A 56134-nucleotide genomic window follows, 5' to 3' on the forward strand; every position below is an offset into this window, starting at 1 on the left:
TCCACTGTGCAACCGGAGGTCCTCACCTTTGGCTCAACAACTCCAGCGAGTCATCACATTCACCAAACCAACGTCCCTGGGCAGTACAGCTAGGCGGGGCAGGCCCGGAAATGGATTCGGCCGCTATCAGCAGGTGACGCCATTGTCACAGGCTGATAGCGGCCGAAGCTCGTGCGGGCAGGCGCCCGTTTCTGTGGCCCGGTGTGGCACCGGACCACAGGTGAAGGGTCAGAGGGTGACGGCTCCGTTGGCGGTTTCGAACGTGACGGACAGGATGCCGGGGGTGCCGTGCGGGGCCACCCACTCCACAGCCACGTCCTCCAGCGGCTTCTCCACGGGCTCGCCCAGCCATTCGGTGACCCGCGAAGCGGAACCGGCGATGGTCAGGCAGCTCATCTTGAGGCTGCTGTCGTAGGCGTTGGACGGGTGTAGCGACGGGTCGCCTTCCCATTTGAGCATGTAGGGAACCTGGGGGTCGGCGATGAGTCCCAGGATGCCGATCTGCTTCCATACGAGCTCCCGGCCGTCCGGGAACTTGCGGTTGCCGTTGACGGCCGAGCGCCCGAGGCGCTCCTCGAAGGGGGCGAGGTCGTCCACTTCGACGCACCAGCCCATCCAGCCGCCGCCCGCCGCCGAACGGGCCCGTACGGCCTGACCGAAGGGGGCCTTGTCAGAGGCGGGGTGGTCCAGGACCTCAACGACTTCGAGGTACTTGTGGCCCGCGAGCGGGATGATCATATTCCGGGTACCGAACCGGGGATGTACCCCGCCTTTCACTGCCTCAACGCCGAGGGCAGATGCAATTCGTTCGGTTGTGGCCGCGAGGCCATCGTGTTCACAGGCGTAAGAGACGTGATCCATGCGCATGCCATCATCTTGGCACTTTGTGATCGGGCTCTCAGCTTAGGCTTGCCTTACTCGAATTTTCCATTTCAGCAGGGTTCAGTTTTCAGCCCGGAACTGGCGTGCAGGACCATGTTCGTCACAATCCTGTCCGCCGCCGCCAAGGTGTTCCTACACTGGGCGCAGGTCATGAGTGCCAGCGCCAAGCCCCGGCTCGCTGGCCGGCAACCCTCCATCCGCGGTGGGGTGCCCCGGGTGAGGACCTGGTTGTCCGGCAACGGCCGGGCGGCAAGCGCGGCCCGCGGTGCTCTCAGCATGCCGGGCCCATGTCAAAGGAGCCTTGAATGTCCAACGGTTGGTCCTTCGAAACCCGCCAGATCCACGCCGGCCAGGAGCCCGACGGCGTTACCGGCGCCCGGGCACTGCCCATCTACCAGACCACCTCGTTTGTCTTCCCCAGCGCCGAGAGTGCGGCCAACCGGTTCGCCCTGGCGGAACTGGCCCCCATCTACACCCGCATCGGCAACCCCACGCAGGAGGCCGTTGAGCAGCGCATCGCCAGCCTCGAAGGGGGACTCGGTGCCTTGCTGCTCAGCTCCGGCCAGGCCGCGGAGACCTTCGCCATCCTGAACATCGCAGAGGCGGGCGACCACATCGTGGCCAGCCCCAGCCTGTACGGCGGAACCTACAACCTGTTCGCCCACACGCTGAAGAAGTTCGGCATCACCGTGACGTTCGTGGCGGACCCGGACAACCTGGACCAGTGGCGGGACGCCGTGCAGCCCAACACCAAGCTGTTCTTCGGCGAGGTGGTCTCCAACCCGCGCCAGGACGTCCTGGACATCGAAGGCATTTCCGGGGTGGCGCACCAGGCCGGTGTGCCCCTGATCGTGGACAACACCCTTTCCACGCCATACCTGATCCGTCCCCTGGAATGGGGAGCCGACATCGTGGTCCACTCCGCCACCAAGTATCTCGGCGGGCACGGAGCGGCGATCGCCGGCGTCATCGTGGATTCGGGCAAATTCGACTTCAGCAAGGACCCGGATCGGTTCCCGGGTTTCAACACCCCGGACCCCACCTACAACGGATTGGTCTATGGCAGGGACCTCGGGGAAAACGGCCTCCTCGGCGCAAACCTGTCCTACATCCTCAAGGCGCGGGTCCAGCTCCTTCGCGACCTCGGCTCGGCCGTTTCGCCGTTCAACGCGTTCCTGATTGCCCAGGGCCTGGAAACGCTGAGCCTGCGCGTGGAACGCCATGTGGCCAACGCCACCGAAGTGGCCCAGTGGCTGGAAGGCCGGGACGACGTTGAATCGGTTGCCTACGCGGGCCTGCCGTCCAGCCCCTGGTACGAGCGCGGCCGCAAGTACGGGCCCAAGGGGACGGGCGCCGTCGTCGCCTTCAACCTTGCCGGAGGAGCCGAAGCGGGGCAGCGGTTCGTCGATGCCCTGGAACTGCACTCCCACGTTGCCAACATCGGCGACGTCCGTTCCCTGGTGATCCACCCTGCCTCCACCACCCACAGCCAGCTGACCCCGGAACAGCAGGCGGTTGCCGGCGTCACGCCTGGCCTGGTGCGGCTGTCCGTGGGCATCGAGCACATCGATGACATCCTGGCAGACCTTAAGGCGGGCTTCCGCGCCGCCAAGGGAGCGGCCGGCTAAGCCGAAGACGTACGACGGCGGGAGGCCGGCCAGGCGGCCGGCCTCCCTTCCGCCGGGCTGCCGTCGGGGAAAAGCAGCGCGGACCGGCAAGTCACAACCAGTCACATGCTTGGCCATCAGCGGGGGGTGTTTCGTACACTCGAACCAGGTCATGAGTGCCAGTGACAGCCCCGGCTTGCTGGCCGGCAACCCTCCTTCCGCGGCGGGGTGCCCCGGGTGAAGACCTGGCCTGCCGGTAAACGACGGCGGGCAAGCGCGTAGAAGAGGTCTTGCCATGACGGTTACCGTCGCCCGTACAACCGCACCCGAACACGGAATTGTCCGCTATGCCTCCATCGGGGGGCTGCAGCTCGAGGGCGGCGGATTCCTGCCCGACGTCACCCTGGCGTACGAAACGTGGGGGACGCTGAACGCCGATGGCAGCAACGCCATCCTGGTGGAGCACGCCCTGACCGGCAGCACGCACGTGACCCGCGGGGACACCGATGAGGAAGGCTGGTGGGAGCACCTTGCCGGACCCGGCGCCCCCGTGGATACGGACCGCTTCTTTGTGGTCTCCATCAACATTGTGGGCGGCTGTTACGGCTCCACCGGGCCGTCATCGCCCGGCCCCGACGGCAAGCCGTGGGGCTCCCGGTTCCCCCTGGTGACGCTCCGGGACAGCACGGAAGCTGAAGCCCGCCTGGCGGACCAGCTGGGCATCAGCAGCTGGTACGCGGTGCTGGGCGGCTCCATGGGCGGCGCCCGGGCGCTGGAATGGGCCGTCACTTTCCCCGAACGGGTGCAGCGCTGCGCCGTCATCGCGGTGGGAGCGGCCAGCACGGCCGAACAGATCGCGTTCGCCCAGGCCCAGACCCTGGCCATCCGCCAGGACCCGAACTTCAACGACGGCGACTACTACGGCGGTCCCTGCCCCGAGGACGGCCTGGCGCTCGCCCGCCGCATTGCCCACATCACCTACAGGTCGGCCGCCGAGCTGGAGCACCGCTTCGGCCGGGAAGCCCAGGCTTCGGAGTCGCCCCTGCAGGGCGGAGTCCTCGCCGGCAGGGGCCGGTACCAGGTGGAGAGCTACCTGGACCACCAGGGCAGCAAGCTCGTCCGGCGCTTCGACGCGAACAGCTACATCGCCCTCACCGAGGCGCTCATGAGCCACGACGTCTGCCGCGGCCGGGGAAGCCTGGCCGCTACCCTCGCCCGGACCAGTGCCCGGTTTTTCGTGGCAGCCGTGGAATCGGACCGGCTCTACTTCCCGTCCCAGTCTTACGAGTTGGCCCAGGCCCTTCCCGGCGACGTTGAGGTCCACCTCATCCAGGCGCCTATCGGCCACGACGGCTTCCTGACCGAAATCGGCCAGCTGGGAGCCCAGCTCCGGTCGGAGTTCCTGGCCTAGCAGCACGGCCTGCACAGAAACAGAGGCTTGTCCGCGGATCCGAACTCTCAAGGGCCGGGTTGCGCGAACAAGCCTCTGATCGATGATCTCCAGAACGTGACGACGCCCGGGGCCCCTAAGGGTTTCTGCGGCCCAGGCTAGCCGTTCATGATTTCGCTGCGGCGGGCCATGTAGTCCTCCATCGACATATCGCCGTTGCTGTACTTCTGGTCCAGTTCCGCGAGTTTCCGGGCCCGGAATCCCTGCGGGGCCGACGGCGGCGGGGGAGTGGCGGGCGCTGCCGGCTGTTCCGGCGCGGGGTACCCGGGCTGCTGCTGGCCGGGCTGGGGCTGGTTGTAGGGAGCCTGGTTGAACTGCTGCTCCCCGTACGGCGGCTGGCCGAAAGGCTGCCCGCCCTGGCCAGGGACCGGCGGCTGGCCGTACTGGTAGGGCCCGGGCTGTGGAACGTTCGGTGCCTGCTGCCCGATCTGCCGGAAACCGCCCGAGTAGTAGTCCTGCTGGGTGTAGCCATCGCGCGGCTGCCTGCTCTGCGGCCCGGCCGACCCGGGGAACTGGCCGCCCGGGTTCTGGCTGCCGGGATATTGGCCGGCGCCGGGGAACTGCTCGGGGTACCGGCCGGGAAAGCTCTGGTCGTGGTTCCGCTTGGCCACCGATTTCCGGTACATGCGCATGGCCATCGGGATCACGAATGACAGGATGATGATCCAGAAAAACAGGTTACTCACGGTGCTGCGCCTCTCGAGTGGGTCTTTCCAGCTTAACGGTCACGGGCCGCATGCCGTTCCGGCGGTCACCGGCACGCTGCCCCAGACCAGACCAGACCAGCTCAGCGCCGCACTGCGTCGGCCGTCCCAAGCGGACCTTCCCCCGAACCCAGGGGAACGCCCGGCCCAAAGGCCGGACCCGGCGTCGGACGCTTGGCCGTGATGCCGTCGCCCGAGGACTGGTGGCGCAGCCGCCGCAGCACCCACGGCACAAAGTACTCGCGGGCCCAGACGAGGTCACCGCTGCGGGCCTCTCGCCAGGTGCTCGGCGGCAGTGGTTTGGGGTGGCGGGGTTCGAGCGTGTGCTTCACGTTCAGGGACTCGAGCACCATTGCTGCGATGGTGTGGTGGCCCAGCGGAGAGAAGTGGAGGCGGTCCTGGTCCCACATCTGGGGGTCGCTGAGCTGCCGCAGGGACCACATGTCCGCAATCACGGCGTCGTGCCGTGCCGCGACGGTCCGCAGGTTCTCGTTGTAGATGGCCACCTTGCTGCGGATCCTTCCCAGCACCGAGGATCCGGTGTCGGGACCGTTGAACAGCACCACGGTGGCTCCGCCCATGGACAGGATCTGCACCACGGAATCCAGCTTTTCGGCCAGGGCGTCGGGGTCTCCGCCGGGGCGGATCAGGTCGTTGCCGCCTGCGGAGAGCGTCACCAGGTCGGGCTTGAGCGCCAGCGCCGGGGCGAGTTGCTGGTCGACGATCTGCTGGAGCAACCGGCCGCGGACGGCCAGGTTGGCGTAGGCGAAGTCGGGCAGCGTCCGGCCCAGTTCTTCGGCCACGCGGTCGGCCCAGCCACGGTAGCCGCCGGGACTTGAGGGTTCGGGATCGCCGATGCCCTCGGTAAAGGAGTCGCCCATGGCCACGTACCGGGTCCAGGGGTGGGAGCCGGTGTCCGTGATGGGGCTGTGGAGGGGGCTTGCGTCAGTCACGGGTCCTATCCTGCCTTCCGCCTCGCTGCCTACGCGAACGTAGGTTGTTACTTTCGGGTAACTGTAAGAATGGAAACCATGACTGAAGCCGAAGTATTTCCTGCCCCCGTCGTCCTGTGGTCGCACCCTGAAGGCGAGCGGGACGGTAAACCCCTGCTGGTGCTCCTGCACGGATACGGCGCCAACGAGCAGGACCTGCTGAGCCTCGCGGATCTCCTGCCCGGCGGGTTCGCGGTCGCCTCCGTCCGTGCCCCGATCGCCACGGGCCCGGGCTTTACCTGGTTCCCGCTGACGGCCTCGATCGACTATTCGCTGGACCGGGTCAAGAAGGCCTCGGCGTACGTCCTGGACTGGATCGACACCATCAGGGAAGGGCACCCCTCGGTGTCCCTGCTCGGCTTCTCCATGGGCATGGCCATGGCCACCACCCTCCTGCGGCAGCGGCCCGCGGACTTCGCAGCCGTCGTCGGACTTTCAGGGTTCGTGGTGGACGCCGGCGACGACCCCACGTTCAAGGATGCCGAGCTGGACGGCACCGTGCCCATGTTCTGGGGCCGGGACCAGCAGGACCCTGTGATCACCGAGGACAAGATCGACTACACCATGGGCTGGGTGCGCAAGCACGTCAAGCTCACCAAGGTGCTCTACACAGGAATGTGGCACGGCATCAACCAGCAGGAAATTGGCCACGTGGGCGAATTCCTCACCCACGAGGTCCTGAAGAAATAGGGCGTACGACGACGGGCGGCGGCCCGGGAGCCACGCCCTTTTTCCGCCGGCGGGGTACAGCAGGCGGAGTACAGCACACAGGGCGCCGGGGGTCTTAGGCCTCCGGCGCGACCACCCGCACGGTCTGGCCGTTCACGGTGACGGTGTCGCCGTTGTGCAGCTGGCGGCCTCGGCGGTCGTCAATTTCGCCGTTGACCTTCACCAGCCCGTTCTTGATCAGCTCCGCCGCTTCCACGCCGTCCTCCACAAGGTTGGCAAGCTTCAGCAGCTGGCCCAGCCGGATCATGGAGTCGCGGATGGGGACGTCGTCAACGGGGATGCTCATAGAGCAATAATGCCTGACGTAAGGTGGATCCAATGACCTCCACCTCCCGCCTGCCCGTACTCGCAGGCCTGCCGCTGGCGGTGGGCGCAGGCCTTGCCATTCCCGTCCAGGGCCGGATCAACGGCGCCCTGGGTGCCCGGCTGGACGACGGCATCAGCGCCGCGGTGGTGAGCTTCAGCACAGGGCTGCTGGTCATGATCCTCATCTCGCTGCTGCTGCCGCGTGGCCGGGCCGGCCTTGCCCGGATCATTCCCGCCGTCCGCAGCCGGGCGTTCCCGCCCGCCTATGTCCTGGCCGGCGGCATCGGCGCGCTGTTCGTGTTTGCCCAGACCTTCACTGTCGGCATCCTGGGCGTGGCGCTCTTCACGGTCGCCACCGTGACGGGACAGACGGTCAGCGGCCTGCTGGTGGACCGGCTGGGCCTGGGCCCCGCGGGCAAGAAATCCGTCACCGGCATCCGGATTGTCGGCTGCATCCTCACCATCGCCGCCGTCGCCTGGGCCGTATCACCGCGCTTCGCCACATCCGGCTCCGGCGGGGCTGCCGCGCTGCTGCTGCCCCTCCTGCTGCCCGTGGCAGCGGGCTTCCTGATGAGTTTCCAGCAGGCGATGAACGGCACCGCAACCGTTCACTACGGCACCCCGATCGCCGCCACGCTGGTCAACTTCATCGCCGGCTGCCTGGTCCTGTGGACGGTGCTGGCCATCAAGGTGGTGGTGGCGGGACCCGCAAACCCGCTGCCCGCGGAGTGGTGGTACTACCTGGGCGGACCCATGGGATGCGTGTTCATCGGCCTGGGCGCCCTCCTGGTCCGGACCCTCGGCGTCCTGGTCACCGGGCTGGGCATGATCGCCGGGCAGCTGATGGGTTCGCTGGCCCTGGACATCTTCGTGCCGGCACCGGGCAGCGTGGTGGCCCTTCCCACCGTCCTGGGCACCATCCTGACCCTGGCGGCCATCATCCTGGCAACACTGCCGTGGCCGCGGGGCGCGCTCCGCGGACGGCGGCCGGTAGGCTAGGAAACGCAGCTTTCACGCATCCCTTCATCCGCCCGCCAGGGCACCGGACGTGCCCCACATCCGGTGCCGTGCGTGGCCTGAAAACCGCGGACCGCACCCAGCGGCCCTGTAGAAATTGGAGTTACCCCCATGGCAGCAAAATCCGTCCTCGACCAGGTCATTTCCCTCTCCAAACGGAGGGGCTTCGTGTTCCAGGCCGGTGAGATCTACGGAGGTTCGCGTTCAGCCTGGGACTACGGGCCCCTCGGCGCCGAACTGAAGGAAAACATCAAGCGCCAGTGGTGGCAGTCCATGGTCCGCGGCCGCGAAGACGTGGTGGGCCTGGACTCCTCCGTCATCCTCCCCAAGCAGGTTTGGGAAGCGTCCGGCCACGTTGATGTCTTCTCCGACCCCCTGGTGGAGTGCCTGTCCTGCCACAAGCGGTACCGCGCGGACCACCTCGAAGAAGAGTATGAGGAAAAGAAGGGCCGCCCGGCGGAAAACGGCCTGAAAGACATCGCCTGCGCCAACTGCGGCACCCGCGGCGAATGGACCGAACCGCAGGAATTCTCCGGCCTCCTCAAGACTTACCTGGGCCCGGTGGCCAGCGAGGAAGGGCTGCACTACCTGCGCCCGGAAACCGCGCAGGGCATCTTCGTGAACTTCAACAACGTCCTCACCACCTCGCGGAAGAAGCCGCCGTTCGGCATCGGCCAGATCGGCAAGTCCTTCCGCAACGAGATCACACCGGGCAACTTCATCTTCCGCACCCGCGAGTTCGAACAGATGGAAATGGAGTTCTTCGTCGAGCCCGGAACTGACGAAGAGTGGCACCAATACTGGATGAAGGAGCGCATGGCCTGGTACACCGGCCTGGGCATCCGCGAGGAGAACCTGCGGTTCTTCGAGCACCCGCTGGAAAAGCTCAGCCACTACTCCAAGGGCACCACGGACATCGAATACCGCTTCGGGTTCCAGGGCTCCGAATGGGGCGAGCTGGAAGGCGTGGCCAACCGCACGGACTTCGACCTCTCCACCCACGCCAAGGCCTCCGGCACGGACCTGAGCTACTTCAACCAGGCCACCAACGAGCGCTACACCCCGTACGTGATCGAACCGGCCGCCGGCCTGACCCGCTCCTTCATGGCGTTCCTGATCGACGCGTACACCGAGGATGAGGCACCCAACGCCAAGGGCGGCGTCGACGTCCGCACCGTGCTCAAGCTGGACCCGCGCCTGGCCCCGGTCAAGGCTGCCGTGCTGCCGCTGAGCCGCAACGAGGCCCTGTCCCCGAAGGCCAAGGACCTCGGTGCCCAGCTCCGCAAGAACTGGAACATCGACTTCGACGACGCCGGTGCCATTGGCCGCCGTTACCGCCGCCAGGATGAGATCGGTACCCCGTTCTGCATCACCGTGGACTTCGACACCCTCGAGGACCAGGCCGTGACCATCCGCGAACGCGACACCATGAGCCAGGAACGGGTCTCCCTGGACAAGGTGGAGGGCTACCTGGCCGCACGCCTGATCGGCGCCTAGCCATGGCCATCGAATACCGCGAATGGCGGGACGGCGACGACCTCGCCCTCCTGGAAATCTGGGGCGGCCCGGAAACCGCGCAGGCCCGGCAGTTCCGCAGCGCCCTGGCACCGTCCTCCAACGGAACCGGCGGCACGCCGTGGCGGCGCTGCATCGTTGCCGAAGACGTGATCGACGGCGTCGGCATCCCCGTGGCCGCCGGCGTCGTCTATGAAGCGGCGCTGCACCCGGAACGCCTGTGGAGCTACATCGAGGTGGCCCGGGACCACCGGCGCACCGGCATCGGTGCCACACTCCTGGCCATGCTGCGCCGCGAAGCCGGGAACGCGCCGTCGGGCGTGGCCAAGCTGCGTGCCAAGGTGGAGCCCGGCACCCCCGGCGACGCCTTTGCCGGGGCCGCCGGCCTCGCGCCTATCCAGCGCTCACGCCTGGTGGTTGTGCAGCCGGGCGCGCTGAAACTGCCGGTCTTCCCGGACACGGACCATGGCGGCCGGCCGGTCAGCGGCGAGAACGCCGGCTCCGACGTGGTGATGGACGTGGCCACCGGATCGGTTGAACTGACCGACGTGGTGGGCCGGTACTACACCGCCATCCATGACTGGGATTCGCCCGGAGTGCTGTCCGTGGGCCAGGTGCAGAAACTGTTCCTGGACGAACTCACCGGAGCCCACGGCGCCATCGTCCTCCGGGCGCAGCCCGAATCGGCGTTCGGCCAGGGGGTGGCCCCCAGCAAGAAGGGCCGCATCCGGGCGTTCGCCGTCAGCTACGCCGCCCCGGCAACCCCGGACGCGGCGGACGCCGGTGAAGGCCCCGGAGGCCAGGATGCGGCGGCTCCGGGAGCACCCACTGACGTGTTCGTGGGCCATGACCCTGCATTGGCGGCCGACGATGCTGCCGAGGCCGTCCGGGACATGCTGGCCCTCATTGCGTACCAGCACCCGGTCATGCTGGAACTAGACGATTCGATGGCTGCCCTGCGCGCCGCCGTCGAACCCCTGCTGGACAGCGGGAAGGCCCGGCTGGCCGCGGCGGAGACCCTGGTGGTCTCCGACTAGGGAATCCCGGCCCGCAACCCAACGCACGTAGCGCCAGCTGCCGTTTTGATCCGTCAGAACGGCAGCTGGCGCTACCTGCTTAAGGGGAGGCAGGACGGCTGGGGCGGCTACTTTTTCCGGGGACCACGACGGCGGCCACGGGCTTCGTCGTCGCTGTCCAGGATTTTCCGTTCGGCGTCGGTAGGGGCGCCACCCCCCAGGTGCGCCGGCATCCACCATGCCCGGGGCTCCGGCTGCAGCGGAAAGTCGGCGATGCACCGGTCGATCCCGTCCTGGAGTATGTCCCGCAGGGACGCCGTTGCCGCCTCGGCATCCACGTCCGGCGCATAGGTCAACGCACTGCCCACGTGGATCCGCACCGGTGCTTGCCAGGCCCGGCGCGGGGAGAACCCGTGGCCGCGGGTCAACAGGCGGTGTGCGCCCCAGACGGATACCGGAATCACCGGCACTCCGGCTTCGGCCGCCATCCGTACCGCACCGGTCCTGCAGCCGCGCACCGTGAAGCTGCGGCTCACGCCGGCTTCCGGAAAAACGGCCAGGTACTCGCCGGCACGCAGTTTCGCGACGGCCTCGTCGTAGGCGCCGGCCCTGTCGGTGTAGCCCACCACCACATGGCCGCTGGCGCTGACCGCCGGGCCCGCGAACCAGTGATCGGCCGCACCTTGGTGGATCAGGAACCGCAGCTGCGCCCGTGCCCGCTTCCAGAGCAGCAGTTCGGCAACCGCGAAGTCCAGGTATCCGAAGTGCGTCACGGCAAAGACCGCTCCGGTGCCGGGGACCACCGCGCGGGAGACCCCGCTCCGCGGCCCCGCCGGGGGCAGGTGCCCGGTTCCGGTACTGATGACCCTGATCCGGAAAGCTCCTCGGAGGAACAGCCCGGTGCGCACGATCAGCCGGTAGAAGCGGTCATTGGGCGCCGGGCGCCAATGCATGGCTGCCTCCCTCCGACGGGATAAGAATGATGGCAAGGGAGGCCCCCCTCCGGTTCCGTTGACGTCGCTGCGGCTCACAGGGTTACGTGCACGGACCCTTCGGGCAGCAGCTGACCGAAGGCGCGGGCCGGGCGCACGGCCGTGCCGGTGCTCTCGGCAAAAGCCTGGATCACGAATCCGGTGGCCAGGATGTGCCAGATCCTGACCTTGCGAAGCATGAAGTGGCCAACGCCCTTGAGCGAGACGTACTGCATGCTGGCCGCCTCCGCGCTGGCGCGGCGCGCAAACGCCAACGACTGCCGGGGGCTGGTCATGTGGTCGGTGGTCCCGTGCACGATCAGGACCTTGACGCCGGAAACCCGTTCGGCCGGCGTTTCCGGGCTCAGCCAGGGGGCCAGTGCCACTACTGCCTCCACCTGCGGGTGGTCCGCGGCGCAGACGGCAGTCAAGCCGCCCATGGAGTGCCCCACCAGGAAGACCGGAACCCCGGGGTGGCGTTCCTCGATCTGCTGCAGCGCCCACTTCGCATCCTGCAGCGGCGACATGTCGTTGCCGTTCCACCCGCGGACGCTGTTGCGGAGGGACCAGACGGCCAGCCCGTGCTTGCGGCCCGCGCGGTGCAGGTGCCGGGCGAAGGGAACCATCCTGGCGGGACTCAGGTGGCGGGCCTCCACGGGTTCCCTGCTGCGGGCCTTGCCACCATGCAGCACCAAAGCCACCGCCCTCGTTGGTCCGGACGCCTCCAGGACGCTCAGTACAGGCCGGTGCAGGGGAACCACGGGCCGCTGCCCGGTCTGAACCCCGCCCTTATCCTTCATGCCACGGTTGCCCACGCCGGTACCTCCAAGTCCGAATGGTCCATTTATCAACCCTACGGTGACCCACGTAGAGTTCAACGTATGAGGTTCAACTGCTGATGGGCTCAGGACACTCCCACGCTTCCACAGATCATTCGGAGCCGACGGTCCAGGCGATGGCTGCCCGCAGGAAGGCCAACCGCATCCTCGCCGCCATCCTGATCCCCATCACACTGCTCACCCTCGCAGGGATGGCCATGCTGTGGCCGTCCGGAAGCAAGGACGGCATCTCGCTGGCCAACCCCTACTCGACGGCACCCGGAGTGACCTTCGATACCGGGACCATCAGGAACGTGGCAACCGAGAACTGCATGCAGGGCGTGGCCACCCAGGAGCAGGGGCAGGGCGGCCGGCCGCAGCAGGGCTCGGGCCAGCAGCCCCAGGGGTCCAACTGCACGTTCGCGTTCACCGAGCCGGACAAGGGCGGCAGCCCCGTCAAGGTGGTCATCAACCCGGACGTTGCCACGTCGCACGGCGTCAAGCCCGGCGACCGGATCCGCTACCTCAACCTTTCCAACGCCCAGGGCGCGGCTTCCACGCAGGGCTCGCCGGCGTACATCTTCGTGGACTTCGTCCGGACCCTGCCCATCGTCCTGCTGGCCATCCTGTACGCCTTTGTAGTCATCGCCGTCGCCCGCTGGCGGGGCCTCCGTGCCCTCATCGGCCTGGTGGGTGCCTACTTCGTGCTGGCCAGCTTCATGCTGCCCGGGCTGGTGGAAGGCAAGCCGCCGCTGCTGCTGGCCCTGGTGGGGTCCACGGTGATCATGATCGGGGTGCTCTACTTCGCCCACGGCTTCTCCGCCCGGACGTCCACCGCATTGCTCGGGACGATGTTCGGGCTGGCGATCACCGCCCTCTTGGCCTGGTGGGCCACCAGCGCCGCCAACCTCGCCGGAGTGGGCAACCACGACGCCACCACACTGATCAACACTTCAGCGAACATCTCCATTTCGGGGGTGATCCTGTGCGGGCTGATCATCTCCGGGCTGGGCGTCCTCAACGATGTGACCATCACCCAGTCCTCAGCCGTCTGGGAACTCTACGAACTGGCGCCCAACAGCAGCGCACGCAAACTGTTTACGTCGGCCATGCGGATCGGCCGCGACCACATTGCCTCCACCGTGTACACCATCGCGTTCGCCTACGCCGGAGCGGCCCTGCCCATCCTCATCATCGTCATGCTGTACGACCGGCCGCTGGGGGAGACCCTCACCAGCGCCGAACTCTCCGAAGAGGTCATCCGGACCCTCGTCGGATCGATCGGCCTGGTCCTGGCCATCCCGGTGACCACCCTCATCGCCGTGCTGGTGGTCAAGGCCACCGGCATCCGGCAGGAGGTTCCCGCCGTCGTGACCCCTACCGGCGGGAACGCTGCGCTCAGCACGTCGCGGACTGCGCCGTCCGGATTCCGGCAGCGCACAGCAAAGGAGTGGACGGACGACGGCGGGGGGTTGCCCGCAGGCGACGAAACCCTTCCCACCCGCCGGAGCCGCAGGGCCGACCGCGGCTGACGGCTTCTCCTGGCCGTCGGCCAGCGAGAGGTCCGGGCCGAACACCCGATTTGGCCGGATTTGCAACAATGGAACAGTGACTGTTGCAGCAACCCCACCCACCGCCCGGCTGGAACTCCCGCCCCTGAAGCTGGGTCCCCTCACCGTGGACACGCCGGTCATCCTGGCCCCCATGGCAGGGATCACCAATTCCGCTTTCCGCCGTTTGTGCCGTGAATACGGCGGCGGCATGTACGTGGCCGAAATGGTGACGTCCCGCGCGCTGGTGGAGCGGACCCCCGAGTCCCTCCGGATCATTTCGCACGACGATGACGAGAAAGTCCGCTCCGTCCAGCTCTACGGGGTGGACCCCGGCACAGTGGGCGCGGCTGTCCGGATGCTGGTGGAAGAAGACCGCGCGGACCACATCGACCTGAACTTCGGCTGCCCCGTCCCGAAGGTCACCCGGCGCGGCGGCGGTTCCGCCCTGCCGTGGAAAATCGACCTCTTCACCGCCATCGTGCAGACAGCCGTGCGGGAAGCGTCCAAGGGCAACGTCCCGCTGACCATCAAGATGCGCAAGGGCATCGACGATGACCACCTGACATACCTCGACGCCGGCCGGATCGCCCGCGATTCCGGTGTTGCCGCCGTGGCGCTCCACGGCCGCACCGCGGCGCAGTTCTACTCCGGCCAGGCGGACTGGTCGGCCATCGCCCGCCTCCGCGAGGCCCTGCCGGACATCCCGGTACTGGGCAACGGCGACATCTGGTCCGCCGAAGATGCCGTGCGCATGGTCCGCGAAACCGGCGTGGACGGCGTGGTGGTGGGCCGCGGCTGCCAGGGCAGGCCGTGGCTCTTCGGCGACCTGCAGGCAGCGTTCGAAGGCAGCGACGTCCGCCACCGCCCCAACCTGCGCCAGGTGGCCGAGGGCGTCTACCGGCACGCCGAACTGATGGTGGAAACCTTTGGTGACGAGGGCAAGGCGCTGCGGGAGATCCGCAAGCACATCGCCTGGTACTTCAAGGGCTACGTGGTGGGCGGCGAACTCCGCACCCGGCTGGCACTGGTGACCAGCCTGGAAATCCTCCGCGACACCCTCGCCGAGCTGGACCTGGACTCGCCCTACCCCGGCGGCGACGCAGAAGGCCCGCGCGGACGTGCCGGGTCACCCAAGCGGCCCGCCCTGCCCAAGGACTGGCTGGATTCCCGGGCGCTGAACGATGCACAGTCGCGGGACATCGCCGCGGCCGAACTGGACGTTTCCGGTGGCTGAGGTTCCCGTAGCCGAAACTCCCGCCGGCCCCGCCACGGCCGGAGCGTTCTCCGGTTATGGCTCCCGGGACTCCGCCCGCTGGGTGGAGGAGCCGCCCAAGAGCACCTACCGCTCGGACTTCGAACGCGACCGGGCCCGCGTGCTGCACTCATCGGCCCTGCGCCGGCTCGGGGCGAAGACCCAGGTGGTGGCCCCGGACACGGACGACTTCGTCCGGACCCGGCTCACCCACAGCCTCGAGGTGGCCCAGGTGGGCCGCGAACTGGGCCGCGCCCTGGGCTGCGACCCGGACGTCGTGGACACCGCCTGCCTGAGCCACGATCTGGGGCACCCGCCGTTCGGCCACAACGGGGAGTCCGCCCTGAACGAGGTGGCGCATGCCATCGGCGGGTTCGAAGGCAACGCCCAGACCCTCCGGCTCCTCACCCGGCTCGAACCTAAGGTGCTCACCGCCGGCGGCCATCCCGCCGGGCTGAACCTCACCCGCGCCAGCCTGGACGCGGCGTCGAAATATCCCTGGTCCGCGCTCGAGGCACCGGTGATCCACGGCCGGCGCACCAGCAAGTTCGGTGCCTACGAGGACGACCTCCCCATCTTCAATTGGATCCGGGACGGTGCGCCCGAGCGGCGTTCCTGCCTGGAGGCCCAGGTGATGGACCTGGCCGACGACATCTCCTACTCCGTCCACGACGTGGAGGACGCCATTGTTGCCGGGCACTTTCAGCTGCGGTGGATGGACAACCCGGACCACCGTGCCCGCGTGGTGGGCTACGCCAAGCAGTGGTACCTGCCGCACAACGACCCCGCCGCCATCGACGCCGCACTGGCCCGGCTGGAGGCCACCGACGTCTGGGTGCGGGAAGCTGACGGCAGCCGCAAATCCATGGGCGCCCTGAAGAACATGACCAGCCAGCTCATCGGCCGGTTCTGCCAGAGCGCCCTCGAAACGACGCGCTCGGTCTACGGGCCGGGCCGGCTCACCCGCTACAGCGCCGAGCTCATGGTTCCGGACGAGACGGTCATGGAGATCGCCGTCATGAAGGGCATGGCCACCACGTTCGTCATGACCACCGAGCACCGGCAACCCATTTATGAACGCCAGCGCGAGGTCCTGCACGCCCTGGTCACGGCACTGAGCGCCACCGGCGACCGGCACCTGGAGCCGATGTTCGCCGCCGACTGGCGCGATGCCGGGGACGATGGTGCCCGGCTGCGCGTGGTGATCGACCAGGTGGCGTCGCTGACCGACGGGTCCGCCCTGGCCATGTACGAGCGCCTCGTGGGGAGCCTGCCCTCGCTGTGGTGAGCGGAATTACGGGCGGGGCCGGGCTGTCAGTCCACGGGACTAGGATTACTCTGTGGCTGGCCTGATCAAACGTGAAGATATCGACGAAGTACGCCAGCGCACGGACATCAAGGAAGTGGTGGACGGCTACGTCACCCTCAAGGGTGCCGGGCTGGGGACCTTCAAAGGCCTGTGCCCATTCCACGACGAGCGCTCGCCGTCGTTCACGGTCCGCCCGCAGGTGGGCAGGTACCACTGCTTCGGCTGCGGCGAGGACGGTGACGTCATCGCCTTCGTGCAGAAGCAGGACCACAGTTCCTTCCACGAGGCAGTGGAGAAACTTGCCGCCCGCATCGGCTATGAGCTGCGCTATGAGGACGGCGGCACGGGGCCCAACCGCGAGGAGGTGGGGCGGCGCCAGCGGCTGCTGGACGCCCACAAGATTGCCGATGAATTCTTCCGGGCCCAGCTGCTGACCCCCGGCGCCGCCGAGGCACGGAACTTCCTCTTCGGCCGCGGGTTCGACCGCGCTGCCGCCGAGCACTTTGGCTGCGGTTACGCCCCGCAGGGCTGGGACGCGCTGCTCAAGCACCTGCGCGGCCGCGGCTTCACCGATGCCGAACTCAAGCTCACGGGCATGTTCAGTGAAGGCAACCGGGGCATCTACGACCGCTTCCGGGGACGCCTCATTTGGCCCATCAAGGACATCGCCGGTGACACCATCGGGTTCGGCGCGCGCAAGCTCTACGAGGACGACCAAGGGCCCAAGTACCTGAACACCCCCGAGACCACGCTGTACAAGAAGTCCCAGGTCCTCTACGGCATCGACCTCGCCAAGAAAAGCATCGCCAAGGAGCGCCAGTTGGTGGTGGTGGAGGGCTACACTGACGTGATGGCCTGCCACCTTGCGGGAATTACGACGGCGGTAGCCACCTGCGGCACGGCGTTCGGCACCGAGCACATCAAGATCGCCCGGCGCCTGCTCTCCGACGACGGCACCGGGGGAGAGGTGGTCTTCTGCTTCGACGGCGACGCCGCCGGCCAGAAGGCGGCCCTGCGTGCCTTCGAGGAGGACCAGCGGTTCACCGCGCAGACCTACGTGGCTGTGGAACCCACCGGCGCCGATCCGTGCGACCTTCGCCAGGCCCGTGGGGACGCAGCCGTCCAGGCCCTCATCAGCAGCCGCCGGCCGCTCTTCGAATTCGCCATCCGGGCGTCGCTGAAGCGACACAACCTGGACACCGTGGAAGGCCGCGTCGCAGCGCTGCGGGAAGCCGCCCCGGTGGTGGCACAGATCCGCGACGCCGGCATCAGGCCCGCCTACGCCCGCGAACTGGCGGGATGGCTGGGCATGTCCGTCGAAGAGGCCAACAGGGCCGTGGCTGCCGCCATGAAACGCGGGTCTGCAGGCCCACAGGGGGGTGCCGGGGCCGCCGCGGCACAACAGGGCGGCCACGCTGCCGGAAGGTCCGCAGAAGCCGGCGGGCCCGGCGTTGCTGCCGGACCGGCGTCGGGCGCTGTCCCGTCCTATCACCGCCCCGACCCGCGGGACCCTGTGGCCTCCATGGAACGCCAGGCGCTGGAGGTGGCGCTGCAGGAGCCGGCGCTGCTCTCCGGGGCCGTGTGGGACCGTTTCGCCGCCGCCAGGTTTGCCACCCCGGCATTCCAGGCCGTCCATGACGCCATGCGCGCCACCGGCCCCGGCATGGTGACCGATCCTGCGCGCTGGGTGGAGCACGTGATGCATGAGGTCCCGGAGCCGCTCCGCCCGCTGGTGTCCGAGCTGGCGGTGGTGCCTTTGCCGGCAAGCACGGAGGAGGGTGTGCAGAAGTACTGCCGGGACATCCTGTCCCGCCTGTTCGAGCTGCAGATCACCCGGGTCAAGGCGGACAAGATGGGCCAGCTCCAGCGGCTCGATCCCGCTGCAGACCCTGAGGCGTTCCAGCGCCTCAACCGCGAGCTGATGATGCTCGAGATGGAGCGCAGGTCCCTGCGTTCCGATGCCTGACGTGGAGCGGCGTCGCTGCGCCGATTTCGCTTCCAGCCAGGGTGTTTGCTAGGCTAATACCCGCTTCATTCCTCCTTAGCTCAATTGGCAGAGCATTCGACTGTTAATCGAAGGGTTGCTGGTTCAAGTCCAGCAGGAGGAGCTGTCAATCCCCGTTCCGGTCCTCCGGAACGGGGATTTTTTTGTTCCTTTTCGCGCCCGGAAGAGGCCGGACGGCAGGGGAATCCGCCGATTTCACTTTTGCCGGAATCCTTTGCTAAGGTCGTACCTGCTTCATTCCTCCTTAGCTCAATTGGCAGAGCATTCGACTGTTAATCGAAGGGTTGCTGGTTCAAGTCCAGCAGGAGGAGCTTGCACGGAAAAGCCCCCGTCCTCCACTGGAGGACGGGGGCTTTTTGCTTCCTCAAACAAAGTCCATTTCAACCTGCAGGAACCTCTCTGCCTCGGCTATCGCAGCCAGGAAGGCTTCCTGCTCGGTGGGGGACCTGCGGGGTTGCCGGGGGCTCCATTCGTGCGGGGCAGAGTGGATCCGCACGAAGCCTGCATCCGGCGGTGCATAGAAGATGCCGAACCGCTGCACGGGCCACTCCGGAGAGGTTTCGGGTGCCACCAGCAGGGCGGCCTTGAACGCGGGGTTGAACCATTGGGCGATGGGCCTGCGGCGGTCCTCGGTGAAAAGCCCGGCGGCGTACAGGGCGGCCGACTGCTCACCCATCTGCGCGCACGCCCGGTCCCACCACAGGGGCAGGATCCGGGCATCGCATCGCTGCCATGTGGCCGGTAGCTGGGGTCGATCCTGCCAACTGGGCACGGACACATTTTATCGCGCAGCCAATTGCCCCGGTACAGCCACGCGGCTGCTGCCTCCGGCAATTGCTGCAGGTGCCGTCCAAACCGGGGATTCAGCGCCGGTTCCGGCTGCCCGGGTTAACGCGGTACAGCAGCGCCGCGCCGGCCAGTGAACCAAGAATGATGCCCATCGCCGGGTTGCCGGCGGCGCGGCCCGCGAAGTAGCCCGCGACGGCGCCCAGCACCGCCCCGAGGAAGAGTCCCCGTCCATTCCGGTGCGGCCGGTGTTTCATGCCCTCATCATGTCAGGTGATGGCCGGGACCGTGCGGGGACGGACCACCAGCCACAGGGCTGCCATCGCCAGCAGGATGCAGACAGCCTGGACCCCTCCCATGCTGGCGCTGCTGATGCCCAGCCACCCGACCACGGGGGAGATGAGCCCGGCCATCATGAAGGTGGCGGCACCCAGCAGGGAAGCGGCGGTGCCGGCCTGGGCCCCGTGGCTCGCCAGCGCCAGGACCTGCACGCACGGGAACATGAACCCGGTGCCCAGGATGTAGAACCACAACGGCACCATGACGCCCCACAGGCCGAAGCCGAGGAGGCCGAACACCACGATCAGGAGGGCCATCAGGAACATCCAGGCCGTTGCGGCGGCGAGGATCCACTGCGGCGGGACGCGCCTGATCAGCCGCGAACTGGTCTGGACGCCGGCCACAATACCCAGCGAATTGATACCGAAGAGCAGCCCGTACTCCTGGGCTGAGAAGCCGAACAGGCCCTGGAACAGGAACGGCGAGGCCGAGAGGTAGGTGAAGAGTCCGCCGAAGTTCAGGCCCGCCACCATCAGCAGGCCCACGAAGATCCGGTCGCTGAACAGGACCCGGTAGCGCTGCCGGGCCGTCATGCCGCTTTGCCCCCTCTTCTCCGGCGGCAGCGTTTCCCGGACCAGGACCAGCGCTGCCACGATCACCAGTGTGCCGTAGGAGGCCAGGAACACGAAGATTCCGGGCCAGGGCATCACCAGCAGCAGCTGCGAGCCGATCACCGGCGCCAGGATGGGTGCCAGGCCGTTGACCAGTGCCATCCTGGAAAACATCTTCACCATGGCGTAGCCGGAAAACAGGTCGCGGACCATGGCCATCGCCACCACGCCGCCGCCCGCGGCGCCCACACCCATGAGCACGCGGAAGATCCCCAGGGTGGTGATGTCCGTGGACAGCGCCGCACCGATCGACGCGGCGATGTGCAGCGCCGTGGCCATGATCAGGGGGTTCCTGCGGCCAAACTTGTCACTGAACGGACCCACCACCAGCTGGCCGAACGCAAAGCCCAGGGTGGTTCCTGCCAGGGTGAGCTGCACCTGCGCCTCGGTAACCCCGAGGCTGGCCTCCAGTGCGGGGAAGGCCGGCAGGTACAGGTCGATCGTGAAGGGCCCCAGGGCGGTCAGGGCGCCGAGGAGGAAAATGTACAAAAGTCTGCGGCGGCGGCTGAGCAGGTCGCCCGGATTGGAAGCAGTGGTCACGGATGTCCATCCTAGGCCCGGCACCCCATGATTTGCAGCGTTGTAATCCGTGCCGCCCGGCAAGCCCCGAAGTTCGCCCTGAACCTGAATGGTAGTTTTGTGGCGGGGACTGTGCCTGTGCACATTTCCCGGAACAAACGATGCCGGATCGAGCACACAAACCAGTTAGGCGGAACCGATGAGCGGACGTCACAGCGGGCAGACCAGACCCGGATTGCGCATCACCGCGCTGCCCGGAACGGTCAAGCTCCTTGCCAGGTTGGCGCCCCGCCAGATCAACGACGAGATCGCGTTCGCCAAGATCGAACTCAAGCGCAAAGGCGTGCAGGTGGGCGTCGCTGCCGCCTTCTTCGCCGTTGCCCTGGTCTTCCTGGCCCTCCTGGTGGTCGGACTGATCGTTGCAGCCATCATGGGCCTGGCCACCATCATGCCCGCCTGGCTGGCGGCACTGCTGGTCTCGGCCGCGTTCCTGCTGATTGCCCTGGTGGGCGGCCTCATCGGCCTGGCCAGGTTCAAGAAGGCCATGCCCCTGCTGCCGGAAGAAACCATCCGCGGCATCAAGCACGATATCGGCGTGGCCAAGGAAGGCTCGGCCTTCAACCCCGCCGTGCTGGACCCGGCGAGCCCCGAGGCCAAGGCCGCAAAGGCTGCCAAGGAAGAGGCCGCGGCCAAGGCGAAGGCCGAGAAGGCTGCCAAGGCCGCCGAGCACGACAAGGAATTCCCGCATGCGTCTGAGCCGGAACTGTCACGCCGCCTGAGCCAGCGCCGCCAGCACCTCACCGAGGTCCGTGACAACCTTGGAACGGAACTGGACGTCAAAACCCAGGGCAGGTACCTGCTCGCGGTTGCCCAGGACAAGGCCCGGCAGGGGCAGGTGCTGGCCGGGCGCGGGAAGGACGCAGCAGCCCACAAGCTCGCCGGCCTGTCGGAATCCTCCGGCGGGCTGCAGGACCGGTGGAAGCCGCTGGCCGCACTGGCCGCCGCGGGCACCGTCCTGGTGGTCCTGCTGCGGAAGCTGATCCGCACCTACTAGGACCAACCCGGCCGGGCAGGAGTGCCCGGGCAAGCAGCAGCATCAACATTCCGGGCCACGAGGTGGCGGGCGGCACAGCAGCCGCCGGCAGGCCACTGTCCGGCAGGACCACGCCGCAGGGCGGCAACAGGAAGGGGGACAGGTGAAGTTCATTGGTGCCGGTTCCCGTCCGGACCGCCCCCAGGTTGACCATGACATCGTGTTCACCATCCCCAACCTCCTCACCGTGGTGCGGTTCATGGGGGTTCCGCTCTTCATCTGGCTTGTGCTGGCGCAAAAGGAATACGGCGCCGGTGTGGTGGTCCTGGCGGTCATGGCGTGCACCGACTGGGTGGACGGCTACGTTGCCCGCCGGTTCGACCAGGCTTCCCGGCTGGGCCGGGTCCTGGACCCCATCGCGGACCGGCTGGCGCTCCTGGCCGTAGCCGTCACCCTGGTGATTGCCGGCGTCGTGCATTGGCTCTACCTGGCGGCGCTGGTCATTCCGGACGCCGTGCTGCTGGCGCTGACGCTCTCGCTCTTCAGCGGCCACCCTGACCTCCCCGTCAGCGCGGTGGGCAAGGTGCGCACCGGACTGCTGCTCCTCGGCACCCCCATGCTGGTGCTTTCCCGGCTGGACACCGGCTTCTCCCACGCACTCTTCATCGGGGCGTGGATCGTGCTGGGCCTGGGCCTGGTGGGCCACTGGATCGCCGCCTACAACTATGTCTGGGCCATGCTGCGCAAGGGCAGGGCCCGGACAACGTCCGACGGCGGGACTTCCTGATGATATGGATGGCCGTCCTCCTCGCCGTGCTGGGAGCGTTCTGCCTCGCCCTGGGAGCCCAGCGCCAGGGCAGTGCAGTGAAGGCCGATACCGGGGGACTCGCCCTGAGTTCGAACGGATTCCTGCGCCTGCTGCGGAATCCCCGCTGGGTGTTCGGCCTGCTGCTCCTGTGCGCCGGGATGGCCATGAATGCGGTGGCGCTCGTGTCCGCGCCGCTGACCGTGATCCAACCGATCGGCGCCATTGCCCTGGTGATTACCACCATCGTGAATGCGCGGGACCAGGACCTCACCATCAACCGCGCCACGGTGGTGGCCATTACCGCCTGCGTGACGGGGTCCGCACTCTTCGTCCTCCTCGCGGTCAACGTCACCCAGGAGAACCACCACGTCAGCCCGGAGGACGAGCTGACCATCGTGCTGCTCCTCGCCCTTGCGGTTGGCCTCTTCGGGACCCTGGCAGTGATGTTCCGGCACAGGATGAACGCCTTCATCTACATCCTTGGCGCCGGTGTCCTGTTCGGCTTCGTTGCGGTCCTGACCCGGATCATCGGCAAGCACCTGCTCGACCCCAACGGACTGTTCCTGCTGAACGTGCAGTGGTACTCGGTAGTGGCGATCATCGCCGCGGGAGGCCTGGGGTCCTGGTTTGTGCAGAGCGCGTACTCCTCGGGTCCGCCGGACCTGGTCATCGCCGGCCTGACGGTCATTGATCCCATGGTGGGAATCGCCATTGGCATCATCATCCTGGGTGAACTGCGCCCCGACGTCCACGCCGTCATGGCCATTGCCATGGGAACCGCCGCGCTCCTTGCTATCGTTGGGGTTATCGCCCTTTCGCGGCACCACCCCGAGGTCACCAAGCGCAAGAAGGACGCACGGAAGTCCCCGGGCAGGCCGTCCCACTAGTCCTATCCGCCCACCAGCCATCCAGCCCATGAGGCCCAGCCGCGCCGACGCCGGCGGCCAACCGTGCAGCCAGTCAACACTGTCCGCACCGTGACCATCAGGAGCCCTCCACGTGACCACGCCAGCCGACCAGCCACTGACCATCCTGATCGCCGCGGACACCTACCCGCCCCACGTGAATGGCGCCGCCCAGTTCGGCTACCGCCTCGCCAAGGGCATGACCGGCAGGGGCCACAACGTCCATGTTCTGGCCTGCCGCGACGGCAAGGGCAAGAGCTACTCCGAGTTCCGCGACGAAGCGACCGTTCACCGGCTCCGTTCGCACAGCGTGCCCACGCACGAGACGTTCCGCATCTGCCTCCCCTGGGAGATCAAGAAGGAAATCAGCCTGCTGTTCGACCGGGTCAAGCCTGATGTGGTGCACATCCAAAGCCATTACATGATTGGCGAGCACGTACTCTACGAGGCCGTCAGGCGCGGCATCCGGATCGTCGCCACCAACCACTTCATGCCGGAAAACCTCAACCCGTTCCTGCCGTTCCCGCAGTGGTTCAAGGACATCGTGGGACGGATCTCCTGGAAAGACATGGGCAAGGTCATGGGCCAGGCGGACGTGGTCACCACCCCAACTCCGCTGGCAGCCAAGGCAATGCATGAGCACGCGTTCCTGCGCAAGGTGCTCCCGCTCTCCAACGGCATCGACTCCGCCGCCTACGAGCTGCAGCCCGGGGAAAACATTGAACCGCACGCCCACCCCACGGTGCTGTTCGCTGGCCGCCTGGCCGAGGAAAAGCACGTGGACGTGCTGATCAAGGCCATCAGCAAGACCCCGCCGGAACTGAACGTGCACCTGGAGATCGTCGGCGGCGGCGAGGTGCGGCCGGCGCTCGAAGAGCTGGTGCAGCGCCTCGGACTGGAAGGCCGTGTGAAGTTCCTGGGCCTCGCCAGCGACGAGGACCTCCGGACGGCCTACATCCAGGCCAACCTCTTCTGCATGCCGGGAACGGCCGAGCTGCAGTCGCTGGTGACGCTCGAGGCGATGTCCGCGTCCACCCCCGTGGTCCTGGCAGACGCCATGGCCTTGCCGCACCTTGTCCGGGACGGGCAGAACGGCTACCTGTTCACCCCCAACGACAGCGACGACCTCGCCAAGAAGATCACCCAGATCCTGGAGCTTCCCAAGGACCAGCAGGCCGCCATGGGCCAGGCCAGCCGCCAGATGGTGGAACCGCACAGCATCCAGGGCACCCTGCAGACCTTCGAGGACCTGTACCGCGGCGCGCGGTACGAGGACATGGTGGTCTGAGAGCACCCCGGCATTTGCTAGAGTGTTCCTGCCCTGCCGCCGCGCCCCGCGCGGAAGGCCTGGGGCTTTTCGGGGCTATAGCTCAGCTGGTTAGAGCGCGGGACTCATAATCCTAAGGTCCTCGGTTCAAGTCCGAGTAGCCCTACTGCGCCGCGTGCAGCGGCGGGCAGAAACGCGCAACCGCGGCCGACGATCAACGTCCGGCCGCGGTTTTTGCGTTAATCCGGATTCGTGCGCCGCCCGGCACATGGGTGCCCGCACCTGCCGGGCGTCCTCATGGACCCTGCTTCCTTTCCTAACCGCCGGATCTGCGGTATGTTACTGACCAGTAACTTACTGCGCCCCGCCAGTGGGCAAAGCACGCTGATTCCCGGAAGGCAACCATGTCCACTCCTGCTGCAGACCCCCATGACCTTCCCTACGCGGACGGCGACTTCTACGCTTTCGAACAGCTCCTGTCCGCCAAGGAGCGGGACCGGCTCGCCGAGGTCCGCGACTTCCTGGCCCGCGAAGTCCGCCCCATCGCCGCGGACTGCTGGAACAGGGGGGAGTTCCCCATGGACCTCATCCCGAAGCTCGCCGAAGTGGACCTCGTCAGCCCTGTCCGGCGCCAGGGCCACTCCAACGTCTTCGCCGGGTTGGTCCATGCCGAACTGACCCGCGCCGACGCCTCCATTGCTACCTTCCTGGGTGTCCACGACGGGCTTTTCACGGGGTCCATCGAAGCGCTGGCATCCCGGGAACAGCAGGAGGAGTGGCTGCCGGACATCTATGCGCTGAAGAAAATCGGCGCGTTCGGCCTCACCGAACCGCTGGGGGGCAGCGATGTGGCAGGCGGGACCCGCACCACCGCACGCCGGGACGGCGATACCTGGATCCTCAACGGTGCCAAGCGCTGGATCGGCAACGCCACCTTCTCCGACTGGGTGGTCATCTACGCCCGCGATGTCGCTGACAATCAGGTCAAGGGCTTCCTCGTCGACACCACCCTGCCCGGTTTCAGTGCCACCAAGATCGAGAACAAGATCTCCCTCCGCACCGTGCAGAACGCCGACATTGTCCTCGAGGACGTCGTGGTGCCGGACTTCTTCAAGCTCGCCAACGCGAACAGCTTCCGGGACGTCAACAAGGTCCTGAAGGTAACGCGGCTGGCTGTGGCGTGGCAGGCGGTGGGCCAGCAGCTGGCGGCCTTCGACGTTGCCAGGAGCTACGCCGTGGAGCGCAAGCAGTTCGGCCGCCCGCTGGCATCCTTCCAGCTCATCCAGAACCAGCTGGTGCAGATCCTGGGCAACGCCGTCAGCTCCATGGGGATGATGGTGCGGCTCGCCCAGCTCGAAGATGACGGACTGGCCAAGGATGAGCAGTCTGCCCTGGCAAAGGCCTTCACCACCGAACGGATGCGCGAGAGCGTAGCCATGGGACGGAGCATCCTCGGCGGCAACGGCATCGTCACTGACTATGGCATGGCGAAGATCTTCGCCGATGCGGAGGCGATCTACTCCTACGAAGGCACTGCCGAGATCAACACCCTGGTCACCGGCCGCGCCATCACCGGTATCTCGGCCATCGTCTAGGGCGTTCCCCGCAGGGGCAGCAGGACCGAAGGCCTCAGGTCCAGGACGAACTGCAGGGGATTGACGTACTCCTCGCCCTGCCGGACGCCCCAGTGGATGCAACCGGCGGCGGGGCAGTGGCCGGGGAGGGCGGTGCCGATGACCTGCCCCTGCGTCACCGCGCTGCCAACCGCCAGCGGGCTGTCCACAGGCTCGAAGCTGCTCCGCAGGCCGCCGCCGTGATCTATGGTGATCACCGGCCGGTCCACTACTACACCCACAAAGCTGACAGTTCCAGCCGCCGGCGACACCACTGCCGCCGCAGGACCTGACGTCTCCAGGTCCACTCCCCGGTGGCCGCTGAGCCACGGTTTGGGCGGCGGATCAAAGATGCGAAGTACTGGCGGGCGGGGCGTAAGCGGCCACTCCCACGACGGGTTGGCAACGGAAGCACCCATGTCTCCCGCCGCCGTCGGAAGCGCCTGGAGCGTTGCCCGCGGGTGGCCCGGCTCCCGCGGACTGTAGGACAGCGGCTGCGGGATGGATGAGACCGACGCAGGAAGCAGCAGCAGCGCGGCAAGCAGGACCGGTGGTTTCATGTGCCCAGCATGCGCCCGTCAAAACGGCGCGGTCACGGGACTCCCGTGCCTATGTGGAAAAGCCCTGAAGGCACCCGCCGCGCGTCCCGTGGGCGGTGGTCGCTGTAGTACTATTGACGGAGCAGTTTGCTGCGCCCTCAACGCGTCCCGCCCCGGCAGTCCACCTTTTCGGTGATGCTGCCTGTCCAGGTTGCGTCGGCACAACTCATTCAGGAGTGTGGGGGAGCAGCCGGCTGACTACGCGCATCCTGCCCTCCAACGGCACGGCCCCGGCCGCACCGACGGAGGATCGCGCCTCCTGCGGTCCGTCCAACAGTACGGATGGGAAGCGCGATGGATGCCAGGAGCACGGCCCAACCCGGGCCACGCTAATCAACCGTCAACTATTGGCAGGGTAAGAAGCCTCGCGGCTATCTCATGAATGACCTGCCGGAAGGAGCGTCGGCATGCCCGTCGTAACTATGCGCCAGCTGCTTGACAGCGGCGTCCACTTTGGACACCAGACCCGCCGTTGGAACCCGAAGATGAAGCGCTTCATCTTTACCGAGCGCAACGGCATCTACATCATTGACCTTCAGCAGTCGCTGTCCTACATCGACCGCGCCTACGAGTTCGTGAAGGCCACCGTTGCCCACGGCGGCACCGTACTCTTCGTCGGCACCAAGAAGCAGGCCCAGGAAGCAATCGCCGAGCAGGCCACCCGCGTGGGCCAGCCCTACGTGAACCAGCGCTGGCTCGGCGGCATGCTGACCAACTTCCAGACGGTCGCCAAGCGTATCCAGCGTATGAAGGAACTCGAAGAGATCGACTTCGACGACGTTGCTGGTTCCGCTTACACCAAGAAGGAACTGCTGCTCCTCAAGCGCGAGCTCACCAAGCTCGAGTCCAACCTGGGCGGTATCCGCAACCTGACCAAGGCACCTTCCGTGCTCTGGATCGTGGACACCAAGAAGGAGCACCTCGCTGTTGACGAGGCCAAGAAGCTCAACATCCCGGTTGTGGCCATCCTGGACACCAACTGCGATCCCGACGAAGTCGATTTCCCGATCCCGGGCAACGACGACGCCATCCGCTCCGTGAACCTCCTGACCCGCGTTGTTGCCGACGCCGTCGCCGAGGGCCTGATCGCCCGCAACAACCGCGGCTCGGGCACCACCGAAGCTCCCGAAGAGCCGCTGGCTGAGTGGGAGCGCGAGCTCCTCGAAGGCAGCAAGGCCGAGGAAGCTGCTGCGGCTGCTCCGGCAGAAAACGCCGAAGCTCCGGCTGCTGCTGAAGCTTCAGCTGAAGCCCCGGCTGCTGCCGAGGCTCCCGCCGAAGACGCCAAGTAACACAGCTAAATCCGGATTCTCCGTGCTGTCCGCAGCCGGAGCTGCTGACAGGATGGCCGCCCGCACCGCGGGCAGCCATCCTGTCAGTCCGTACACCACAACAAATTTCTAGACAGAGGGGTTCACATGGCGAACTACACTGCCGCTGACATCAAGGCCCTGCGCGAGCGCACCGGCGCCGGCATGATGGACGTCAAGAAGGCTCTTGACGAAGCCAACGGTGACGCCGAAAAGGCCATCGAAATCATCCGCATCAAGGGCCTCAAGGGCGCCACCAAGCGCGAAGGCCGCTCCACCGCCGAAGGCCTCGTTGCCGCCAAGGTCAGCAACGGCGTCGGCGTCATGATCGAGGTCAACTGCGAGACCGACTTCGTTGCCAAGGCTGACAAGTTCATCCAGCTGGCCGACAAGGTCCTGGCCGTCGCCGTCGAGTCCGGCGCTGCCGACCTCGAAACCCTCCTCGCCACCGATGTCGACGGCAAGCCGCTGTCCGAGGTCGTCATCGAAGAAGGCGCTGTCCTGGGCGAGAAGGTCGTCGTCCGCCGCATTTCCCGCATCGAGGGTGCAACGGTTGACGCCTACCTGCACAAGACCTCGAAGGACCTCCCGGCCCAGGTCGGCGTCCTGTTTGCTGTCGACGGTGAAAGCGAAGCCGCTGCCACCGCCGCCCACGACGTCGCCGTCCACATCGCCGCCATGGCCCCGAACTACCTGACCCGCGAGGACGTTCCGTCCGACCTGGTCGAGTCCGAGCGCCGCATCGCCGAAGAGACCGCAAAGGCCGAGGGCAAGCCCGAAGCCGCCCTCACCAAGATCGTGGAAGGCCGCGTTACGGGCTTCTACAAGGGTGAGGTGCTGGTTGACCAGGCCTTCGCCAAGGACGCCAAGAAGTCCGTGGCACAGATCCTCGAAGAGGCCGGTGTCAAGGGAACCGCGTTCGCGCGTTTCCGCGTCGGCGCCTAGTCGAACACGTAAGGGGGTGGCCACTTCGGTGGCCGCCCCTTTTGCATGCGCACGGTTTGTGCCCTGAGTTGTGCGCCGGGCGCCGGGCACCGGGCATCATTGGTTCCGGCCACCGGTTCCGGCAGGATAACCTTTTTTCGAACGTCACCAACGGGAAGGCACCATGGAAGCCGTCAATACTGTAATGCAGCAAGAGAAGAGCCGACGGCGGGTCCTCCTGAAGCTCTCCGGCGAGGTCTTCGGCGGCGGGAAGCTCGGTGTTGATCCCGAGACCGTCCGTAACGTCGCCAAGCAGATTGCCGCAGCCGTCCCGGACGTTGAAGTGGCCATCGTGGTGGGCGGCGGCAACTTCTTCCGCGGCGCCGAACTGTCCCAGAGCGGCATGGACCGCTCGCGGGCCGATTACATGGGCATGCTCGGTACCGTCATGAACTGCCTCGCCCTGCAGGATTTCCTGGAGCAGGCGGGCGTGGAGACGCGCGTGCAGAGCGCCATCACCATGGGACAGGTTGCTGAGGCCTATATCCCGCGCCGCGCCATCCGCCACATGGAAAAGGGCCGCGTGGTCATCTTCGGTGCCGGTGCCGGCCTGCCGTACTTCTCCACGGACACCGTGGCCGCCCAGCGTGCCCTTGAAGTCCACGCGGATGTTGTCCTCATGGCCAAGAGCGGCGTTGACGCCGTCTACACCGCGGACCCCAAGAAGGATCCCACTGCCGAACGGCTGGAGACCCTGAGCTACGACGACGCCCTGCGGCGCGACATCCGTGTCATGGACCAGACCGCCATGACCATGTGCAAGGACAACGACCTGTCCATGGTGGTCTTCGGCATGGAAGGCGAAGGCAACGTCACCCGCGCCATCCGTGGAGAGAAGCTGGGCACCCTGGTCTCCGCCTAGCTCCGGCTAGGATGTTTTCAGGACAGTTCCGCTGCCGCCCCCGGGCGGTGGCGGAAGCAGCGACAGAGAACCACGCGTGCATGGAGCCGGCCCCCGGACCGCACCAGAACCCCAGGAGAGACCGTGATCGAAGAAACCTTGCTCGAAGCCGAAGAGAAGATGGACAAGGCCGTAGAGGTTGCCAAGGAAGACTTCGCTTCCATCCGCACCGGCCGCGCCAACCCCGGCCTGTACAACAGGGTCCTGGTGGACTACTACGGCTCGCCCACACCCCTGCAGCAGCTCGCCTCGTTCGCCATCCCTGACGCCCGCACCATCCTGATTACCCCGTTCGACAAGACCGCGCTGCGGGACATCGAACGCGCCCTGAGCGATTCCGAGGTAGGGGCCAACCCGTCCAACGACGGCAACGTCATCCGGATCACCATCCCGGAACTGACCAAGGAACGCCGCAAGGAATACGTCAAGATCGTCAAGACCAAGGGCGAGGACGCCAAGGTGTCCATCCGCAATATCCGCCGCAAGGCAAAGGAAGCCCTGGACCGCCTGGTCAAGGACGGCGAAGCCGGCGAAGATGAGGGTACCCGGGCCGAAAAGGAGCTGGACGGCCTCACCAAGGCCCACGTGGATGGCATCGATGAGCTGCTCAAGCGCAAGGAAGCAGAGCTGCTCGAAGTCTGATGGGCCAGGCAGATCAGGCCCCCGCACCACGGGCGCGCATACGGGGGAAGCGGCCCAGGAGCAATCCAACGCCCAAGGCCGGCCGGAACCTTCCGGCGGCCGTTGGGGTGGGCCTGGCCATGCTGCTCGCCGTGCTGGGCGGGCTGCTATTCCTTCCGCTGGGTTTCGTGGCGGTCACCACCACGTTCGCCATCTTCGGTGTCTGGGAAATTTACCGTGCCCTGGAGGCCAACGGCACCAGGATGCCCATCGTTCCGGTAATGACCGGCACGGTGGCCATGCCGTTCGTGGCGTACTTTGGCGGCGTCGAAAGCCTGCTCTTCGCCATGCTCCTCAGCTCGGTGGCGGTGCTGCTCTGGAGATCCATCGACACCGCCGCAGGCTCGGTTAACAGCATTTTTGCCGGGGTCTTCACCCTCGGCTGGGTGCCGTTCTTCATCAGCTTCGCCGCGCTGCCGCTGCACGCCTCCGGGGGTGCCACCCCGCTGGGACTCTGGCCGGGAGGTGCCGTTCCGGAAGGCGCCTGGCAAATCGCCGTCATGCTGCTGCTGGTGGTCTCCAATGACACGTTCGGCTACCTGGTGGGAGCATCGCTGGGCAAGCACCCCATGGCGCCCAAGATCAGCCCCAAGAAGTCCTGGGAAGGTTTTGCCGGATCTGTGGCCGGTGCCGTCCTGATCGGCGTCCTCGCCTGCCTCTTCATCCTGGACAAGCCCTGGTGGGTGGGCGTGGTCCTGGCCGTCGGCACAGTGGCCGCCTCCACTGCCGGCGACCTTGCCGAGTCCATGGTGAAACGCGAACTTGGCGTCAAGGACATGAGCAGCATCCTGCCCGGGCACGGCGGGGTCATGGACCGGCTGGACTCCATCGTGTTTGCGTCCCCGCTGGTCTACGTCCTCTACGGGTTTGTCACCGGAAGCTGGTAAACCCCCTGCTTGCGGGGGAATCTCCCGCCTGCAGGGAAAGGACGGCCCTCACGGGGCAGCATCATCCCGGCACCAATAGACTGGTGCCACAGCGCTACGGCTGAAGAGCATTGAAGGAACCAACAGTGGCATTGGATATTCATCGGCAGATCCCTGCGTCGTTTGAGCGTGTTCAGCGCAGCGAATACGGGTACAACGCGAAGCAGGTGGACCAGTTCCTCCAGCGGGCACGGGTGTCGCTGGAGTCACCCCACGACGCCGAGCAACCCATCAACAGCTCAGACGTACGGGCTGTGTCCTTCGACCCGGTCAAGGGCGGCTACTCCGCGGCCGTGGTGGATGCGGCCCTGGACCGGCTGGAAGATGCCTTCGCCCGCAGGGAGCGCGATGAACTGATTGCGGCCAGCGGCGAGGAAGCCTGGCTGCGCGAAATCGGCAAGCTCTCGGGAATCCTCCGCGGACGCCTGCACCGCCCGGACGGGGAACGCTTCCGCCGGCCCGCCAAGAATAAGGCCCGCAGCTACAACACCGCCGATGTGGACAGGCTCTGCCACGAACTTGTGGCCTACCTCGAACACGACAAGCCGCTCAGCGTGGACAGCGTCCGCCGCGCCGTGTTCCGTCCGGAAACCGGACGCGACGGCTATGAAGAAGCCCAAGTGGACGCCTTCCTGGACCGCGTCATTGAACTGATGGCCGCCATCGACTAGGGGCGCGCTGGGGATGTTTCCTGAGCCGCCTGGACTCAATCCAGCTCCACCTGGTCCACCACCCCTATTCCGCCTCGGGTGGCGAAGGGGAGAGCGGGGTGAACCGGGTCCAGATGTCCCGGTAGCCCCGGTAGCCGTTGACTGCCGAGACGCCCAGGAACGACAGCCCGCACGCACCGCCCATCAATAGTGCCGCAACCGTTCCGGCTCCCAGGATGGTTAGCAGCAGCCCTGCCAGGATGGCAATCAGGGCCCCGTTCGCCATCGACATGAAAATCATGCTGCTGCCGGCCACATGGCGGAAGTTGCCGCGGTTGCCGAAGAAGTAGTAGGTCTGCACGGAACCGGCCTCGTCATCGTGATGGGCAGCCATCAGATACGGCGCCACGCCCGGATCCAGCTCGACGTAAGCTGCCCTGAGCCGGTTCATGGCGGTGACGTACATCAGGTCCTCATGGGCAACGTTCATGACCCGCAGCTGGGTCAGCAGCCCCATGGCCACGTCAATGAACAGCACCACCACCGCCAAAAGGACAAACGAATCCGAGAATCCGGTGGCCTGGCCCACCAGCGCGACGCTCACCAGGCCCGCCGAGGTGAAGGTCAGGAACATGCTGATCCTCGTCAGCACCTCACCCTGGGCTGTGCTCCGGGAAGCCAGCAGGCCCCAGTGCTCCGTGGCGAGCAGCTGCGCCCGCACGGACGGCGGAACCGGCTCCGCTGCCGGGTGTTCGTCCCGGGTGGACATGGCGTAATTGTCCACCCAATCAGCGTCCGGTTGCCAGCGGCCTTTCCGGGGTGTGCAGCCGGGTCATGACCCGGACCAGCGTCTTCGGCACCCGTCCTGCAGTGGCCCGGGACACCAGCACCATGACGGCGAAGGCCGTGGGGACGGACCAGGCCGCGGGCTGGGCGAGCCACGCCGGGGTGCTGGCAGCCGCCGCCAGGGAGCCGGCGATCATGGCGCCGCCGCACAGCACCCCGCCGGTCACCATGCCGGCGATGGCTCCGGCGTCGGTCAGTCCCCGCCACCAGATACCCAGCAGGAGCACGGGGCAGACGGTTGACGCGGTGAAGGCGAACACCAACCCCACGCTGCCGGCCAGCGCCAGCGAGCCCGTCATCAGGGCGAAGCCAAGCGGCACGACGGCGGACACCACCGCGGCGAGGCGGAAGCCCCCCACACCGGCGCCCAGGACGTCCTGGCTGATGACGCCGGCCAAGGAGACCACCAGCCCGGACGTGGTGGACAGGAACGCTGCGAACGCACCGGCCACCACCAGGGCGGAGAGCAGGTCTCCGGCGGGGCCGCCGATGAGTTCACGGGGCAGCAGCAGGACCATGGCGTCAGGCTGGCCCGAACGGGCAAGGTCCGGCGCGAACATGCGGCCCACCAGGCCGTAGGCGGTGGGGAACAGGTAGAACACGGACAGCAGCCCCAGCACAATCAGCGTGGTGCGCCGGGCGGACTGCCCGTCCGGGTTGGTGTAGAACCTGACCAGGACGTGCGGCAGGCCAAGAGTCCCGAACAGCAGTGCCACGAGCAGGGAAACGTTGTTGTACCACCCCGCGGGGGCAAGGCCGGTGGGGTTTTCGGACGGCAGGGCCAGGGCCGGTGTCCCGGTGCCGGCAAGCATGAAGACGATGAAGAGGATGGGTACCGCCAGTGCGGTCAGCTTCAACCAGTACTGGAACGCCTGGACGAACGTGATGGACCGCATCCCGCCCGCCACCACTGTCAGGCAGACCACCACCACCACCGCCACCGACCCCACCCATGACGGCAGCCCGGTGGTGATCCGGATGGTCAGGGCGGCCCCGTGCAGCTGCGGAACGATGTACAGCCAGCCCACCAGCACCACCACCAGGCTGGTGACCTTGCGGACCGCCCGCGAGTCCAGCCTGGCCTCCGTGAAGTCCGGTATTGTGTACGCCCCGGAACGCCGGAGGGGTGCGGCGACGAAGAGCAGCAGCATCAGGTACCCGGCCGTATAGCCCACAGGGAACCACAGGGCGTCCGTCCCGGAGAGAAGCAGCAGGCCGGCCACGCCCAGGAAGCTGGCAGCCGACAGGTATTCGCCGCCGATCGCGGACGCGTTCCACCATGGCCGGACGGTCCGGGACGCCACAAAGAAATCGCCGGTGGTCCGCGAGATACGCAGGCCATAGAACCCGATGACCGCGGTGGCCACGGACACCACGGCAAGGGCAGCGGCGGCAACCCCCGGATTCACGCCAGGCTCCGCTTCACCGCGTACCCGCGGGGATCACGGGTCACCGGCCAGGTCCCGGTAGCGGGCCTCGTTGCGGGCAGCCGTCCTGGTATACAGCCAGGCGCTGAGGCCGATGACCGGGTAAATGCCCACGCCCAGCAGGATCCAGTCGAACGGGATGCCGGCAATCGTCGTTTCGGCCAGGCCGGGGACGGCGGCCAGCAGGAGGGGGAAAGCACCGAGGATTACCAGGAACCCGCCGGCCACCACCAGGGCCAGGCGCAGCTGCGACCGGATGAGGGACCGCACGAACACCTGGCCCACATCGGACTCCTGCGCCGCTTCGCGGGATTCGGTGACGGGACGCGCGGCCGTGGCAGGGGCCGTCACCCGTACCCTGGTCATGCGTTCGGCCTGATCCGGTTTGCCTGCAGCCGCTCACGCACGGTGGGCAGGTGCCGGCGGCTGATGGGCAGCCCGGCACCCGCCACGGTGACCCGGGGGCCGTCTGCCGCAAGCTTCATGGAGGAGATGTGCTTCAGGGCCACCAGGTATGAGCGGTGCGTCCGGATGAACCCGGCATCGGCCCACTGCTGTTCCAGGTCGGCCAGCGGAACCCTGATCAGGTAGCTGGCGTCGGCGGTGTGGAGCCGCGCGTAGTCTCCCTGCGCCTGGACGTACGTGACGTCGTCGCGCCTGATCATCCTGGTGGTACCGCCCTGGTCCACTGTGATCATCTCCGGTGCGCCGCCGCCGTCGCGCAGTTCGCTGATCCGGCCCACGGAGCGTGCCAGCCGCTCGGCCCTGATGGGTTTAAGGAGGTAATCGACGGCGGCCAGTTCAAAGGCCGCCAGGGCGTGGTCCTCGTCAGCGGTCACGAAGACCACCGCAGGCGGATGGCTGCCGGCGGCAATGGCGCGGGCGATCTCCAGTCCCGAGACGGCAGGCATGTGGATGTCCAGGAAGACCGCGTCCACCTGCGCGGACGCCAGGGCGCGGAGGGCTTCGCTGCCGGAGGTTGCCCGCAGGACCTTGCCGATCCGCTCGTCCCGGCCCAGCAGGAAGGCGAGTTCTTCCACGGCCGGCAGCTCATCATCAACGACGAGGACGTTAATCATGCTCCAAGGGTAGCTTTCCGCGGGCACGCAGCAGGCCAGTGCCGGGAATCAGGCATCGTGGCCGGGCTGCGATTTGGGCACCTTCATGGTGATGAGGGTCCCTTCGCCCGGTGCGGTTTCGATGACGAGCCCGTGGGGGTCGCCGTATACCTGCCGGAGACGGGCATCAACGTTCCGCAGGCCCACGTGCTCGCCGTCGATATGTCCCGCGAGCATCGACTGCAGCTGCTCCGGGTCCATCCCCACGCCGTCGTCCTCGATGGTCACCTGGGCGTAGGCGCCGGCGTCGTCGGCCGTGATGGTGATGTGCCCGGGCCCCTCCTTCGCTTCGAGGCCGTGCCGGACGGCGTTCTCCACCAGCGGCTGCAGGCTTAGGAACGGGATGACGGTACTCAGGACCTCCGGCGCCACCCGGAGGCTGACCTGCACGCGCTCGCCGAAGCGGGCCCGCTCCAGCAGCAGGTACCGGTCGATGCAGCGCAGTTCCTCGGCCAGGGTGGTGAAATCGCCGTGCCGGCGGAAGGAATAGCGGGTGAAATCGGCGAACTCCACCACCAGTTCGCGTGCCCGGGCCGGATCGGTGTTGATGAAGGACGCGATGGCGTTCAGCGAGTTGTAGATGAAATGAGGGCTGATCTGGGCGCGCAGTGCCCGCACCTCGGCCTCCATCAGCTGGGTCCGCGAGGCATCCAGCTCGGCCAGCTCCACCTGCACGGCCACCCAATCCGCCACCTCGCCGGCGGCCCGCACCAAGCCCGCCCCTGCCGACGAAGCGAAGGCGGCGACGGCGCCCACCACGCGTGAGCCGGCCCGCACCGGTGCTATGACGGCCGCCAGGGCGCCGCCCGTCCCGTCCGGCCCCGGCGACAGTACAACCGTCCGCCCGCTGGCCAGGACCTCAGCGGCCAGTTCCATCAGCCGCGGCTTCAGGTCCTCAGCCGCCCCGTCCCAGGCGAGCACGCCCGAGGTATCCGTGATGGCCAGCGCGTCGCAGCCAAGCAGCGTACGCAGGTGGCGGCTTGCCTTCGAAGCGCCGGCGGGGTTGAGGCCGCGGCGCAGGTGTTGGCCTGCCTGCGAGGCCGCGTGCAGGGTGTGGTAGGTGGCGCGCTCGGCGTCCGTGCCCAGGTCGCGGAAGGAGCGGAGCACCTTCAGTCCCACGCCGACGACGACGGCGATGGCCATGGCGATCACGGCCACAGCCGCGGCGGTCAGGAGCGGGGAGTCCGGCATGGGCCCAGCGTAACTGTGGGTGCCGTTTGTCGCAGCATCCCGACCGTTGAGCGACCACAGCGCCGGAGGGGCTGGAAGTGGCTGCCGTGACGCAGCAGAGTGATTGCTGTCACACCAGCGGCGTTTCCTTATCCGGGCCTGCCGTCCCAGTGTGCACCGGCATGTCTCAATGAGGAGGAACCATGGGTAACGATGCCCAAAGTCCGGACGCTGCGGCGTCCGTCGACTTTGAACAGGTCCAGTCGACCGAGCAGTTCCAGGAACTGCGCAAGCGCCACCGCAGCTTTGTTTTCCCCATGGCAGTGGCCTTCCTGCTGTGGTACTTCGCCTACGTCCTGCTCGCGGACTACGCGGTGGAGTTCATGTCCACCAAAGTCTGGGGAAACATCAACATCGGCCTAATCCTGGGCCTGCTCCAGTTCGTCTCCACCTTCGCGATCACCGGATGGTACGTCAGCTACTCCAACAGGAAGCTGGACCCCATCGCCTCTGAGATCCGGAACGAGATCGAGGGCCACGAATTCGACAAGCACGGCAACCGGGTGGGTGGAGCCAACAAATGATTACTATCGCAACCTCAGTGGACGTGGCCGCGCTCAAGGACACCACCCTGCTGAACATGGGCATCTTCGGCCTGTTCGTGGCCGTCACCATGGTGATCGTGTTCCGTGCCAGCCGGAACAACAAGACCGCCGCCGACTACTACGCAGCCGGACGCTCCTTCACGGGTTCGCAGAATGGCACCGCCATCGCCGGTGACTACCTTTCCGCAGCCTCGTTCCTGGGCATCACCGGCGCCATCGCCATCAACGGGTATGACGGCTTCATGTACTCCATCGGGTTCCTGGTGGCCTGGCTGGTGGCGCTGCTCCTGGTGGCTGAACTGCTCCGCAACACCGGCAAGTTCACCATGGCCGATGTACTGTCCTTCCGGCTCAAGCAGCGGCCCGTCCGCATCGCAGCGGCCATCTCCACCCTGGCGGTGTGCTTCTTCTACCTCCTCGCCCAGATGGCCGGTGCCGGCAGCCTGATCTCACTGCTGCTGGGCATCAGTGACTGGGGCGGACAGGCCCTGGTGATCATCGTCGTCGGCGCCCTCATGATCATGTACGTGCTGATTGGCGGTATGAAGGGGACCACGTGGGTCCAGATCATCAAGGCCATCCTGCTGATCGCCGGTGCCGCCGTCATGACCATGTGGGTCCTGGCGATCTACGGGTTCAATCTTTCGGCCCTGCTGGGCGGTGCCGTGGAAACGGCCAACAACCCCGCGGTCCTCAACCCGGGCCTGCAGTACGGCAAGAGCGAAACCTCCAAGCTGGACTTCATGTCACTTGGCCTCGCCCTGGTACTGGGCACGGCCGCCCTGCCGCACGTCCTGATGCGCTTCTACACGGTCCCCACCGCCAAGGAAGCCCGCAAGTCGGTGGTCTGGTCCATTTGGCTGATCGGCCTGTTCTACCTGTTCACCCTGGTCCTCGGCTACGGTGCTGCCGCGCTGGTGGGTGCCGACACCATCAAGTCCGCTCCCGGCGGCGTGAACGCTGCGGCTCCGCTGCTGGCGTTCTACCTTGGCGGCCCGCTGCTGCTGGGCTTCATCTCCGCGGTGGCGTTTGCCACCATCCTGGCAGTGGTGGCCGGCCTGACCATCACCGCCGCGGCCTCGTTCGCCCATGACATCTACGCCAACGTGATCGCGAAGGGCAAAGCGGACGCCGCAACGGAGGTCCGGGTGGCACGCCGTACGGTGGTGGTGATCGGCGTCCTCGCCATCCTCGGCGGCATCCTGGCCAACGGGCAGAACGTGGCGTTCCTCGTGGCGCTGGCCTTCGCCGTGGCTGCCTCGGCCAACCTGCCCACCATCATCTACTCACTGTTCTGGCGGCGGTTCACCACCCAGGGCGCGGTGTGGAGCATGTACGGCGGACTCGGTGCAGCCATCATCCTGATCATCTTCTCGCCGGTGGTTTCCGGCGGGGCCACCTCGATGATCAAGGACGCGCACTTCGCCATCTTCCCGCTCAGCAACCCCGGCATTGTTTCCATCCCGCTGGCGTTCTTCCTGGGCTGGCTCGGTACGGTGCTCGACAAGAAGCGCGAGGACCCAGCCAAGCAGGCGGAAATGGAGGTCCGGTCCCTCACCGGTGTTGGTGCCGAGAAGGCAGTGGACCACTAACGCCGGACCCGGCACGGGCACTCAAAAGGCCCCCGTCAACGTGGACTGTCCACGTTGGCGGGGGCCTTTGGGTTGTGTTGCTAGGCGGCGGGGCGCAGCTTGATGTTCGTCATTTTCAGCTCGTCCGTGCCCTCGAACCGGTAGGCCAGGTCAACCTTCTTGCCTTCGCAGGTGATGACTCCTCCCACGTCCGCCGACTTGACGCCGTTCTCGGTGGCAACCTGCATGCTGTTGTAGGCGGGCGTGCAGGTCCCGTCCATTTTCAGGCTCTCGACGCCGGAGATGAAGGTCTCCTTGGACAGCTGCTCCTGCAGTGCCGGGTCCAGGTAGTCGTCGTACGCTTTGGAGCTGTCGCCGGAAATGACGAGCTTGGTGAAACCGTCAGCCAGGTCTTTGGCGTGGCTGGTGGCGCTGCCGGCCACATCGACCAGGATCACGATGCCCACCACCACGAGCAGCAGCACGCCGCCGATGGCCGTCAGGATGATCCACAGCCGTGGCCGCTTCCTTGCCGGCGGCTCTCCGCCCGGGAGGCCGAAGGGACCTGCGCCCCGGTACTGCCCCGGTTGCTGCTGGCCGTAAAGGCTGTTCGGGTTCCCGGGGTCTTGGGTGCCTGGATACGGGCTGCCCTGTTGAGGCTGGCCGTACGGGGGTTCCGGGGTGGTTCCGGGGTATCCGGCGGGGGGCTGCTGCGGCGGCTGTGGCAGCTGCCCGGAGCCGGGGTGTCCGGGCTGGTACGGTTCCTGGGGATTGCTCAAAGTGGAGCCTTTCCGGATGTGGTGCCTGGCACCGCCTGGTGCGGGCCTGTTGAGGCGCCGCACGGATAACTGCCACAAGCCTATAACCCGTGCCGCCGCCGTCGGACTTTGCTTCCCGCCGTTCCGGCCACGTAACGGGTCAGCTTCCCTGCGGACCCCGCTCGAGCAGCGGCTGCACGCGGAAGGGGATGAGCTCGCCCATGGCCAGGGCCGTGTCCGCCCGTTCCACGCCGTCGCACGCGAGGATCTTGCCGTTGATGCGGAAAAGGTCCTCGGCATCCTGGGCCACCACGCGCAGCAGCAGGTCTGCGGACCCGGTCAGGCCGTAGCCCTCCAGGATCTCCGGGATGGCCGCCAAATCCTGCGCCAGCCGGGTGAGCTTCTGCTGCTGGACGTGCACGGAAATGAAGGCCATCAGCGGGTAGCCCAGGGCGGCAGGGTTGATCCTGCGTTCGAAGGACAGGAAGACGTGCTTTTTCTCGAGCTGGGCCATCCGCGCCTGGACAGTGTTCCTGGACAGTCCCAGTTTCTGCGCGAGGGCCACCACGGTCCTCCTGGGGTCCTGGGCCAGTGCCGAAAGGAGGCGGGTGTCAGTGCCATCCAGAGCTTGCATAATGCGCAACGGTAGCACGGTGCGGATGGCTGCCATAGGGCATTCTGCTCAATAAATGCCCCGGTGGTTGTACCCCCTGAGCATTGTGAGTAGGGTCACAGTATCCGGGCGAAGGGGCCCGGAAGGCCGCGGTTTGCAGGACCACAAGTCCCAGCTCCGCAGGTCACCGACGACAGAAGTTGCGGGGCTATCGTGTCTACAGACGAAACGGGCCAGGGCGGCGCACAAGCCCAAGAGGGCGCCGGGGAATTCCATGAACCGGAGTCATCCGGCGTACCGGTACAAAAGCTGGTCCAGCTGATCACACCGTCGGGGGAGCGGGTGAGCCACCCCGAGTTCGATCTCTGGGTACAGGACATCACGGACGAGCACCTTTGCTCGCTGTTCGAGGACATGACCGTCATCAGGCGCATCGACGTTGAGGCAACGGCCCTCCAGCGCCAGGGCGAACTTGCCCTGTGGCCCCCGCTGCTGGGGCAGGAAGCGGCACAAATAGGTTCAGGCCGGGCCCTGCGCGGCGACGACTTCGTCTTCTCCAGCTACCGCGAAAACGGTGTGGCGTACTGCCGCGGCGTGGACCTCACAGACCTCCTGCGGGTGTGGCGCGGCAACGCGTCAGGCGGCTGGGATCCGTACGCCATCAACATGGCAACGCCGCAGATCATCATCGGCGCCCAGACCCTGCACGCCACCGGCTACGCCATGGGCATCCAGAATGACGGCGCAGATTCCGTGGCCGTCACGTACTTCGGCGACGGCGCAACGAGCGAGGGCGACGTGAATGAAGCCATGGTATTCGCAGCCAGCTTCCAGGCTCCCGTGGTGTTCTTCTGCACCAACAACCACTGGGCCATCTCGGAGCCGGTCCGGCTCCAGTCGCACATCCAGCTCGCGGACCGCGCTGCCGGCTTCGGGATCCCCAGCCTGAGGGTGGACGGAAACGACGTCCTCGCCGTCATGGCGGCCACGCGCGTTGCCCTCGACCGGGCACGGCGCGGCGGCGGCCCCACCTTCATCGAAGCCGTCACCTACCGGATGGGGCCGCACACCACCGCCGATGATCCCACCCGCTACCGTGACCCCAACGAACTCGAGGACTGGGCCGCGAAGGACCCGATCAGCCGGGTGGCGGCGCTGCTGGAACGCAAGGGGCTGCTGACCGACGAACTGCAGGACCACGTCAGGAACAGTGCCGACACTGTGGCCCGCGAGATGCGGAAAGGCTGCACCACCATGCCGGACCCGCAGCCCATGGACGTTTTCAAGCACGTATACAGCGCACCGAACTCTTGGCTGGACCGCCAGCAGGACCACTACGCCCGTTACCTGGCCTCCTTCGGCGATCCCGCAGGTGCCGTTTCAGAAGAAGGTGCACGCTGATGACTTCCATGACCTTTGCCCGCGCCATCAATGCGGGGCTGCGCAAATCGCTCGACCATGACCCGAAGGTGGTCCTCCTCGGTGAGGACATCGGCGCCCTCGGCGGCGTGTTCCGGGTGACCGACGGGCTGCAGAAAGACTTCGGCAAACACCGCGTGGTGGACACACCACTGGCCGAATCCGCCATCGTGGGTGCCGCCGTCGGCCTTGCCCACCGCGGCTACCGCCCTGTAGTGGAAATCCAGTTCGACGGCTTCATCTACCCCGCGTTCGACCAGATTGTCAGCCAGGTGGCCAAGCTGCATTACCGCACCCGCGGCGCAGTGAAAATGCCCATCACCATCCGGGTGCCGTTCGGCGGCGGCATCGGCTCGCCGGAGCACCACTCCGAGTCGCCGGAAGCCTACTTCACGCATACCTCCGGCCTTCGGGTGGTCACCGTGTCCAACCCCCAGGATGCCTACACGGTGATCCAGCAGGCCATCGCCAGCGACGACCCCGTCCTGTACTTCGAGCCGAAACGGCGGTATCACGACAAAGGTGAAGTGGATGAGGCTGCAGGGCTGGACGCCGCGGAACCCATGGGCCGGGCCAGGGTCCTGACCGACGGGACCGACGTCACCCTGGTGGCCTATGGCCCGTTGGTGAAGACCGCCATGGACGCCGCCTCTGCCGCCGCCGACGAAGGCATTTCCATCCAGGTCATCGACCTGCGCTCGCTGGCACCGGTGGACTATGACACCGTGGTGGCCTCGGTCCGGAAGACCGGCAGGTTGGTCATCACCCACGAGGCCGGGCAGTCCGGCGGGCTGGGCGCCGAGGTGGCAGCCAGCATCACCGAGAGGTGCTTCTACCACCTGGAAGCCGCGCCAGTCAGGGTTACCGGGTTCGACATCCCCTACCCCTATTCGAAGCTGGAGATGCACCACCTGCCGGGCCTGGACCGTATCCTCGATGGCGTGGACCGTGCCCTGGGGCGGCCGAATTCACTGAGCGGGCTGGAAGGATGAGCGTCACCATGATCAAGGAATTCCGGCTTCCCGACCTCGGGGAGGGGCTCACCGAGTCAGAGATCCTCAGCTGGAAAGTGGCCGTGGGGGACACCGTCAGCCTGAACCAGGTCATTGCCGAGGTGGAGACAGCCAAGGCGGTGGTGGAGCTGCCGTCGCCTTTCGCCGGCGTCATCAGGGAACTGCATGAGCAGCCCGGCACCGTTGTTGAGGTGGGCAAGCCCATCGTTTCCTTCGAGGTAGCGGACGACGCCGGGCCGGCACCGGCGGGGCACGCCGCACCTTCGCGGGACGTTACGCCAGCCGGGCAAACGGCGGCCGGGGAGGAACCGGCGTCGCCGAAACGGGAACCCAACCTCGTGGGGTACGGCGCCGTCGTCGAAAGCTCCGGCCGCCCCGCGCGCCGCCCCCGGAACCTCCCGCCCGTGGTTGAGCCGGCCGGCACCACAGTCATCGAAGCCCGGGCCGGCGTACCTTCAGGCGACCGGCCCCGCTCCACGCCTCCGGTCCGTAAGCTGGCCAGGGACCATGGTGTCGACCTGGCGCTGGTTACCGGCACCGGCCCGGCAGGCCTGATCACCCGGGAGGACGTGCAGGAGTTCCTGCGGCAGGGCAGTGCCGGCGAGGCTGCCGCACCCGCCGGCCAGGTACGTGCCGGGGGTGAGGGGGAGCGGGAAACCCGGATGCCCATCAAGGGCGTCCGCAAGCATACGGCGGCCGCGATGGTCTACAGTGCCTTCACCGCTCCGCATGTCACCGAGTTCCTCACCGTTGACGTCACGCCCACCATGGAGCTGCTGGCGAAACTGCGGGGCACCCGGGCGTTCTCCGGCCTCAAGCTGACGCCGCTGACGCTCGCCGCCAAGGCCGTGCTGATCGCGCTGCGCCGCAATCCGTCGCTGAACTCCCGCTGGGACGAGGCGAACCAGGAGATCGTTACGTTCAACTATGTGAACCTGGGCATCGCCGCAGCCACCCCGCGGGGCCTGACCGTGCCGAACATCAAGGATGCGCACTCGCTGACCCTGGAGCAGCTGGCGGAGGCGCTGGCGTTGCTGGCGGACACCGCACGGTCCGGGAAAACGGCGCCGGCAGACCTGTCCGGCGGGACCATGTCCATCACCAACATCGGCGTTTTCGGCATCGATGCCGGCACTCCCATCCTCAACCCCGGCGAAGCCGCCATCCTGGCGCTGGGCGCCGTGCGGTCCATGCCGTGGGAGTACCGCGGTGAGGTGGCCCTGCGCCAGGTGATGACCCTGAGCCTGTCCTTCGACCACCGCCTGGTGGACGGTGAGCAGGGCTCCCGGTTCCTGGCCGACGTCGGATTAATCCTGGCCGAACCGGGAATGGTCCTCACGATGGTCTGAACCCGCCCGGCAACCTGGGCGTCAGCGCGTTTGCGGGCTGTCCACCGTCAGTGCGGCGAGCGCCATCTCCTCGAGCAGCGGCCGGGCCGCGGCTGCCATCCGGCGGCCGTGGCTCCGGACCGAGTGCGGGGTGGAGTTGATCAGCCCGAAGGTGGCGTGCGCCCGGGTCCGGAGTTCGGCAGCATCCGTGCCGGGGTGGAGCCTGGACAGGACATCCACCCACACCTCCACATAGCTGCGCTGCAGCGCCCGCACGGCTGACTGGTCCTGTTCGGAGAGGTTGCTGAGGTCGCGGTCCTGCACGCGGATCACCTCGGGTTTGCCGAGGGCAAAGTCCACCTGGAACTCCACGAGGCGGCGCAGTGCCAGGCGGGGATCGGAGTTCTCCGCCACCACTTTCCGCCCGCCGTCCAGGAGCTCCCGGCTGACGGTGGCCAGCAGGTCCGCCAGGACGGCCTGCTTGCCGGGGAAGTGCCGGTAGACGGCCGGACCGCTGACTCCCGCCGCGGCACCGAGGTCTTCGAGGGAAACACTCTTGAACCCGTTGACGGCGAACAGGGAAGCGGCCGCGGCGAGCAGGGCCTGGCGGCGGTCTTCCTTGGCTTTGCTGCGCTGGGTTGGGCCGGCGGGCCTGGCGCCGGCGGCGTCCGCCCCGGTGCTGTTGCCTTCATCGGTTGTGGGCACATTTCCTCCTCAAACCCGCAGAGTCTAACAAGGCAACGGCCTGTGTTGGACATCACAGTTAATAGAGACTAACCTGAATTTCAGTTACTCGGCACTAACCGAGTCTATTGTTTAGCGGCCATGCGAGCTGCATTTTGCTACCGGATCCGGCTTCAGGATCCGCCGAGAGAACAGGAAGCGTCGATGGAGACCCTTGCCAGCAGGCTGGACCCCGCCAGCGGAGCTTTCGCCGCCAACAGGGATGCGCAGCTGCAACTGGTGGAGGACCTCCGGAAGCGGCTGGCGGACGCCGCCCTGGGAGGCCCGCAGAAGTCGCGCGAACGCCACGTGGCCAGGGGTAAGCTCCTGCCGCGGGAGCGCATCGACCAGCTGCTGGATGACGGCAGCCCGTTCCTTGAAATAGCCCCGCTGGCCGCCAACGGGATGTACAACGGTGACGCGCCGGGTGCTGGAGTGATCGCCGGCATCGGAGTGGTGCACGGCCGCCAGGTGCTGGTGATTTCCAACGACGCCACCGTCAAGGGCGGCACCTACTATCCCATGACGGTCAAGAAACACCTGCGTGCCCAGGAAATCGCCCTGGAAAACCACCTGCCGTGCATCTACCTGGTGGACTCGGGGGGAGCGTTCCTGCCCAGGCAGGACGAGGTCTTTCCGGACAGGGACCACTTCGGGCGGATCTTCTACAACCAGGCACGCCTGTCCGCGGCAAAGATCCCGCAGCTCGCTGCCGTGATGGGCTCCTGCACCGCCGGCGGTGCCTACGTCCCGGCCATGAGCGACGAAACCGTGATTGTCCGGAACCAGGGCACCATCTTCCTGGGTGGGCCGCCCCTGGTGAAGGCCGCGATCGGGGAGATCGTCACCGCCGAGGAACTGGGCGGCGGTGACGTGCATTCCAGGATCTCCGGCGTGACCGACCATCTGGCAGACAATGACGAACATGCGCTGCAGATCCTCCGCGACATCGTGGCCACCCTGCCGCCCGCCGCGGCGCCCGCCTGGCAGGTGGAACCCGCAGTCGAACCCGTTGCCGATGCCGGGGAGCTCTACGGTGCCGTACCCGTGGACGTCAACGCCCCGTACGACGTCCGTGAGGTGATTGCCCGGCTGGTGGACGCCAGCAGGTTCCACGAGTTCAAGAAGGACTACGGCACCACCCTGGTCACCGGCTTCGCGAGGATCCACGGGCACCCGGTGGGGATCGTGGCCAACAACGGCGTCCTCTTCAGCGAGTCTTCGCTCAAGGGCGCACACTTCATCGAGCTGTGCGACCAGCGGGGGATTCCCCTCCTCTTCCTGCAGAACATTTCCGGCTTCATGGTGGGCCGGGACGCCGAGCAGGGCGGCATCGCCAAGAACGGCGCCAAGATGGTCACGGCGGTAGCCACTGCCCGCGTACCCAAGCTGACAGTGGTGATCGGCGGATCGTTCGGCGCAGGTAACTACTCCATGTGCGGCCGCGCCTATTCCCCGCGGTTCCTCTGGATGTGGCCCGCGGCAAGGATTTCGGTGATGGGCGGGAACCAGGCCGCCAGCGTGCTGGCCACCGTCAAGCGCGACCAGTACGAGGCCGCCGGGGATGACTGGCCGGAGCAGGACGAAGAAGAGTTCAAGGCCCCCATCCGCCGGCAGTACGAGGACCAGGGGAGCCCCTACTACTCCACTGCCCGCCTCTGGGATGACGCCGTCATCGATCCCGCCGACACCCGGACCGTCCTGGGCCTTGCCCTGGACGTTGTCTCCCGCACGCCCCTGCCGGAGACCTCCTTCGGCCTTTTCAGGATGTGAGCCGGACCATGACCACGCCTTCATTGACCTCCACAGCCACCGCCACAGCCACGGGTTCCACCACCGGCAACCGGGAGCCCGGCCGGCCGCTTTTCGGCACCGTCCTGGTGGCGAACCGGGGAGAGATTGCCTGCCGGGTGATCCGCACCCTGCGTGCCCTGGGAATCCGCTCCGTGGCCGTCTACAGCGACGCCGACGCCGGCGCCCGGCACGTGCGCGAGGCTGACACGGCCGTGCGGATCGGCCCCGCCGCCGCCACCGAAAGCTACCTCAACATCGGCAACATCATTGCCGCCTGCCGGGAGTCCGGCGCCGAAGCCGTGCACCCGGGCTACGGGTTCCTCAGCGAAAATGCAGACTTTGCCCGCGCCCTTGACGCTGCGGGAATCGCGTTCATGGGCCCCGGGGTGGAAGCGCTCAACATCATGGGCGACAAGATCCGCTCCAAGAACCACGTGGCCGGCTACGGCGTCCCGGTGGTACCCGGCGTGGCCAGGCCCGGCATGACGGACGCGGAACTGATCGAAGCAGCCGCCGCCGTCGGCTTCCCCCTCATGATCAAGCCGTCCGCCGGCGGTGGCGGCAAGGGCATGCACGTGGTGGAGGAACCCGACGACCTTCCGGCCGTCCTGGCCACCGCCCGGCGCGTGGCCGCCAGTGCCTTCGGTGACGACACCCTGTTCCTGGAACGCCTGGTCACCACCCCGCGCCACATCGAAGTGCAGGTGCTGGCGGACAACCACGGCAACGTCATCCATCTGGGCGAACGCGAATGCTCCCTGCAGCGCAGGCACCAGAAAGTGATCGAGGAGGCACCGTCGCCGCTGCTCGAGGGCCTGCCCCACGGGGCCGACGTCCGGGCACGCATCGGCGAAGCCGCCTGCAACGCCGCGCGCAGCGTTAACTACGCCGGCGCGGGCACCGTGGAATTCCTGGTCTCCGATGACGCGCCGGACGAGTTCTTCTTCATGGAGATGAACACCCGCCTCCAGGTGGAGCACCCCGTCACCGAAATGGTCACCGGAACGGACCTCGTGGAATGGCAGGTGCGCATCGCCGCCGGCGCGGAACTCACCGTCCGGCAGGCCGACGTCGAACTTTCCGGCCATGCGGTGGAGGCGCGCGTCTACGCCGAGGTGCCGGAAAAGAACTTCCTGCCGTCCACCGGAACCGTGTACCTGCTCGACGAGATGCCGGGGGACGCCGGCGGCCGGATCCGGGTGGACTCTTCCCTGGTGGAAGGGCTCCAGCTCTCCTCCAGCTACGATCCCATGCTGTCCAAGGTCATCGCCTGGGGAACGGACCGGGCCGCCGCCCTCGACGCGCTGGACCGGGCGCTCGCCGGATACACGGCGCTGGGTGTTGAAACCAACGTCGAATACCTGCGGCTCCTGATCAACGATCCCGAGGTCCGGGCCGGCCGGCTCGACACAGGACTGATCGCCCGGAAGCTGCCCGACCTGGCGTTCCGCCATGTGGGGGAGGCCGAGCTCGTGGCCGCGGCGCTCACCTCCCTGGCAGTCACTGACGGGGGCGCCACGGAAGCGTCCACCAGCCCGGACGGCAATTCCACCGGAAGCCCCTGGCAGGCACGCAGCGGCTGGCGACTGGGGGCACCGGCACCGCGCCGGGTAAGCCTTGGAACGCCCGACGGCGGAGTGGCCACCATAGGTGTCTACGGGGACCCCGCGGCCGGCCCGGTAGGGGTGACGGTCGACGGCGGCGCGCGCCACACAGCCGTGCTGCGCTTTTCCGGGCCCGGCCACGCGGAGCTGACACTCGGCGACGCGGCGCACAGCTACTCCGTGGCGCCGGTCCACTCCGCGCCGGAAGCCCCGGCACACCTCTACCTCGGCAACGGCGGCTGGTCCTGCCGGCTGGAGGTCCTGACCCGGGAGGCGCGGCTGGACCGGGTCCGGGCAGCCATCCAGCGGGACGAAGGCGACGCCGATCCCGCCGTGCGCTCGCCGATGCCGGGCACGGTGGTGTCCGTTACGGTCAAGGACGGCGACGCCGTCGAGGCGGGCCAGGTCCTTGCATCCGTCGAAGCCATGAAGATGGAGCACCAGCTGGTGGCGCCGCTGGCCGGGACCGTGCACCTGGCCGCCAAACCCGGAGACCTGGTCAAGGCGGACCAGGTCCTCGCCACCATCCATCCCGCACAGCAGCCACAGGACAACAGCACGAACGGTGAGACCACCAACGGCGAAGGAGCCCAGTAACATGTCCGGATTTGAACTCAGCGAGGAATACCAGGACCTCAGCGACACCGTCCGGGACTTCGCGGACAACGTGGTTGCCCCGGTGTCGGCCAAGCACGACGAGGAACACAGCTTCCCCTACGAAGTGGTCAAGCAGATGGCGGACATGGGCCTCTTCGGCCTGCCCTTCCCGGAAGAGTACGGCGGAATGGGCGGCGACTACTTCGCCCTCGCCCTGGCCCTGGAACAGCTGGGCCGGGTGGACCAGTCCGTGGCCATCACCCTGGAAGCAGGCGTTTCCCTCGGCGCCATGCCGGTCTACCGGTTCGGGACCGAAGAACAGAAGCAGCAATGGCTGCCCCCGCTGGCCTCGGGACAGGCGCTCGCGGGCTTTGGCCTGACCGAACCCGAAGCAGGTTCGGACGCCGGCGGGACCAAGACGCACGCGCACCGGGAGACCGTCGGGGACAGGGCCGAGTGGGTGATCAACGGCAACAAGGAATTCATCACCAACTCCGGGACGGACATCACCAGGCTGGTCACCGTCACCGCGGTTACAGGGCAGCATGAGCGCGGGGACGGCACTGTCCGGAAGGAGATCTCCACCCTCCTGGTGCCCACTGACACTCCCGGCTTCAAGGCTGAAAAGGCGTACAACAAGGTGGGCTGGAACGCATCGGACACCCACCCTCTGACGTTGAAGGACGTCCGGGTCCCGGAGGCGAACCTGCTGGGGGAGGAAGGCCGGGGCTACGCCAACTTCCTGTCCATCCTGGATGAGGGCCGCATCGCCATCGCCGCCCTCGCCACCGGAGCCGCCCAGGGCTGCGTTGACCTGTCCGTCCGGTACGCCAGGGAACGCAAGGCGTTCGGCCACGAAATCGGCAAGTACCAGGCAATCTCGTTCAAGATCGCCCGCATGGAGGCGAGGGCCCACACGGCGCGCCTTGCCTACTACGACGCGGCTGCCAGGATGCTCGCCGGCAAGCCGTTCAAGACCCAGGCGGCCATCGCTAAGATGGTCGCAGGCGAGGCGGCCATGGACAACGCGCGGGATGCCACCCAGGTATTCGGCGGCTATGGCTTCATCAACGAGTTCACTGTGGCACGCCACTACCGCGACTCCAAGATCCTTGAAGTGGGGGAGGGCACCACGGAGGTCCAGCTGATGCTGATCGCCCGCGAACTGGGCCTGTAGCGGCCGGTTCGCTGCACCCCGGACAGTAGCCGGCCTGAAAGGATCGATGATGATTGACAAGGTTGTTGCAAGCGCCGACGAGGCTGTGGCGGATATTCCGGACGGCTCCTCGCTGGCCGTGGGCGGGTTCGGCCTCTGCGGCATACCGGTCACCCTCATCGACGCGCTGCACCGGGCCGGCACATCCGGGTTGGAGACGGTCAGCAACAACTGCGGGGTGGACGACTGGGGGCTGGGTATCCTGCTCCGCGACGGCAGGATCCGGCGCACCATCAGCTCCTACGTGGGCGAGAACAAGGAGTTCGCGCGGCAGTACCTCGCCGGCGAACTGGAGGTGGTTCTGACCCCGCAGGGCACCCTGGCCGAGAAGCTCCGTGCCGGCGGCGCGGGCATCCCCGCCTTCTACACCAAGGCGGGGGTCGGTACCCAGGTGTCCGACGGCGGCCTGCCGCAGAAATACGATGCCGACGGCGGCATAGCGGTCGCCTCAGCCCCCAAGGAGGTCCGCCCGTTCGGCGGCGTGGACTACGTGCTGGAGGAAGCCCTTACCCCGGACTTCGGCCTCGTCCACGCCTGGAAAGGCGACCGGCACGGCAACCTGGTGTTCCACGCCACAGCCATGAACTTCAACCCGCTCTGCGCCATGGCCGGAAGGATCACCATCGCCGAGGTGGAGGAACTCGTGGAGCCCGGTGAACTGGACCCCGAGCACATCCACACCCCCGGCATCTTCGTGCAGCGGGTGGTGCTGGCCCCTGACGCCGAAAAACGCATCGAAAAGCGGACTGTTGCCATCAGCCGGGAGGCAGGAGCATGAACGTGCAGGAAAACCGGGCACAGAGCACCGGCACGGACCCGAACAGCCCCGAAGCGCCGCGGCCCGAAGCCGTCCGCCACGAATACCGCCGCTCGGCTTCCCAGCCGCACGCTGGAGCCGCCGGTTCCACGGCACCGGCGGACAGCAAGGGGTGGACGCGCAACGAGCTGGCGGCCCGGGTGGCCAAGGAGCTTCAGAACGGCCAATACGTGAACCTGGGCATCGGCATGCCTACGTTGATTCCCAACTACATCCCGGACGGCGTGGAAGTGGTGCTCCACTCGGAAAACGGCATCCTGGGTGTCGGACCCTACCCGGCAGAGGACGCCATCGATCCGGACCTGATCAACGCCGGCAAGGAGACTGTCACGGTCAACAAGGGGGCTGCGTTCTTCGATTCTGCGGCGTCCTTCGGCATGATCCGCGGCGGGCATGTGGATGTTGCCGTCCTGGGTGCCATGGAGGTTGCGGCCAACGGGGACCTTGCCAACTGGATGATCCCGGGCAAGATGGTCAAAGGCATGGGAGGTGCCATGGACCTGGTGTTCGGGGCCAAACGGGTGATCGTGATGATGGAACACGTGGACCGGAACGGAAAACCCAAGATCGTCCAGCAGTGCTCGCTGCCGCTGACCGGCAAGGGCTGCGTGGACCGGATCATCACTGACCTGGCTGTCATCGACGTGGTCCGCGACAGCTCCGGTTCCCGCCTGGTCCTGCAGGAGCTGGCGCCGAACGTCTCGGTGGAGGATGTCATCGCCGCCACCGGCGCCGAGCTGTTCGAGGAAGACCGGGAACTGACGGTATGACGGCGGATGATCCCCGGGTTATTGAACAGCGCGGGCTGTACTACGACGAACTTGAAGAGGGAGTGGTCTACGCCCACCGGCCCGGCCGGACCGTGACCGAAGCGGACAACGTCCTGTTCACCACCCTCACCATGAACACCCAGGCCCTCCACCTCGACGCCGCCTGGAGTGCCACTCAACCGTTCGGCCAGCGCCTGGTCAACTCAATGTTCACGCTGGCCACCATGGTGGGACAGTCCGTCACCCAGCTGACCCAGGGGACCATCATTGCGCAGCTGGGCCTGACCGATGTGTCCTTCCCGCACCCGCTATACCACGGGGACACGCTCTATACGGAGACCGTCATCAGCGGCAAACGGCCCTCGGGCTCCCGGCCGGGGCAGGGAATCGTCACCATGGAACATACTGGCCGGAACCAGGACGGTACCGTGGTGGCCCTGGCCACCCGCAGCTGCCTGATGTGGACCCGCGCCGCGCACGCTGAAGCGCAGCACGGAAAATAAGCCCGGCACGAAAAATTCATCGGAGAATGGCTGTATGACCTTTGCGATGGGCCCCGCCCTCCTCTTCTGCCCCGCCGACCGGCCCGAACGGTACCGGAAAGCCGCCGCCCGCGCTGACGCCGTCATCCTTGACCTCGAGGACGCGGTGGCGCCGGCGGACAAGCAGCGCGCCCGCGGCGCCATCCTTGCCCAGGTGGGTTCCGCAGGCGAGGAACCCGAGCTTGATCCCAGCCGCACCATCGTCAGGATCAACCCCGCGGGCACCGAGGAGTTCGAAAAAGACCTGCACTGCCTGGCGCACACGCCCTACAGGACGGTGATGCTGGCCAAAGCCGAAAGCGCGGACCAGCTCAAAGCGCTGGCGGGCTACCAGGTGGTGGCCCTGTGTGAAACGGCACTGGGCGTCCTGAACGCTCCCGCCATTGCCGCTGCCCCTAATGTTGTGGCCCTGATGTGGGGTGCCGAGGACCTGCTCGCCACCCTGGGCGGCACCTCCAGCAGGACGGACGACGGCGGCTACCGGGCCGTCGCCCTGCACGCGCGGTCAACGGTCCTGGTGGCTGCCCGGGCCTTCGGGAAGCAGGCGGTTGACGCCGTGTACGTCAACATCCCGGACACTGACGGCCTGGCCGCCGAAGCTGCCGACGCCGTCGCGTCCGGATTCAGCTCCAAAGCCTGCATCCACCCCACGCAGGCCGCCGTGGTGCGGGAAGCCTACGCCCCGTCCGATGCCGATGTCGCCGCTGCCGCGGAGCTGCTGGACGCTGCAGCGGAGGCCGGCTCGGGCGTTTTCCGGCATCACGGAAAAATGATCGACGGGCCCATCCTCAAGCACGCCGAATCCATCCTCCGGCGGGCCGGCCAGAAAGCCTGACGGTCCGCTGCGTCCTGCGGGCTGGCGGGCAGTTGTCCTGCTAGCCCTGCCGTCCCTGCGGGCGCCGCAGTGACAGGGGCGGGATCGGTTCGGAGAGGAACGTGCGCAGCCAGCGGTTCCCGGACGCCCGGAACTCCGCCCGGGTGGCGAACCGGTAGTGGTACCGGCGGACGCGCACCCAGCGCGGCGCCCCGCCGTCGAACGGGTCATGCCGGAGCAGCCGCAGGGTGGTCCGGTCCGCTTCCAGCAGCTTGCCGAGGAAGGCGTAGAACCATTCCTCGTGGACGGTCCGCAGCGGCAGGAACCACATCAGCCAGTCCAGCCGCAGGTGGTACGGCGCCCACTGGCGTGGTGTCCGGCGCAGGTCCCCGGGCTTGCCCTTGAACCCGTATTCACGCCAGTCAGAGGAATCGTCAGGGTCATCGTCGAGGGTCCCTGCCACCACGATCTCGATGCGTTCCCGGGTCACAGTTCCGAAGGCACCGTAGGCGTTGACCAGCTGCCAGCGGTTGAAGCTGGCGTTCATCAACTGCCGGCGCGAGAACAGGTTGCGCAGCGGCTGGTAGCTCAGGGCCAGCAGCAGGGCCGTGGCCGCCAGCGTGACAGCCAGCCACCACAGCGGCGTTGCACGGCCGGCCTCCCCGTGCCAGTCCAACGGGATTACCGGCAGGACCGCGTGCGCTACGGGGTCGCTGACGGCGGCGAACGCCAGCACAATGGCGATCCAGTTCAGCCAGGCGAAGTTTCCGGATGCCACCAGCCAGAGCTGGGTGGCGATGATGATGGCCGCTGCCGCACTGGCAACGGGCTGGGGCGCGAACAGGAGGAACGGCACCACGAGCTGGGCGAAGTGGTTGCCCACCACTTCCATCCGGTGGAGCGGCTTGGGCAGCAGGTGCGCCTGCCGGCTGAGCGGCCCCGGCATGGGCTGGGTTTCGTGGTGGTAGTAGAGGGCAGTGAGGTCCCGCCATTCCCGGCCGCCGCGGATCTTGATCATCCCCGCACCGAATTCGAGCCGGAACACCAGCCACGCCACCAGGATCAGGATGGTCCGCGGGGGATCGGTCTGGTCCGAACCCAGGAAAGCCACGGTGAAACCGGCCTCCAGCAGCAGCATCTCCCAGCCGAAGCCGTAGAAGGTCTGCCCCACGTTCACGATCGACATGTACAGCAGCCACAGGGCCAGGAAGGCGATCAGCGGCACCCATGGCGGTCCCAGTTGCGGAATGCCGGCTGCCAGGAGGGCTGAGACCACCAGCCCGGTTGCACAGACGCCCCGCAGGAGGCCGTCCGAATAGCGCCAACGGAACAGCGTGGGCCGGCGCAGCCGGCTGAAGCCGGACATGTAGTCGGGCACCGGAAGCAGCCCGCGCTCACCCAGCAGCGCCGGGAACTGGTTGAGCGAGGACAGGAACGCCACGAAGAACAGCGCGGCCACTCCCCGCTGCAGCACCTGCCGGGCGAACTCGTAGTCCGCGGCGTCGAACCAGGAAAGCCAGTCCACGAAATCCACGTTACGCCCGGCCGCGGCGGGGTCAAGGAGTGCACGCCGCGGCGCACCGGACCGCGTGGGTGCGGGATACTTAACCCATGCAGCCACGCAGAATCGCCATCCTCGGATCCACCGGTTCCATCGGCACCCAGGCGATTGACGTCGTCGACGGCGCCCCGCATCTTTTCGAGGTCGTGGCACTGAGCGCCGGGGGCGGCAACCTCAAGCTCCTGGCCCGGCAGGCCGTCCACACAGGTGCGGCCGCCATCGGCATCGCCGCCGGGGACGCCCGCGAGCTTGCCGTGCTGATCGACGAAGCAGCCGCCGCAGCGGGCCGCTCCGGCTACCGCCCGGAGATCATCGCCGGACCGGATGCCTCCACGCGCATCGCGGAGGTTGAAGCCGACGTGGTGCTCAACGGCATCACCGGGTCCATCGGCCTTGCACCCACCCTTGCCGCGCTGAAGTCCGGCGCCACGCTGGCGCTGGCAAACAAGGAATCGCTGATCGTGGGCGGCTCGCTGGTGAAGGCTGCTGCGCGCGACGGGCAGATCGTTCCCGTGGACTCCGAACACTCCGCCATCGCCCAATGCCTGCGTTCGGGCAGCGCAGCGGAAGTGGACAAACTGGTCCTCACCGCCTCCGGCGGGCCCTTCCGCGGCCGGAGCCGGGAAGAACTGCACGGAGTCACCCCGCAGGAAGCCCTCGCCCACCCCACCTGGGACATGGGGCTGATGGTCACCACCAACTCCGCCACCCTGGTCAACAAGGGGCTCGAAGTCATCGAAGCCCACCTGCTGTTCGACATCCCGCTGGACCGGATCGACGTGGTGGTCCATCCCCAGTCCGTGGTGCACTCCATGGTGCAGTTCGTGGACGGCTCCACCATTGCGCAGGCCTCCCCGCCGGACATGCGACTGCCCATCGCGCTGGGGATGGGGTGGCCGGACCGGGTACCCAACGCCGCCGCGCCGTGCGACTGGACCAAGGCCGCCACCTGGACCTTCGAGCCGCTCGACGCAGCAGCCTTTCCCGCCGTGGACCTTGCCAAGGACGCGGCGAAGCAGGGGAGCACCTTCCCCGCGGTCTTCAACGCCGCCAACGAGGAAGCCGTGACAGCCTTCCACGCCGGGCGGATCCGCTTCACGGACATCGTGGACACCGTGGATGCGGTCCTCAGCGAACACACAGGTTCCTCCCGGCTGACGGTGGAATCCGTGCTGGATGCTGAGAGCTGGGCACGGGCCCGCGCCCACGAACGTTTAGCAGTCAGCAGTCTCTAGGGAAGCAGCAGTACCTCCATGACCCCCGTTCTTCTTTTCATCCTCGGCGTCGTCTTCGTAGCCATCGGCATCGCCGCGTCCATTGCGCTGCACGAAGTGGGACACCTGGTACCCGCCAAGCTCTTCAAAGTGCGCGTCACCAAGTACATGATCGGTTTCGGCCCTACCCTGTGGTCCAGGCGGAAGGGCGAAACCGAATACGGTGTGAAGGCCATCCCGCTGGGCGGCTACGTATCCATGATCGGCATGTACCCGCCCAACAAGGAGGACGGCTCCGTCCGGCCCTCCAGCACCGGGATGTTCCAGACGCTGGCCACCGAGGCCAGGTCCATGGCGCATGAGGAAGTTGGCCCCGGAGACGAAAAACGCGTCTTCTACCGCCTTCCGGTCTGGAAGAAAGTCATTGTCATGCTGGGCGGGCCCGCCATGAACATGATCCTCGGCGTCCTCCTCATGGCCGTCCTCCTCATGGGATTCGGCACGGCCACGGCAACCACCACCATCTCGGATGTCTCCAAATGCCAGGTTGCCGCCGGCG

Annotated in this window: 54 protein-coding genes, 3 tRNA genes and 2 riboswitches (1 of these 59 cut by a window edge); of the genes, 38 read left to right on the forward strand and 19 right to left on the reverse strand. The window is 67.0% G+C overall.

Features of this window, described 5'->3' with window-relative positions; translation table 11 throughout:
- Window positions 1–228: 228 nt before the first annotated feature.
- Entirely contained in the window at window positions 229–867 is a 639-nt protein-coding gene (locus tag ACFV4R_RS16875) for a VOC family protein (RefSeq protein ID WP_015936572.1), read from the reverse strand.
- A gap of 161 nt (window positions 868–1028) precedes the next feature.
- Window positions 1029–1144, forward strand: a riboswitch (SAM riboswitch).
- A gap of 43 nt (window positions 1145–1187) precedes the next feature.
- Between ACFV4R_RS16875 and ACFV4R_RS16880 the strand changes: the two genes are divergently transcribed.
- Both ACFV4R_RS16880 and ACFV4R_RS16885 read left to right on the forward strand, forming a co-directional pair.
- A complete protein-coding gene (locus ACFV4R_RS16880; protein WP_377203644.1) occupies window positions 1188–2510 on the forward strand; it encodes a bifunctional o-acetylhomoserine/o-acetylserine sulfhydrylase in 1323 nt (440 codons plus the stop codon).
- Between the two features lie 147 nt (window positions 2511–2657).
- A riboswitch (SAM riboswitch) is annotated at window positions 2658–2772 on the forward strand.
- Window positions 2773–2784: 12 nt separating this feature from the next.
- Window positions 2785–3900, forward strand: a complete 1116-nt coding sequence (locus ACFV4R_RS16885) for a homoserine O-acetyltransferase (protein ID WP_377203645.1) — start codon at window positions 2785–2787, stop codon at window positions 3898–3900.
- A 137-nt stretch (window positions 3901–4037) separates the two neighbouring features.
- Here ACFV4R_RS16885 and ACFV4R_RS16890 read toward each other — a convergent pair whose 3' ends face one another.
- Window positions 4038–4625, reverse strand: a complete 588-nt coding sequence (locus ACFV4R_RS16890; protein ID WP_377203646.1) for a hypothetical protein — start codon at window positions 4623–4625, stop codon at window positions 4038–4040.
- Between the two features lie 101 nt (window positions 4626–4726).
- Entirely contained in the window at window positions 4727–5596 is an 870-nt protein-coding gene (locus tag ACFV4R_RS16895; RefSeq protein WP_377203647.1) for an SGNH/GDSL hydrolase family protein, read from the reverse strand.
- Between the two features lie 78 nt (window positions 5597–5674).
- Between ACFV4R_RS16895 and ACFV4R_RS16900 the strand changes: the two genes are divergently transcribed.
- Window positions 5675–6325: an alpha/beta hydrolase gene (locus tag ACFV4R_RS16900; RefSeq protein WP_377203648.1), complete on the forward strand. Its 651-nt coding sequence runs from the start codon at window positions 5675–5677 to the stop codon at window positions 6323–6325.
- Between the two features lie 94 nt (window positions 6326–6419).
- Here the strand turns inward: ACFV4R_RS16900 and ACFV4R_RS16905 are convergent, their stop codons facing one another.
- Window positions 6420–6650 (reverse strand): RNA-binding S4 domain-containing protein, encoded by a 231-nt coding sequence (locus ACFV4R_RS16905; RefSeq protein WP_045730958.1) that lies wholly within the window; start codon window positions 6648–6650, stop codon window positions 6420–6422.
- A gap of 32 nt (window positions 6651–6682) precedes the next feature.
- On the opposite strand from ACFV4R_RS16905, the gene ACFV4R_RS16910 reads away from it, so the two are divergent.
- From ACFV4R_RS16910 to ACFV4R_RS16920, 3 genes are all read left to right on the forward strand, one after another.
- Complete coding sequence (locus ACFV4R_RS16910; protein WP_377203649.1) at window positions 6683–7669, forward strand: DMT family transporter; 987 nt, start codon at window positions 6683–6685, stop codon at window positions 7667–7669.
- 129 nt (window positions 7670–7798) lie between these two features.
- Window positions 7799–9184 (forward strand): glycine--tRNA ligase, encoded by a 1386-nt coding sequence (locus tag ACFV4R_RS16915; RefSeq protein WP_091719181.1) that lies wholly within the window; start codon window positions 7799–7801, stop codon window positions 9182–9184.
- Window positions 9185–9186: 2 nt separating this feature from the next.
- On the forward strand, window positions 9187–10239 hold the full coding sequence (locus ACFV4R_RS16920) for a GNAT family N-acetyltransferase (RefSeq protein ID WP_377203650.1): 1053 nt from the start codon (window positions 9187–9189) through the stop codon (window positions 10237–10239).
- A gap of 107 nt (window positions 10240–10346) precedes the next feature.
- On the opposite strand, the gene ACFV4R_RS16925 is transcribed toward ACFV4R_RS16920, so the two are convergent.
- Window positions 10347–11171, reverse strand: a complete 825-nt coding sequence (locus ACFV4R_RS16925) for a lysophospholipid acyltransferase family protein (RefSeq protein WP_377203651.1) — start codon at window positions 11169–11171, stop codon at window positions 10347–10349.
- 74 nt (window positions 11172–11245) lie between these two features.
- Entirely contained in the window at window positions 11246–12004 is a 759-nt protein-coding gene (locus tag ACFV4R_RS16930; protein ID WP_377203652.1) for an alpha/beta hydrolase, read from the reverse strand.
- A 140-nt stretch (window positions 12005–12144) separates the two neighbouring features.
- On the opposite strand from ACFV4R_RS16930, the gene ACFV4R_RS16935 reads away from it, so the two are divergent.
- The 6 genes from ACFV4R_RS16935 (at window position 12145) to ACFV4R_RS16960 (ending at window position 18437) form a co-directional block, all read left to right on the forward strand.
- The gene (locus ACFV4R_RS16935; RefSeq protein ID WP_377203653.1) at window positions 12145–13539 is read left to right on the forward strand and encodes a YibE/F family protein; all 1395 of its coding nucleotides are present in this window, start codon (window positions 12145–12147) and stop codon (window positions 13537–13539) included.
- Window positions 13540–13615: 76 nt separating this feature from the next.
- The gene (gene dusB, locus ACFV4R_RS16940) at window positions 13616–14794 is read left to right on the forward strand and encodes a tRNA dihydrouridine synthase DusB (RefSeq protein WP_377203654.1); all 1179 of its coding nucleotides are present in this window, start codon (window positions 13616–13618) and stop codon (window positions 14792–14794) included.
- Entirely contained in the window at window positions 14742–16100 is a 1359-nt protein-coding gene (locus ACFV4R_RS16945) for a deoxyguanosinetriphosphate triphosphohydrolase (RefSeq protein ID WP_377203655.1), read from the forward strand. The genes dusB and ACFV4R_RS16945 overlap by 53 nt, the downstream gene beginning before the upstream one ends.
- 52 nt (window positions 16101–16152) lie before the next feature.
- Window positions 16153–18087, forward strand: coding sequence for a DNA primase (dnaG, locus tag ACFV4R_RS16950; RefSeq protein WP_377203656.1), 1935 nt, complete (start codon window positions 16153–16155; stop codon window positions 18085–18087).
- 69 nt (window positions 18088–18156) lie between these two features.
- Window positions 18157–18229: transfer RNA gene (locus ACFV4R_RS16955), tRNA-Asn, on the forward strand.
- A gap of 135 nt (window positions 18230–18364) precedes the next feature.
- Window positions 18365–18437, forward strand: a tRNA-Asn gene (locus ACFV4R_RS16960).
- A 53-nt stretch (window positions 18438–18490) separates the two neighbouring features.
- Here the strand turns inward: ACFV4R_RS16960 and ACFV4R_RS16965 are convergent.
- The 3 genes from ACFV4R_RS16965 to ACFV4R_RS16975 form a co-directional block, all read right to left on the reverse strand.
- Entirely contained in the window at window positions 18491–18898 is a 408-nt protein-coding gene (locus ACFV4R_RS16965; RefSeq protein WP_091723908.1) for a hypothetical protein, read from the reverse strand.
- Window positions 18899–18989: 91 nt separating this feature from the next.
- On the reverse strand, window positions 18990–19169 hold the full coding sequence (locus ACFV4R_RS16970; RefSeq protein WP_091719195.1) for a hypothetical protein: 180 nt from the start codon (window positions 19167–19169) through the stop codon (window positions 18990–18992).
- Window positions 19170–19181: 12 nt separating this feature from the next.
- A complete protein-coding gene (locus ACFV4R_RS16975; protein ID WP_377203657.1) occupies window positions 19182–20402 on the reverse strand; it encodes a multidrug effflux MFS transporter in 1221 nt (406 codons plus the stop codon).
- A 178-nt stretch (window positions 20403–20580) separates the two neighbouring features.
- Between ACFV4R_RS16975 and ACFV4R_RS16980 the strand changes: the two genes are divergently transcribed.
- The 6 genes from ACFV4R_RS16980 to ACFV4R_RS17005 all read left to right on the forward strand — a co-directional run bounded on the left by ACFV4R_RS16980 (window position 20581) and on the right by ACFV4R_RS17005 (window position 25989).
- A complete protein-coding gene (locus ACFV4R_RS16980) occupies window positions 20581–21435 on the forward strand; it encodes a phage holin family protein (RefSeq protein ID WP_377203658.1) in 855 nt (284 codons plus the stop codon).
- 142 nt (window positions 21436–21577) lie between these two features.
- Window positions 21578–22201 carry a CDP-alcohol phosphatidyltransferase family protein gene (locus ACFV4R_RS16985; RefSeq protein WP_377203659.1) on the forward strand — a complete coding sequence of 208 codons (624 nt, stop codon included), beginning with the start codon at window positions 21578–21580 and terminating at the stop codon, window positions 22199–22201.
- Window positions 22201–23109, forward strand: a complete 909-nt coding sequence (locus tag ACFV4R_RS16990; RefSeq protein WP_091719201.1) for a DMT family transporter — start codon at window positions 22201–22203, stop codon at window positions 23107–23109. The genes ACFV4R_RS16985 and ACFV4R_RS16990 overlap by 1 nt, the downstream gene beginning before the upstream one ends.
- A 112-nt stretch (window positions 23110–23221) precedes the next feature.
- On the forward strand, window positions 23222–24415 hold the full coding sequence (locus tag ACFV4R_RS16995; RefSeq protein ID WP_377203660.1) for a glycosyltransferase: 1194 nt from the start codon (window positions 23222–23224) through the stop codon (window positions 24413–24415).
- Window positions 24416–24486: 71 nt separating this feature from the next.
- Window positions 24487–24560, forward strand: a tRNA-Ile gene (locus ACFV4R_RS17000).
- A 238-nt stretch (window positions 24561–24798) separates the two neighbouring features.
- Entirely contained in the window at window positions 24799–25989 is a 1191-nt protein-coding gene (locus tag ACFV4R_RS17005) for an acyl-CoA dehydrogenase family protein (protein ID WP_377203661.1), read from the forward strand.
- On the opposite strand, the gene ACFV4R_RS17010 is transcribed toward ACFV4R_RS17005, so the two are convergent.
- Window positions 25986–26567, reverse strand: a complete 582-nt coding sequence (locus tag ACFV4R_RS17010; RefSeq protein ID WP_377203662.1) for a M23 family metallopeptidase — start codon at window positions 26565–26567, stop codon at window positions 25986–25988. The genes ACFV4R_RS17005 and ACFV4R_RS17010 overlap by 4 nt on opposite strands.
- A gap of 446 nt (window positions 26568–27013) precedes the next feature.
- Here ACFV4R_RS17010 and rpsB point away from each other — a divergent pair, with 446 nt between their 5' ends.
- The 6 genes from rpsB (at window position 27014) to ACFV4R_RS17040 (ending at window position 32076) form a co-directional block, all read left to right on the forward strand.
- A complete protein-coding gene (gene rpsB / locus ACFV4R_RS17015; protein ID WP_377203663.1) occupies window positions 27014–27895 on the forward strand; it encodes a 30S ribosomal protein S2 in 882 nt (293 codons plus the stop codon).
- Between the two features lie 126 nt (window positions 27896–28021).
- On the forward strand, window positions 28022–28858 hold the full coding sequence (gene tsf, locus ACFV4R_RS17020) for a translation elongation factor Ts (RefSeq protein WP_056083491.1): 837 nt from the start codon (window positions 28022–28024) through the stop codon (window positions 28856–28858).
- Between the two features lie 163 nt (window positions 28859–29021).
- Window positions 29022–29759, forward strand: a complete 738-nt coding sequence (gene pyrH, locus ACFV4R_RS17025) for a UMP kinase (protein WP_056083488.1) — start codon at window positions 29022–29024, stop codon at window positions 29757–29759.
- Window positions 29760–29882: 123 nt separating this feature from the next.
- On the forward strand, window positions 29883–30440 hold the full coding sequence (frr, locus tag ACFV4R_RS17030; protein ID WP_015936600.1) for a ribosome recycling factor: 558 nt from the start codon (window positions 29883–29885) through the stop codon (window positions 30438–30440).
- Entirely contained in the window at window positions 30440–31366 is a 927-nt protein-coding gene (locus tag ACFV4R_RS17035; protein ID WP_377203664.1) for a phosphatidate cytidylyltransferase, read from the forward strand. Before frr ends, ACFV4R_RS17035 begins: the two co-directional genes overlap by 1 nt.
- A 125-nt stretch (window positions 31367–31491) precedes the next feature.
- Window positions 31492–32076 (forward strand): DivIVA domain-containing protein, encoded by a 585-nt coding sequence (locus tag ACFV4R_RS17040; RefSeq protein WP_377203665.1) that lies wholly within the window; start codon window positions 31492–31494, stop codon window positions 32074–32076.
- Window positions 32077–32140: 64 nt separating this feature from the next.
- On the opposite strand, the gene ACFV4R_RS17045 is transcribed toward ACFV4R_RS17040, so the two are convergent.
- Genes ACFV4R_RS17045 through ACFV4R_RS17065 form a run of 5 tightly spaced genes read right to left on the reverse strand, consistent with a single transcriptional unit; the run spans window position 32141 to window position 36637 of the window.
- Window positions 32141–32824, reverse strand: coding sequence for a hypothetical protein (locus ACFV4R_RS17045; protein WP_377203666.1), 684 nt, complete (start codon window positions 32822–32824; stop codon window positions 32141–32143).
- Between the two features lie 19 nt (window positions 32825–32843).
- A complete protein-coding gene (locus ACFV4R_RS17050) occupies window positions 32844–34310 on the reverse strand; it encodes a cation acetate symporter (protein WP_377203667.1) in 1467 nt (488 codons plus the stop codon).
- A gap of 33 nt (window positions 34311–34343) precedes the next feature.
- Window positions 34344–34694 carry a hypothetical protein gene (locus ACFV4R_RS17055; protein ID WP_377203668.1) on the reverse strand — a complete coding sequence of 117 codons (351 nt, stop codon included), beginning with the start codon at window positions 34692–34694 and terminating at the stop codon, window positions 34344–34346.
- Complete coding sequence (locus ACFV4R_RS17060) at window positions 34691–35407, reverse strand: LytTR family DNA-binding domain-containing protein (protein WP_015936606.1); 717 nt, start codon at window positions 35405–35407, stop codon at window positions 34691–34693. Before ACFV4R_RS17060 ends, ACFV4R_RS17055 begins: the two co-directional genes overlap by 4 nt.
- Before the next feature lie 48 nt (window positions 35408–35455).
- Window positions 35456–36637: a sensor histidine kinase gene (locus ACFV4R_RS17065; protein WP_377203669.1), complete on the reverse strand. Its 1182-nt coding sequence runs from the start codon at window positions 36635–36637 to the stop codon at window positions 35456–35458.
- Between the two features lie 182 nt (window positions 36638–36819).
- On the opposite strand from ACFV4R_RS17065, the gene ACFV4R_RS17070 reads away from it, so the two are divergent.
- Both ACFV4R_RS17070 and ACFV4R_RS17075 read left to right on the forward strand, forming a co-directional pair.
- Window positions 36820–37200 (forward strand): DUF485 domain-containing protein, encoded by a 381-nt coding sequence (locus ACFV4R_RS17070; RefSeq protein WP_045730980.1) that lies wholly within the window; start codon window positions 36820–36822, stop codon window positions 37198–37200.
- Window positions 37197–38813 carry a cation acetate symporter gene (locus tag ACFV4R_RS17075; protein WP_377203670.1) on the forward strand — a complete coding sequence of 539 codons (1617 nt, stop codon included), beginning with the start codon at window positions 37197–37199 and terminating at the stop codon, window positions 38811–38813. Before ACFV4R_RS17070 ends, ACFV4R_RS17075 begins: the two co-directional genes overlap by 4 nt.
- A gap of 80 nt (window positions 38814–38893) precedes the next feature.
- On the opposite strand, the gene ACFV4R_RS17080 is transcribed toward ACFV4R_RS17075, so the two are convergent.
- Together ACFV4R_RS17080 and ACFV4R_RS17085 are read right to left on the reverse strand one after the other, a co-directional pair.
- Window positions 38894–39571, reverse strand: a complete 678-nt coding sequence (locus tag ACFV4R_RS17080; protein ID WP_377203671.1) for a hypothetical protein — start codon at window positions 39569–39571, stop codon at window positions 38894–38896.
- Window positions 39572–39710: 139 nt separating this feature from the next.
- Complete coding sequence (locus ACFV4R_RS17085) at window positions 39711–40184, reverse strand: Lrp/AsnC family transcriptional regulator (RefSeq protein ID WP_045730983.1); 474 nt, start codon at window positions 40182–40184, stop codon at window positions 39711–39713.
- Window positions 40185–40376: 192 nt separating this feature from the next.
- Between ACFV4R_RS17085 and pdhA the strand changes: the two genes are divergently transcribed.
- The 3 genes from pdhA to ACFV4R_RS17100 are packed head-to-tail and all read left to right on the forward strand — an operon-like array spanning window position 40377 to window position 43944.
- Window positions 40377–41564, forward strand: a complete 1188-nt coding sequence (gene pdhA / locus ACFV4R_RS17090) for a pyruvate dehydrogenase (acetyl-transferring) E1 component subunit alpha (protein WP_377203672.1) — start codon at window positions 40377–40379, stop codon at window positions 41562–41564.
- A complete protein-coding gene (locus ACFV4R_RS17095; protein ID WP_377203673.1) occupies window positions 41564–42574 on the forward strand; it encodes an alpha-ketoacid dehydrogenase subunit beta in 1011 nt (336 codons plus the stop codon). The genes pdhA and ACFV4R_RS17095 overlap by 1 nt, the downstream gene beginning before the upstream one ends.
- Before the next feature lie 8 nt (window positions 42575–42582).
- A complete protein-coding gene (locus ACFV4R_RS17100; protein WP_377203674.1) occupies window positions 42583–43944 on the forward strand; it encodes a dihydrolipoamide acetyltransferase family protein in 1362 nt (453 codons plus the stop codon).
- Between the two features lie 21 nt (window positions 43945–43965).
- Here ACFV4R_RS17100 and ACFV4R_RS17105 read toward each other — a convergent pair whose 3' ends face one another.
- Window positions 43966–44628 carry a TetR/AcrR family transcriptional regulator gene (locus ACFV4R_RS17105; protein ID WP_377203675.1) on the reverse strand — a complete coding sequence of 221 codons (663 nt, stop codon included), beginning with the start codon at window positions 44626–44628 and terminating at the stop codon, window positions 43966–43968.
- A 183-nt stretch (window positions 44629–44811) separates the two neighbouring features.
- Here ACFV4R_RS17105 and ACFV4R_RS17110 point away from each other — a divergent pair, with 183 nt between their 5' ends.
- From ACFV4R_RS17110 to ACFV4R_RS17140, 7 genes are read left to right on the forward strand one after another with little or no spacing between them, the layout of a single operon-like run.
- Complete coding sequence (locus ACFV4R_RS17110) at window positions 44812–46419, forward strand: carboxyl transferase domain-containing protein (RefSeq protein WP_377203676.1); 1608 nt, start codon at window positions 44812–44814, stop codon at window positions 46417–46419.
- Window positions 46420–46427: 8 nt separating this feature from the next.
- Window positions 46428–48641: an acetyl/propionyl/methylcrotonyl-CoA carboxylase subunit alpha gene (locus tag ACFV4R_RS17115; RefSeq protein WP_377203677.1), complete on the forward strand. Its 2214-nt coding sequence runs from the start codon at window positions 46428–46430 to the stop codon at window positions 48639–48641.
- A 1-nt stretch (window position 48642) separates the two neighbouring features.
- Window positions 48643–49818, forward strand: coding sequence for an acyl-CoA dehydrogenase family protein (locus ACFV4R_RS17120; RefSeq protein ID WP_377203678.1), 1176 nt, complete (start codon window positions 48643–48645; stop codon window positions 49816–49818).
- Window positions 49819–49867: 49 nt separating this feature from the next.
- On the forward strand, window positions 49868–50635 hold the full coding sequence (locus ACFV4R_RS17125) for a CoA transferase subunit A (RefSeq protein WP_056083438.1): 768 nt from the start codon (window positions 49868–49870) through the stop codon (window positions 50633–50635).
- Window positions 50632–51444, forward strand: coding sequence for a CoA transferase subunit B (locus tag ACFV4R_RS17130; protein WP_377203679.1), 813 nt, complete (start codon window positions 50632–50634; stop codon window positions 51442–51444). Before ACFV4R_RS17125 ends, ACFV4R_RS17130 begins: the two co-directional genes overlap by 4 nt.
- A complete protein-coding gene (locus ACFV4R_RS17135; protein WP_377203680.1) occupies window positions 51441–51947 on the forward strand; it encodes a MaoC family dehydratase in 507 nt (168 codons plus the stop codon). The genes ACFV4R_RS17130 and ACFV4R_RS17135 overlap by 4 nt, the downstream gene beginning before the upstream one ends.
- 34 nt (window positions 51948–51981) lie before the next feature.
- Window positions 51982–52821 carry an HpcH/HpaI aldolase/citrate lyase family protein gene (locus tag ACFV4R_RS17140; RefSeq protein WP_377203681.1) on the forward strand — a complete coding sequence of 280 codons (840 nt, stop codon included), beginning with the start codon at window positions 51982–51984 and terminating at the stop codon, window positions 52819–52821.
- Between the two features lie 40 nt (window positions 52822–52861).
- Here ACFV4R_RS17140 and ACFV4R_RS17145 read toward each other — a convergent pair whose 3' ends face one another.
- Complete coding sequence (locus ACFV4R_RS17145) at window positions 52862–54325, reverse strand: lipase maturation factor family protein (protein WP_377203766.1); 1464 nt, start codon at window positions 54323–54325, stop codon at window positions 52862–52864.
- Window positions 54326–54411: 86 nt separating this feature from the next.
- On the opposite strand from ACFV4R_RS17145, the gene dxr reads away from it, so the two are divergent.
- Window positions 54412–55596, forward strand: coding sequence for a 1-deoxy-D-xylulose-5-phosphate reductoisomerase (gene dxr, locus ACFV4R_RS17150; protein ID WP_377203682.1), 1185 nt, complete (start codon window positions 54412–54414; stop codon window positions 55594–55596).
- Window positions 55597–55614: 18 nt separating this feature from the next.
- Window positions 55615–56134: the 5' portion of a M50 family metallopeptidase gene (locus ACFV4R_RS17155; RefSeq protein WP_377203683.1), read on the forward strand. The gene runs 812 nt beyond the window's last position; the window shows 520 of its 1332 coding nt (coding positions 1–520); its start codon is at window positions 55615–55617; its stop codon lies beyond the right edge, outside the window.

Source organism: Pseudarthrobacter sp. NPDC059871 (assembly GCF_042731175.1).
Lineage (GTDB): Bacteria > Actinomycetota > Actinomycetes > Actinomycetales > Micrococcaceae > Arthrobacter.

What these genes read in the sequence shown, in the direction of transcription:
- ACFV4R_RS16875 (WP_015936572.1), bottom strand. Translation starts at nt 867, where the DNA reads ATGCGCATGGATCACGTCTCTTACGCCTGTGAACACGATGGCCTCGCG.
- ACFV4R_RS16880 (WP_377203644.1), top strand. Translation starts at nt 1,188, where the DNA reads ATGTCCAACGGTTGGTCCTTCGAAACCCGCCAGATCCACGCCGGCCAG.
- ACFV4R_RS16885 (WP_377203645.1), top strand. Translation starts at nt 2,785, where the DNA reads ATGACGGTTACCGTCGCCCGTACAACCGCACCCGAACACGGAATTGTC.
- ACFV4R_RS16900 (WP_377203648.1), top strand. Translation starts at nt 5,675, where the DNA reads ATGACTGAAGCCGAAGTATTTCCTGCCCCCGTCGTCCTGTGGTCGCAC.
- ACFV4R_RS16905 (WP_045730958.1), bottom strand. Translation starts at nt 6,650, where the DNA reads ATGAGCATCCCCGTTGACGACGTCCCCATCCGCGACTCCATGATCCGG.
- ACFV4R_RS16910 (WP_377203649.1), top strand. Translation starts at nt 6,683, where the DNA reads ATGACCTCCACCTCCCGCCTGCCCGTACTCGCAGGCCTGCCGCTGGCG.
- ACFV4R_RS16915 (WP_091719181.1), top strand. Translation starts at nt 7,799, where the DNA reads ATGGCAGCAAAATCCGTCCTCGACCAGGTCATTTCCCTCTCCAAACGG.
- ACFV4R_RS16920 (WP_377203650.1), top strand. Translation starts at nt 9,187, where the DNA reads ATGGCCATCGAATACCGCGAATGGCGGGACGGCGACGACCTCGCCCTC.
- ACFV4R_RS16925 (WP_377203651.1), bottom strand. Translation starts at nt 11,171, where the DNA reads ATGCATTGGCGCCCGGCGCCCAATGACCGCTTCTACCGGCTGATCGTG.
- ACFV4R_RS16935 (WP_377203653.1), top strand. Translation starts at nt 12,145, where the DNA reads ATGGCTGCCCGCAGGAAGGCCAACCGCATCCTCGCCGCCATCCTGATC.
- ACFV4R_RS16945 (WP_377203655.1), top strand. Translation starts at nt 14,742, where the DNA reads ATGCACAGTCGCGGGACATCGCCGCGGCCGAACTGGACGTTTCCGGTG.
- ACFV4R_RS16970 (WP_091719195.1), bottom strand. Translation starts at nt 19,169, where the DNA reads ATGAAACACCGGCCGCACCGGAATGGACGGGGACTCTTCCTCGGGGCG.
- ACFV4R_RS16980 (WP_377203658.1), top strand. Translation starts at nt 20,581, where the DNA reads ATGAGCGGACGTCACAGCGGGCAGACCAGACCCGGATTGCGCATCACC.
- ACFV4R_RS16990 (WP_091719201.1), top strand. Translation starts at nt 22,201, where the DNA reads ATGATATGGATGGCCGTCCTCCTCGCCGTGCTGGGAGCGTTCTGCCTC.
- ACFV4R_RS17005 (WP_377203661.1), top strand. Translation starts at nt 24,799, where the DNA reads ATGTCCACTCCTGCTGCAGACCCCCATGACCTTCCCTACGCGGACGGC.
- ACFV4R_RS17010 (WP_377203662.1), bottom strand. Translation starts at nt 26,567, where the DNA reads ATGAAACCACCGGTCCTGCTTGCCGCGCTGCTGCTGCTTCCTGCGTCG.
- rpsB (WP_377203663.1), top strand. Translation starts at nt 27,014, where the DNA reads ATGCCCGTCGTAACTATGCGCCAGCTGCTTGACAGCGGCGTCCACTTT.
- tsf (WP_056083491.1), top strand. Translation starts at nt 28,022, where the DNA reads ATGGCGAACTACACTGCCGCTGACATCAAGGCCCTGCGCGAGCGCACC.
- pyrH (WP_056083488.1), top strand. Translation starts at nt 29,022, where the DNA reads ATGGAAGCCGTCAATACTGTAATGCAGCAAGAGAAGAGCCGACGGCGG.
- ACFV4R_RS17035 (WP_377203664.1), top strand. Translation starts at nt 30,440, where the DNA reads ATGGGCCAGGCAGATCAGGCCCCCGCACCACGGGCGCGCATACGGGGG.
- ACFV4R_RS17045 (WP_377203666.1), bottom strand. Translation starts at nt 32,824, where the DNA reads ATGTCCACCCGGGACGAACACCCGGCAGCGGAGCCGGTTCCGCCGTCC.
- ACFV4R_RS17055 (WP_377203668.1), bottom strand. Translation starts at nt 34,694, where the DNA reads ATGACCAGGGTACGGGTGACGGCCCCTGCCACGGCCGCGCGTCCCGTC.
- ACFV4R_RS17060 (WP_015936606.1), bottom strand. Translation starts at nt 35,407, where the DNA reads ATGATTAACGTCCTCGTCGTTGATGATGAGCTGCCGGCCGTGGAAGAA.
- ACFV4R_RS17065 (WP_377203669.1), bottom strand. Translation starts at nt 36,637, where the DNA reads ATGCCGGACTCCCCGCTCCTGACCGCCGCGGCTGTGGCCGTGATCGCC.
- ACFV4R_RS17070 (WP_045730980.1), top strand. Translation starts at nt 36,820, where the DNA reads ATGGGTAACGATGCCCAAAGTCCGGACGCTGCGGCGTCCGTCGACTTT.
- ACFV4R_RS17075 (WP_377203670.1), top strand. Translation starts at nt 37,197, where the DNA reads ATGATTACTATCGCAACCTCAGTGGACGTGGCCGCGCTCAAGGACACC.
- ACFV4R_RS17085 (WP_045730983.1), bottom strand. Translation starts at nt 40,184, where the DNA reads ATGCAAGCTCTGGATGGCACTGACACCCGCCTCCTTTCGGCACTGGCC.
- ACFV4R_RS17095 (WP_377203673.1), top strand. Translation starts at nt 41,564, where the DNA reads ATGACTTCCATGACCTTTGCCCGCGCCATCAATGCGGGGCTGCGCAAA.
- ACFV4R_RS17100 (WP_377203674.1), top strand. Translation starts at nt 42,583, where the DNA reads ATGATCAAGGAATTCCGGCTTCCCGACCTCGGGGAGGGGCTCACCGAG.
- ACFV4R_RS17110 (WP_377203676.1), top strand. Translation starts at nt 44,812, where the DNA reads ATGGAGACCCTTGCCAGCAGGCTGGACCCCGCCAGCGGAGCTTTCGCC.
- ACFV4R_RS17115 (WP_377203677.1), top strand. Translation starts at nt 46,428, where the DNA reads ATGACCACGCCTTCATTGACCTCCACAGCCACCGCCACAGCCACGGGT.
- ACFV4R_RS17120 (WP_377203678.1), top strand. Translation starts at nt 48,643, where the DNA reads ATGTCCGGATTTGAACTCAGCGAGGAATACCAGGACCTCAGCGACACC.
- ACFV4R_RS17125 (WP_056083438.1), top strand. Translation starts at nt 49,868, where the DNA reads ATGATTGACAAGGTTGTTGCAAGCGCCGACGAGGCTGTGGCGGATATT.
- ACFV4R_RS17130 (WP_377203679.1), top strand. Translation starts at nt 50,632, where the DNA reads ATGAACGTGCAGGAAAACCGGGCACAGAGCACCGGCACGGACCCGAAC.
- ACFV4R_RS17135 (WP_377203680.1), top strand. Translation starts at nt 51,441, where the DNA reads ATGACGGCGGATGATCCCCGGGTTATTGAACAGCGCGGGCTGTACTAC.
- ACFV4R_RS17140 (WP_377203681.1), top strand. Translation starts at nt 51,982, where the DNA reads ATGACCTTTGCGATGGGCCCCGCCCTCCTCTTCTGCCCCGCCGACCGG.
- dxr (WP_377203682.1), top strand. Translation starts at nt 54,412, where the DNA reads ATGCAGCCACGCAGAATCGCCATCCTCGGATCCACCGGTTCCATCGGC.